Source organism: Galbibacter mesophilus (genome assembly GCF_023721415.1).
Taxonomy (GTDB): Bacteria; Bacteroidota; Bacteroidia; order Flavobacteriales; family Flavobacteriaceae; genus Galbibacter; species Galbibacter mesophilus.
Window position 1 is genome coordinate 115343 of sequence record NZ_JAMQVC010000002.1, and the last position, 57671, is coordinate 173013.

Below are 57671 nucleotides of genomic sequence, written 5' to 3' on the forward strand. Positions count from 1 at the left end.
TTTGTAGATGAGGATCAAGATGGAGTTATAGATATTTTTGATGAATGCCCAAACACCCTTCAAGGAAACGAAGTTAATAAATACGGTTGCGCAAATAATCAATTGGACGATGATAAGGATGGCGTAACAAATGATAAGGATGAATGCCCCCAAACTCCCGTTGGAGAAGAAGTTGACACCAAGGGATGTTCGGAAAGTAGTTATTTAGATGAGGACAATGATGGAGTAAATGACACTCTTGATAAATGTTTCAAGACTCCTGTAGATGAAATTGTAAATGATGACGGATGTTCTCAAACTCAACTTGATGACGATGAAGATGGTGTAATGAACGATAAAGACATTTGTCCGGAAACACTTCCTCTCTATCCAGTAGATGAGAATGGTTGTCCTCTTGTTTTCGACCTTCCTTCGAACAATTTTACGATAGAAACTACTGGTATAACATGTGAAGGTAAGAATAACGGCCGATTATTAATTAGGGCGAGTGAAAGCTATAATTATGTCGCCAAGGTAAACGATGATTCTTACAACTTTACCACGGAATTATCTATTGAGAATCTTTATGCAGGCTACTATGATCTTTGCATTACAATACCGGAACAAACCGATTTTAAGAAGTGCTTTAAATTTTATATTCCAAACGCATCAACGGTATCAGGAAAATCAACAGCAGTTATTAATGAAAAAGGATTATCAGAACGAATAGAAATGCTTTCAGGAACTGCTCCCTATTCAGTTGTGATTAATGGAGAAAAAGTTTTAGTGACCATGTCTTCAGCATTTTCAATTGAGGTTAAACATGGAGATTTGTTGCAAATTTATTCTAAGTTTCATTGTGAGGGAACTTTCGAGAAAAGGGTTCAATTTGAAAATGCTGTAAGTGTGTCACCTAATCCAACTCATGATTATGTTTTCGTTGATCTTCCAAAACAGAATGATTCTGACATCACTGTAAGAATTTATAATTTAAATTATCAATTGATAGAGTCTAGTTTGTACACAAAAAATAATGAAACTTTAAAAATAGACATGAGGCATTTATCATCTGGAGTTTATTATGTACAGATTGGTAGCCGTAATTCCGTGGTTCATAAAATTGTGAAACGATGAAAAAGCTTATTTTAATTCTTATTATATTCTCACATCAAGCATGCAGTAAATCTGATGACAATGAAAACGGAGAGGCACCATCGAATCCTCCCGAAATAATGAACTTACCACCTTCTATTCCAAATAAAGTATATCCAGATAATGGTTTATTATGTTTAGATAATCCCCTCGAATTTAAATGGAATCCTTCAACAGATAAAGAAGGAGACTCTATTGTCTATATAATTGAAATTGCTAAAGACGAAGCGTTTGAAAAAATCGTGGAAAGTAGAGAGGTTTCAAATTCGAGTTTAAGACTCTCACTTGAAAAAGGTATTCAGTTTAATTGGAGGGTTAAAGCCAAAGATATTAATGGCAATTATAGTGACCATTCCTCAGTTTGGAAATTCTACACAGAAGGAGAGGGAATAATTAATTACTTGCCATTTACCCCTGAATTGATTAGTCCTAAAGCATTTTCCAAGGTAGATAACAGTATGGTAAATTTAATTTGGTCTTCTAGTGACGTGGATCAAGATAGTCTTACATATGATATTTATTTCGGAACCATACAGCCACCTCCATTATTGCAGGAAAACTTTGAAACGATTTCCTACGAGATTTCAATATCTTCGGGAAAAACTTACTATTGGAAAATTATAGCAAAAGACGATAATGGAGGAGTCAGTGAAGGAAGTGTATGGGTTTTTAAAAGTTAAATTTGATAAGGGATTTTATATGAGGTTTATACAGATAGTTTTGTTTTTGTTTTTAATTTCTTGCAGCAAAGATGAAGACACAGTTACCGTTGTGGAGCAAGAAGGTCCACCAGCAACCAATTTAGTTCCCAGTAATTTCAGTATTATTGATATTGTCTTCGATGGGAAGGTAGCTACTATTGATTGGGAAGATGCCATAGATGGGGATACAGATGAAGTGTATTATAAACTTTATGTAGACAATGCCTTGATTGATGAATATACACAGTCGATTGCAACGGTAGAATTACAGTACAATTCAAGTTACAATGTTAGAATTATAGCCACAGATAGAAATGGTGGGACTGTTGAAACAAATAAGGAAATCGATTCCCCGAATAGTAAAATTTTATTCTTTCAGGAATCAAATGGTATCACGAACGCTTTGGATTTATATACCCGAAAACCATTGTGGAAAAAAAAGGGATTTGCAGCAGAAACATTCTCGGTTTACCAAAATGTAATTTATTCCACAGTCAATAATGGATTTGAAGGATTGGATATATTAACTGGCGAAACGATTTTTACTCCTAATCTTCCAAGTTTGAATAATAAAAGTACTCATCACATCCTTGTAGACGATATGAATATATACGCGCTAGCAGTAGATGCTGATATGCACTGCGTCAACCGAATAACAGGAGAAGAATTATGGGAGGTAAGTTTGTTTAGTTATCATGCCCCACCAGCTATGGATGAAAGTAGGGTATTTGTATCGTCCAGAAATAATGGACATATAAAAGCAGTTAATAAATTAACGGGTAATGTAGACTGGAGGAGAGAGGTAGATTTTTCAAACGGTAGTGTAGCGCCACGGATTTACACAAACCCTTTAATATCAGGTGAGGATATTTACTATGGAGACAACCTCGGCCGATTCTATTCCGTAAATAAAAATACAGGAGAGAAAAATTGGACTGTCAATGGTTTTAATTCGTTTTCACCTTCTCCTGCTTCCTATGAAGAAAACATAATTGTAGGGACTTATAATGATCTCTTTTCTTACAAAAAAAGTAATGGCAATAGAAATTGGATCTATAGGTCTTCGGGGTCTTTTCAATCTTCCCCTTTTGTTAATGATGGTAAAGTATATATTGGAGTGTCTAAAACAATAGGAGGGGAATTAGTCTGCTTGAATGCAGATACTGGAAAACTAATTTGGCAATTCGAGCTAGGTAGCGTAACAACCACTTCTCCAGTGGTTTATAATAATATAGTCTATATGGGAGATTGGAGTAACAAAGTTTACGCCATAAATGCCGATACTGGTGTTCTCGAATGGACAATAAATACGGACGAATCCGTAATGCAGTCCTTTACCATTGTGATTGGAAATGGGGATAACGTAATCTATCCGTCTTCCCATGGTTTAAGCAATTGATTTTCGAATTTTAAATATCATGATAAAAAGAATTATTTTTAGCTTTATATGTATCGTTTTGTTTTCTTCCTGTAATAAAGAAGAGCCAGAAATAATTACGGTTTATGAGCCCTATGAATCAGAACCATTAAGTACAGAGAATTTAATAACTTCATTTAATTTGGTGATCAATGGTGAAAAGATCACTGGAGCCATAGATCAAACTACGAGGCTAATTACTTTTGAAACGGAAGGTGCGGATATCAAAGCTTTAATTCCGGAAATTGAATACTCAAATAATGCAACTATTTCACCCGCTCCAGGTCTTGTTCAGAATTTTGAAGATGAGGTTGTTTACACTGTCATAGCAGAAAATGGAGATCCAAATGTATACCGAGTAGTTATTAATAATAGACCTTTAAGCGACTCCAATGAAATTCTATCTTTTAAATTCAATTTAAATGGTGAATCCATTAATGCCAGAATAGATAATGAATTAAAGGAGATTAAATTTGAAACAGGTTCTATGGACATTAGTAATATTATGCCTACAATAGAAATTTCAAAATATGCAACCATATCTCCAGAAAGTGGAACAGTTCAAGATTTTAATAGTCTTAAAACGTTTATTGTAACAGCGGAAAACGGGGATCAAGTTGAATACGATATTGTTATTAATGAACCTATAATCACCAGGTGTCATGCCGTAGCTGGTATTTTTAGTAATTCACCTATGTTATTGTATGCAGGAACAGAAATGGTTGTTGGAGGGAATTTTATAAATATAAATAGAGAAAATACTCAAATATATCTCTTTGATGGTCAGAATAGCTATCCAATTAGTATAACTAAAGAGGAGCAAAGCGAAAATAATTTCCTGATAAATTATCTTTATTATTTCACGATACCAAGTACTATTCCTTCAGGCTCTAATTATAAAATAGTTTACGAGATGAATGGTCAAAAAATGGAGTATGAAGTTCAAATGGATATTCTTTCGGAAAATGTTCCAAAATTACTTTCGCTAAATCAAACTATATACGAAAGAGGAGACAGATTGGAATTGACAGGAGAAAACTTACCAGACATGATGGTAATTCCGTCAAATGGATCTCTGTACCTAATTCAACCATCTAGTAGCTACGATTTATTTGTAAATGAGGAAAAGACCTTGTTAACTCTTACCCTAAATAATTATTATTTATTTCCGTCTTACTATGGACGTGAAGGTCACCAAAGAAAAATAACTGTGTTAGGGCCTGGTCGAAGGGTTGGCCCATCAATAACAACAATTTTTGATTAAGTAAATGTCGAGGAAAACTTTTGAATTATCAAATCGGGAAAAGTTTTAAAGCTGTTTTGTCGCAAAATGCCCTTTTAGATTTAAGTACATAGGCTACGGGCCGATGATATCATCATTGGGCAACAGCGCGGCACAGCGCTGGAAATACAATGGCAAGGAGTATGATGGGAGCCTCAATATCAATACCTATGATTTTGGAGCTAGGAATTATGACCCTGCATTGGGCAGGTGGATGAATATTGATCCACTCTCAGAAGATTATCTTAGGCATTCTACTTACAGTTATGTAATGAATAATCCACTAAGTTTTATAGATCCTGATGGGAAATCAATTTTATGGAAGCCGGAAATAAAAGAGAACGGATCTGTTACTTACATTGCAGAAAAAGGAGACAGTGCAAAAACGTTATCCAGTCAATATGGTATCAGTCAAGATAAAGCTGAAGAAATAACAGGAACCACTGGAGATACCAAAATTGCAGAAGGAACAGAAGTTTCTGGACAAGAAGTTAAGGATGCTACTGGAAGTGAGATACTAAGATTAGATTTAATGTCAAAAGAGGGTAAAAGTGAACAACGAAGATTTGATCAATTTGTGTTTGCTAGAGATCATGCTACAACAAAAGGAGAGCATAGTTTCCTCGTATCAAAATATTATTCAAATAGATTTAAGGCTTCAACAAGTAAATGGACAGGGACAGGAACTATAGATGGTACTGCATTTATGAAAATTGATGGAGAAAATATAAAGGTACATTATTCATTCAGACTAGCTGATCCATCATCATACATGAACCCAAATAGAGATGTAAGAATCGGAGTGTCATCAAACCATTCTAGGCAATACCCTAGTCAGGTGATAGGCCCCCTACAGGAAGTCTTAATGTTTCCTAATCTTCATCCTAGAACAGGGGGGCATCAACGATACTCGACAATGGGCGTCCATACAAATAATAGTAATAAATTAGATTCTAGGTTTGATAAGAAGTACCCTCCTTACGAATATTTTAAGACTCCAAAACCGATAAAAAATTAAATATGAATAAATTTTTGATATTACTTATTCTAGCATTTTTTTTAAATAGTTGTAAAACACAAGAAGAAATTATAGAGTTAAAATTAAAAGTATGTGTAAATACTGAGGTACAGAGATTTAGAAGGCTTAATGGGAATTCTAATAGTAAGGATATTTATATTTCTTTACTAGAGATAGAAGATATGCTTATAAAAGAAAACTTCCTTCAAGGAAAAAAGTTAGATAGTTATAAAAGTTTGATAACGAATATACTAGGAGATGTAGAAAACCAAGAAAGTTTGAGAGAAATAATTGAGAGGAACTTCAAAGATCAATTACTTGAATTGACTTATGACCCGACTGTAATTTTGATACAGTGTCCACAAACAATCTTAATAACCGAAAAGAACAAAATTAATTCAACATTGAATCTCCAGTATGAGACTATGAATTGGTTGGCAGCAGAAGAATATAAAAATAAAGAAGCGATAGACCAATTATTCTCTGTAACTAATCCTAAGGATTTTGATAAAATTATATATCGTGTTCCTTTTATATATATCATTCTTATGAATATGCAAGTTTTGAATTAAGAATGCGGAAGGCTATGTGAGCCTGAAGGGCAATGGGGGCTATAAATACGTGTACCAATACAAGGACCACCTGGGCAACGTAAGGCTGTCCTACCAGGATGCGGACGGCAACGGCAGCATAGACCCTGCCAGTGAGATTGTGGAGGAGAGCAATTACTATCCTTTCGGTCTGAAACATATGGGCTACGGGCCGATGACATCATCCTTGGGTAACAGCGTGGCACAGCGCTGGAAATATAACCCCCGCTAGCGCGAGCGTCACGCTCGTGTTGGAAAAGGTAAATACTTATCTAATATTTATCCACACATATAATAACTGGATTTTAACCATACCAATATTATGATACCTTATACTTCGTTAATTGAAAAATGATTTTTAATTCCTTGAAAAAAAATTATAGTTTTGTGTTTAAGATCAAAACGACGCGAAAGTTACCTATTCGGTTACCTGTTTTTGAGACACGTGTATAACTATTTGATATTCAGAAATATATTAAATATAAGTTAGTTCTGTCATCCCGACGAACCTAGAAATAGGTCAAAACAAAACGCTGTTAATCTGCTGATTTTCAGTGGTTTTTTTATGCTTTCTATTTGTGGAAAGTAGTATAAATAAATGTAAACTTTACAACTGATTTCCACCCAAGCACTTCCTCAAGAATTAAAATTAAATACTACAGCCGAACATGGAGTTCAACCTTTGTATAATCCAATGTATCTTGCATCTCGTTGGACTTTTTGAATTTTACCAGTTTCAATTTACCTACAATTCCTTTATCAGCTTAGGTGTTGGCTATAAGGAAGAAAAAGCAACATGTAATAATTAGTCAACTTTTCACAAGTTTATATTTGGAATGTTACACTTCGTACCTACTTATGTTATTCAATTATCGGTTATTGGCTTTTTAGGCTGAAATTCTGGATGCCCAGATTGCCAATAGAAAAATGATAAAATACCTGAAAGAGATTCAATTGCTTGTGATTTTGTATCGCCCATACCGTGCCCTCCTTCAAAATCTGTTAAAAATAAAATAGGTTTATCAGAAGCATTGGCAGCTTGCATTTTAGCAGCAAATTTTGCTGGTTGCCAGGCAATCACGCGAGGATCATTGATACCTGCTGTAATTAGGGTAGCTGGATATTTAGTTCCTTTTTCAAGGTGATGATAAGAATCCATTTCTAAAAGCCCTTTAAATTCATCCGGATCTTTAACAGTACCAAACTCTGGAATATTTACTGGTCCGTTGGGCGAATCTTCTCCTCGGATGGTATTCATGCATCCAACCTCTGGGCAGGCAGCTACAAAAAGGTCTGGACGTTCCGTAATGGCTCTACCTACAAAAATACCGCCTGCGCTGGCAGACCAAATGGAAAGTTTGTCTTTGGAAGTGTACTTTTCTTTAATTAAATACTCTGCCGTTGCAATAGCATCCTTCCATGTGTTGGGTTTGGTAAGTTTTTGTCCTGCCATATGCCATTCATCACCCAATTCTCCACCACCTCTTACATGTGGAACTACCATAATGCCTCCGTGCAGGGTATAAGCAAGGATTACCGGGCTAAAAAATGGATTCATCGATATTCCATAAGCTCCGTAGCCATAAATTACTGCAGGATTTTTTCCATTCATTTTGATTTTTTTGTTGTAAATAATAGAAACGGGAACTTTCACTCCATCGTGAGAGGGGATCATTACTTCTTTTACTGTTAAATCTTTCAATTCAGGATATTTTACTTCGCTTGATAATGGTTCTGCTATAAAAGAATCAATATCAGGGGAGTAGCGGTATCTTTTCTCTGGAGATGTCCATCCACTTATATTTACAAATAAATCTTTTTCCTTACTATCCCAAGCATATAAAGAGGCGTTTCCAGCAGTAAAAGGAAGCTTTAATTCTTTTGTTTCCTTACTTCCGGAAGGCTTAAAGTAAACTTTCGCTTCAACCCCGTTGGAGTTGACAACATAGTACAGTCCACTTTTGTTAACAGCAAAATTTACCAGAACTCCTGTTTTCGGCTGTGGAACTACTTCTTTGGCCATGGAAATAGCTGGGTTTTCCAAGGAAGACTTTAAAATTTTAAAATTCGAAGCGTTTTTAAAGGTTTGATAGTAAATAGCATTCTCTGTCAAAAAGAAATCAGATACTTGGTCCTCTTTCATCGCGAGAGGTTTCCATGGTGTCCCCTTAGACTCTAAAGAACGTTTGGCATAAATTTTATAGCTTTTGTCTACTGTAACCACAATGGCTAAATAGAGCTTCGAATTGTGGTCGTAAAATACAATGGGTATTTCTTTTGGTTCTATATTTAGTTCTGGATTGTTTTCCGCTGAAAAAACATCTTCGTCAATATTGGGATCCGTTCCTAATTTATGAAGTCTCACTTTAGTGTTTGTTTCCCTATTCGCAGCGGTCACATCCGAAGAATTCATGGGAGTATACAAAAAATGCTGACCATCTTCCAACCATGATGGGCCAATGCCCCAAACAGGTTCAATAGTTTGAGAAACTTTCTCTCCCTTAAGGTTTAATACGAACATCTCTCCAGTTTCAGAACCGTTGGGCGCTAGCTCTACAGAAACCAAAGTTCCATCAATATTGGGTGATAGGGATGAAATTGTGTAGGTTAAACCAGAATCCTTTTTATACGATAAAGGATCAAACAAAAACTTTTCTTCCCCTTTATAGCCGTTGCGGTAAAAAAGTTTCCCAGTTTCATCTTCGGGTAGTTGCTTTAAATAAAAATAGTGATTGTTATTCGTAATATTCACATTATATATGTTGGCATCTTTTCTATTTATTAAAGCCAACATTTCATCATTTAATTTTTGCTTCCCTGGGATTTTATTTAATACTGCTTCAGCGTAATTGGCATTATCTTTCATCCAAGAGATAACATTGGGGTCGTTTAAATTTTCTAGATAGCGGTAGTGATCATCAATTTTTTGACCGTAATACTCGTCGGTTACAATCCTTTCAGGAGTGTTTTCTGGTTTAACTGGATCTTGGGCTACGAGAATTGTGCTAACAAATAGGAAGCACCATAAACTGTACTTTTTCATAATTTAATTGTTTGATTGGTTACAAAACAAAAGTGCAAGTCTATGATATTGTAGGAAATGGTTATTTAAAAGTAGTTAAAAATCACATAAGATTGGTTTAGAAACGGGTTGAATTGTATCAATTAACCGATTATAAGGGTTATTCCTTAAGAATGAGGGCTTTTGCTCTTAAGTGAGACCGGATTGGCTACTTACATCCGGTAAATCTCCGATTTAAAAATAATGCAAACAAAAAAACGCTCAAGCAAGCTTGGCGTTTTTTCTTATTGAACTATTAATTCGTGACCTCGGCAGGGTTACAGATCCTTTTCTGTTCCCTTTTGCAAATAGAAAACCTGCAATGCACATGCATTGCTTCTTTTTGTTTTCTCCAAAAGCGTAAACTGAAGTTCCGCTTTTTACATAAAACAAAAAAACCACGTAGTAACGTGGTTTTTTGCTTGTAGTGACCTCGGCAGGATTCAAACCTGCAACCTTCTGAGCCGTAATCAGATGCGCTATTCAGTTGCGCCACGAGGCCGTCGGAACATTGGCTATTCGCTAATGCGGGTGCAAATATAGTATTTTTTATTTAAATGAGTCAAGGGAAATATAAAAATTATAAAAGCTTAATTTTGATTCATGAAAGAACTCATTAAACAACACTTTAACAATCGCTTGGACGATGCTATAATTCAGCATATTGCCAAATTAGGTACATTAAAATCGTTTAAAAAAGATGATATTATTATAGATGTAAATCAGGAGTTAATTTTTGTTCCTTTGGTACTCAAAGGCATCATTAAAGTGTTGAGAGAAGATGAAAATGAAAATGAATTGCTTTTGTATTTTCTAGAAAAAGGAGATACTTGCGCAATGTCTTTAACGTGTTGCCAAAAAAAATCAAAAAGTAAGATTCGCGCTGTTGCCGAAAGTGATGTCCAACTTATCATGATTCCTTTTGAGCAAATGAACGCATGGTTTGCAACTAATAACAGTTGGAGAAACTTCATACTAGAAAGTTACCAAATAAGGTTCAATGAAATGTTGGAAACCATAGATACGTTGGCATTTTTGAAAATGGATGAAAGACTCCATAAATTTTTGATTGATAAATTAAAAGTAAAAGGGGAGAAAACTTTAAAAATTACACATCAAGAAATAGCAGAAAACCTAAATACCTCCCGGGTTGTTATTTCGAGATTATTAAAAAAGCTGGAAAACGAGGGGCTTTTTAAGTTATACCGTAATAAAATTGAAGTTTTAAGCTTTTAATAGCTTTCCGCTTTCTAAGTAACATTTATTACAGAACTTCTCTTTATCAGATGGTAACTTTGCTGTAAATTAAATCAGAATTCAATGGATATTATTTTTGAGTCATGGCCTTGGTACATTTCTGGGCCATTAATTGCGATGGTGATGTCGCTTCTTATTTACTTTGGAAAGACATTTGGGATGTCTTCCAATTTAAGAACATTTTGTTCCATGGCGGGAGCGGGAAAGAAAAGTGAATTCTTCAATTTTAAATGGCAAGATCAAAAGTGGAATTTAATGGTTGTCTTGGGAGCTGTTATTGGCGGTTTCATCGCTCATTTTTTGTTGACAAAGGAAATTGATATTCAGCTAAATCCTATAACGATTGAAAAATTAGAAAGCCTTGGATTCAAGCAAATTGGAAAAAACCTTCTGCCGCCGGAAATTTACAGTTGGGATGCTGTTTTATCATTAAAAGGAATTTTAATTCTTTTAATTGGCGGTTTTTTGGTTGGTTTTGGAACGCGTTATGCGGGAGGCTGTACCTCTGGGCATGCCATTACTGGATTGAGTAATCTGCAAGTACCTTCGCTGATTGCTGTGATTGGCTTTTTTGTTGGCGGACTCCTAATGACACATCTAATCTTACCCTTACTATTTTAAAAATGAAGTATTTAAAGTTTATCATTACAGGAATTATACTCGGAATAGTCTTAGTAAAATCAGAAGCAGTTTCCTGGTACCGTATTTATGAAATGTTTCATTTTGATGCTTTTCACATGTATGGAATTATAGGAAGTGCAGTTTTTACAGGTATCCTTATTTTGCAAATTTTTAAATTCAAGAAAATTAAAACTATAGAAGGAGAAGCGCTTGCTATTCCTAATAAAGAGAAAGGGATTGTTCGTTACTTAATTGGCGGTTCCCTTTTTGGTTTAGGTTGGGCATTGGCAGGTGCTTGCCCGGGCCCCATGTATATTTTAGTGGGTACGGGAGTGTTGTCTATGCTTATCGTTATTGCGGGCGCATTAGCTGGAACTTTTGTTTACGGACTTTTGAAAAACAAACTTCCGCATTAACGAGTGACATATTTGGAAACGGACTTAATGCTGGCACTCGATATATTACTTTTGTCACAAATAGGCTGTGCGAAGTTTAGTATCTTTGCCGTTCAATAAACAACCCATATTAGGTTTAATTGAACTCTACTCAAAATACATGCTAAGATGAAAATAGAACAAATATATACAGGATGTTTGGCTCAAGGAGCTTATTATATTGAATCCGATGGTGAGGCGGCCATTATTGATCCACTGCGGGAATCGGCTCCTTATCTTAAACGTGCAGAAAAAGAAAATACCAAAATCAAATATGTTTTCGAAACTCATTTCCATGCAGATTTTGTGTCGGGACATATCGATTTAGCGGAAAAAACAGGCGCAACTATTGTTTTTGGTCCGAATGCTAAAACCAATTACAGTATTTACCAAGCGAAAGATGGAGAGGAGTTCAAACTGGGGAAAGTGACCATTAAAGTGTTGCACACACCTGGACACACGTTGGAATCTACCACTTATTTATTGAAAGATGAAAATGGTAAAGACCACGCCATTTTTACAGGAGATACATTGTTTCTTGGTGATGTAGGCCGACCTGATTTAGCGATAAAACAAGATATTACGAAAGAAGATCTTGCCGCACTTTTATTTGATTCCCTTCGGAAGAAAATAATGCCTTTAGCGGATGATGTAATTGTTTACCCTGCCCATGGTGCTGGTTCTGCTTGCGGAAAAAACTTGAGTAAAGAAACGGTGGATACCCTGGGGAATCAAAAGAAAACGAATTATGCCTTGCGTGAGGATATGACCAAAGAAGAGTTTGTAGAAGAAGTTTTGGATGGGATTCTTCCGCCACCACAATACTTTTCTAAAAACGCTTTAATGAATAAGGAAGGCTATGAAACTTTTGAAGAAGTACTGGAAAAAGGAGATGTCCCACTTTCACCTGAAAAATTTGAAAAAATCGCAAATAGGGAAGGGGCATTAGTGCTGGATGTACGCACTCAGGATGAATTTTTGAAAGAACATATCCCTAATTCCATTTTTATCGGACTCAATGGCTCGTTTGCACCTTGGGTAGGTGCACTGATAAAGGATTTGAAGCAGCCTATTTTGTTAATTGTTCCTGAAGGAAAATCAGAGGAGGCTGTTACAAGGCTTTCGCGCGTTGGTTACGATAATACATTGGGATATCTGGAAGGTGGTATAGAGAACTGGAAAAAAAGTGGAAAAGAAACCGATAGTATCCGATCCATAAATGTGGAAGAATTTGAAAAAGAATATAAAGACGGATTGGAAATTTTAGATGTAAGAAAGCCCGGAGAATTTGAATCGGAACATTTAGAGAAAGGAAAGTCTTTCCCGTTAGATTTTATTAATGATAACATGAAAGAATTGGATAGCAGCAACGAATATTACATTCATTGTGCTGGGGGGTATCGATCGGCTATTGCTGCGTCAATTTTAAAAGCAAGAGGATTTAAAAATTTAGTGGATATAAAAGGTGGTTACGGTGCGTTGAAGAAAACGAACCTCCCCAAAACCAATTATTCTTGTCCGAATTCTTAATTTAAAACTAAAAAATCCCTGAAAACTCAGGGATTTTTTAGTTTTATGTATTCTTAAAAACGCTTATTTTGAAAAAAAATATTGGAAAAAAAGACCGTCTTGTAAGAGTGTTAATTGCTTTTTTAATCGCTGTATTATTCTATTTTCAAATAATAAACGGCTTACTAGGAGTTTTGTTTTTGGTATTTGCAATTGTTATTTTAGTTCCGTCTTTGTTCCGTTTTAGTATACTTTATAAACTATTTGGGATTGATACTACAAACCTGTGACTTATACAATTTCGGCGCTTAAACCAGCTTGTAAAAGTTTAGAACAACGTGGTTTCAAGTCGTCGTAATCACCAGTTTTTACCGTGCATTTTCCTTTATAATGAACAATTATAGAGCATTGTTCCGCTTGCTCTGGAGTATGGTCGCAAGTGTCCACCAACATATCGATAACGTAATCAAATGTGTTTACATCATCATTGTAAAGAATAATTTCATTCTGTTTTAAAACATCTTCTTCTAGCAATAACTCCTCTGAAATTTTTTCTTTAGTACTCATATTCAGTATTTTGTGCTAATTTAAAAATTTTACGGCAACCCAATGGTTCTTTTCCAGATTTTCAACAAATTTTAACGAAAACGCTTCGCACTTTTCTTGAATCTGCGGAATGTCATCTTTATAAAAACCACTTAATAGAAGTGTTCCTCCTTTATTTAAACAATTTACGTAGGTGGGAATGTCCTCCAGTAGAATATTTCTGTTGATATTGGCAATGATAACATCGTAACTTTTGTTCTTCAGCAACGAAGCATCACCTTCAAATACGGTAATATTGCTACAATCGTTACGTTCTGTATTTTCCACGGAATTTAAATAACACCAATTATCAATATCAATGGCATCAATTTCGGAAGCACCTTCCTTTTCAGCTAAAATGGCCAAAACTCCAGTTCCGCACCCCATATCCAAAACCTTTTTATCGTTTAAATCGGTTTTAAGCAAAAACTGAATCATCATGTGTGTAGTTTCATGGTGCCCCGTGCCAAAACTCATTTTCGGCTCTATGATGATGTCATATTTCGTGTTAGGCTTCTCATGAAAAGGAGCCCTCACTGTGCAAAGACCATCTACTTCAATGGGATGAAAGTTTTTCTCCCATTCGGCATTCCAATTTTGTTGGGCTATTTCTTTAAATTCCGAAGAAATTGTAAAGGCAGGATTGGATAAAATATGAATATCTTCCAAAATATTTTCGTGCCATTCTTCTTTCTGAATGTAGGCTACCAATCCGTCTTCATTTTCCACAAAACTTTCAAAACCTGCAAAGCCCAATTCTGCAATAAGTATTTCGTTGCCTGGCACTAAAGGCTCCACCTTAAATTGGTATTCTAAATATATTTGGTCCATAATTTCATTTTTAAAACAACAGAAGTCGAAATACTGGAAAAATCAGGTATTCGACTTCTGGTATATGATTAGAATTTGATTTGTAATCAAACTACTTCGAGGCAAGCTTGTTTTTGTTGATAGGCAGGTAAACCCTCAATGAGGATTAAATCGCTTTAACGATACCTACAAAATCTTCTGCTTTTAGAGAAGCTCCACCAATTAATCCGCCATCAACATCTGGTTTAGAGAATATCTCTTCTGCATTGGCAGGCTTTACACTTCCTCCATAAAGGATGGAAACACCATCGGCTAAAGTTTGATTATATTTCTTGGCAATCGTTTTTCTAATAAATTCATGCATTTCCTGAGCTTGCTCTGGGCTGGCTGTTTCTCCAGTACCAATCGCCCATACTGGTTCGTATGCTAAAACGATATGCTTCCAAGCGTCTTCACCCAAGTGAAATAAAGCATTGGTAAGTTGACTTTCTACCAAACTAAAGTGTTTGTCAGCTTTTCTGTCGTCTAGTTCTTCCCCGAAACAGAAAATAACATCCATATCATTCTTAATAGCGGCATCTACTTTTTTGGCAAGTAATGCATCATCTTCACCGAAATAGGCACGACGCTCTGAGTGTCCTAAAATAACGGTTGTAATTCCTATACTCTTTAGCATACTTGCTGAAATTTCGCCCGTAAATGCTCCATTTTCTTCTTGATGCATGTTTTGCGCTACTACTTCTACGTCGCTATCTTTTAAAGCTTCGTAAGCTGGATACAGGTTTGTAAATGTAGGTGCTATTTTTACTTCCGCATTCGTGGCTGGTAAACTCTTTTTTAAATCGCTAATTAATGCTTGCGTTTCTGCAAGATCTTTATTCATTTTCCAGTTTCCTGCTACAATTTTCTTTCTCATTCTTTTGTATTTACTATTTGGTTGTTAATCCTTCACTGAAGGTCTAATGCTTCGACGTTTTGCCTACCGGACAAGGGCAGGAGGGTGCCGAATTGAATTAAATAATTATTTTCTTTAGCATATCTCGTGGCTTATCCCGAGATGGTTGATTAAATTTCTTTCCACAAAAGTATTAATTTACTTTTTCTTTGGCAGCCTCTACATATAAACTTAACAACTTCTTGTTATTTGTGTTAGATTCGTTAGGCTTATTTAATTTATCTGAAATTCTTCAGCATCATTAAAATGTAATTTTTGGGTAATGGTTCCTTTTCTTAGTTCCAATACCGCGGGGTTAGAACGCACGATGGTTTTTACGGTAGTTAAATCGCAAAAATAAAAATCGAAATTCAGACCATATTTCTCTTTAATCGGTGCCAGTTGCTCTTCGTTGGAAGCTGATAATCCAATTACTTTATAGCCCTCGCTTTTTGCTCGGTCTGCCATTATCTTCATCTTTTCAAGACCTTCCCGGTTGGCCGTTTGAATATTTCTTGAAACCACTACCATTACTTTTTCCCAACTCATGATTTCCTCTGTATAGTTAGAACCGTCTAGTTCCATGGTAAAATCATGAATGGGTGGTTCGTATCCTTTTTGAAGTAAAGTGGTTTCAACATCTATAAAATCTCCATCTACATCGGGGTAATCACCATTGGTCTTAACAATTTTTTCGGTCCCGTTTACATCAAATTTCCAATGATATTCGTAAACAGCTTCTGGAGCTCCTTCTGGAGTTCCCATGGCTTCGGGGATATTTACGCCTATTTTATAAGGGCGGAAATCTACCACAGGCAAATGATTGTAAACATAATAGGCATATCCTGTACAGAGGATTAAAGAGATAAATGTAATTAGTCCGGCAAAGCTAAATTTGGATATATATTTTCTTCCGAAGAAAAGAATTAAAATAAGAAGAAGCAGGACGACGTCTTTAGAAAATGATTGCCAGGGAGTAAGTTTAATGGCGTCTCCAAAGCAACCACAATCGGTAACTTTATTAAAATATGCTGAGTAGAAGGTTAAAAATGTAAAAAAGAGAATCATTAAAAGAAGACTCCAAACGGTGAATTTTCGTTGAAAACCTACCAAAAGCATAACCCCAAGCAAGGTTTCAAAAATTACAATAAAGACGGCTATCGCCAAGGCATAAGGCGCTAGAAAATCTAAGTTGAGGACACTCGGACTAAAATATTCTTCTAGTTTGAATGAAAAACCAACGGGATCGTTCAGTTTTATGAGTCCGCTTATTACAAACAGTAGTCCTACAATAATCCTTGAAACCCAAACAATAATTCTGCCCATTCTTCTTTTTTATACTTTATTTGTTGTTTTGATTTAGATGAATTAACGCAAACACCGCATAATTAACCATGTCTTGATAATTAGCGTCGATGCCTTCACTTACCAGTGTTTTTCCTTGGTTGTCTTCAATTTGTTTTACACGGAGTATTTTTTGCAGAATCAAGTCGGTTAAAGAGCTTACCCGCATATCGCGCCAAGCTTCGCCATAATCATGATTTTTATTCAGCATTAAATTTTTGGTCTCTTGAATGTGTTTATCATATAATTCAATGGCATTCTGAACATCAAGATCTGGTTGAATTGCAATTCCTTTTTCAATTTGAATGAGCGCCATCACCGCATAATTTACAATCCCGATGAACTCAGAAGTTTCGTCTTCATCCACTTTTCGAACACTATTTTCCTGTAAAGACCGTATTCTTTGCGCTTTAATAAATATTTGATCTGTAAGCGATGGCAATCGTAAAATGCGCCAAGCGCTGCCGTAATCCTTCATTTTTTTTTCAAACAAGTCGCGACAAATGGTCGTTACTTCGTCGTATTGTTTAGCTGTGTTCTGCATGCGTTTGCTGGTATTTGGTGTAAATTTCGCTTAAAAATTTCAATTGTTCAAAGTTCGTCGGGTAAAGTTTAATTTTCGTAACTTTTCACGCTAAAAATACCCTTAAATCAAAATTGAGATAACTTAATGACTATTAATTGCAACGGTACACTTGTAGACTTATCCAAACCCAAAGTAATGGGGATTCTTAACGTAACTCCAGATTCGTTTTACGATGGCGGGAAGTATTCCAAAGAAAATGTAATTCTGGGTCAAGTAGAAAAAATGCTGGAAGAGGGTGCTTCTTTTATAGATATTGGCGCCTATAGTTCCCGCCCAGGAGCGAAAGATGTAAACGAGGAAGAAGAGTTGCTTAGAAGTGTGCCTATTACAGAAAAGATAGTTAAGAATTTTCCTGAATCGCTTATTTCTATCGATACTTTTAGAGCAAAAGTTGCAAAGGAGAATATTGAAGCGGGTGCGTGCATGGTGAATGATATTGGCGGTGGAACTTTAGACGATTCCATGTTGGAGACTATAGGTAAACTAGGTGTGCCTTACATTATGATGCATATTAAAGGTGAGCCAAAAACCATGCAACAACAGACAATTTATAGGAATTTAATGCGGGAATTACTGTATTATTTTTCTGAAAGAATAGCGGAAGCCCATGCACATAAAATTAATGATATTATTGTAGATCCCGGGTTTGGATTTGCCAAAACCATGGAGCAAAATTATGAGCTTATGGCAAAACTCGATTTGCTGCATATTTTAAATTTGCCAGTGTTGGTTGGCGTGAGCAGAAAATCAATGATTTATAAATTACTTGGAACAGATCCGGCAAAAGCCTTGAACGGCACAACTACCTTGAATACATTGGCGTTAAATAAAGGTGCTCATATCTTAAGGGTGCATGATGTGAAAGAGGCGATGGAGTGCGTAAAAATTAATAATATGATCGTAGAAAACGCTTCCGATATTTAAAGCGATTCTGCTAAAACCAACTTGATAAACTAAATTTTATACTTTTACATAAAAGCAAACAACCTTGGAAATATTTGATTTTGTAGAATTAAAAATAGTAGATATCATCGATATCTTTTTGGTGGCCTTTCTATTTTATTATTTGTACAAATTGGTAAAAGGTACGGTAGCCATTAATATTTTTATCGGGATTGTTATCATTTATGTAATCTATTTGCTTACCGAAGCATTAAATATGCGCATTTTAAGCAATATCTTCGGTAAATTTATTGGAGCTGGCTTTTTCGCTTTAATTGTAGTTTTTCAGCAGGAAATAAGAAAATTTTTATTGATGGTGGGTTCTACCAACTTTAGCAAAAGAGGTTTTATGCGACATCTAAATTTTTTAAAGCACGACCGACTTGCTACAGATACCGACGTGGAAGCCATTATTGCAGCCTGTGAAAAAATGAGTGCAAAACATACTGGGGCACTCATTGTAATTGAACGGAATAATTCGTTGGATTTTGTGAAGCACACAGGAGATCATATGAATATTGAGGTGAATCAACCTATTCTGGAAAGCATTTTTTACAAAAATAGTACCCTGCACGATGGTGCTGCCATTATTGAAGGAAACCGTATTGTGGCTACACGTGCGATTCTTCCTGTTTCCAATGAGCGTAATATTCCTTTACGATTTGGTCTCCGTCACCGTGCCGCCATCGGAGTTACCGAAAAAACAGATGCCGTAGCTTTGGTAGTTAGTGAAGAAAATGGACAAATTTCTTATATGAAAAATGGAGAATTTGTGCTTTACAACGATATGGAAGATCTGAAAAATATAATGAACAAAGATCTTTCCTAATTACCTGGATTGAATTTTCAGGCATAAGGTAATTGTCTTAATTTTCTGCGAACCAATTACTTTACAACACCTACGTTTTCCATTTATTTCACCTAACTCTCAGTTTTAATCAGTAACTTTTGCTAGAATTTAGGTAACTTTTAATCTTGTTGGGAAATTTCAATTTCAAAATGAATCCTCTCGAAAGTATTGTAGTGAGGCATTTTAAAAAAATATAGAAGAATAAAATTACTGAAACTTTAGTTCAATTCAATATTTTGTTTAACTTTATACTTAAATAGTTAAACAACTTATAGTTAAAATGTTTTTTTGTTTTCATGCATCGTAAAATAATTATAATAGGTTCTGGTTTTTCATCCCTCGCAGCAGCTTGTTATTTGCAAAAGTCAGGAAACCAAGTTTTGGTTTTAGAAAAAAATGAGCAACTTGGTGGGCGAGCAGCCATTTTGGAAGAAAACGGATTTAAATTCGACATGGGTCCTTCATGGTACTGGATGCCCGATATTTTTGAACGTTTCTTTGAAGATTTCGGGAAAAGCGTTTCCGATTATTACTCCTTACAAAAACTTTCACCTGCGTATAATGTTTATTTTGGATCAGATGATTTTATTGAAATTGCTGATAATCTTCCATCAATCATAAAAACATTTGAAAGTATTGATCCCGGAAGCGGCGCTCGTTTGGAAAAGTTTATTGCAAAAGCAAAAGAAAACTACGGTATAGCAATGGACGAATTGGTTTTTAAACCAGGAATCTCTTTGTTAGAATTGGTAACGCCAGAGACTATTTCTAGACTTCATTTATTTGTCACCAATATTTCTTCGGAAGTAAAAAAAATCACCAAAAATAAAAAGTTACAAAGTATTTTAGAATTTCCCGTACTGTTCTTGGGTGCTAAACCCGAAAATACACCAGCATTTTACAATTTTATGAATTATGCCGATTTCGGGGGCGGTACATGGTACCCAGAGGGCGGTATGAACGAAATTGTAAAGGGCATGGTCACTTTAGGTAAATCGTTAGGAGTAACCTACAAAACAGGGCAAGAGGTAACAGAAATAGTAACCGAAAATGAAGTAGTTACTGGTGTTAAAACTGAGGATGCTACTTACCAAGCCGATATGGTGGTTTCCGGAGCAGATTATGCCCACACGGAAAAACTGATAGACGCTAAATATCGTAATTACAAGGAAGGGTATTGGGATAACAAAACATTTGCGCCCTCTGCATTTTTGTATTATATTGGTTTTGAAGGGAATGCCGATTCGGTGCAACATCATAATTTGTTTTTCGACACCGATTTTTCGTTGCATGCCGAAGAGATATACGATAGAAAGTGTTTACCAGAAAATCCGTTGTTCTATGCAAATTTCCCTTCTAAAACAGATAGATCATTAGCTCCTGAAGGGATGGAAACTGCCTTTTTCTTAATTCCCGTTGCGGTAGATATAGATGATTCGGAAGAAATGCATGAACGGTATTTCAAACTTATAATGGAGCGATTTAAGAAGTGTACGGGTTATAATTTAAAGGATAAAATAGTGTATAAAAAGTCTTTTGGCGTAAACGATTTTAAATCGCGCTATCATTCTTGCAAAGGCAATGCTTATGGATTGGCAAATACGTTGTTGCAAACATCGGTGTTGAGACCTGGAATACGCAATAAAAAGCTTAAAAACCTATTTTATACTGGCCAACTTACGGTGCCGGGTCCTGGCGTGCCGCCCGCACTCATTTCGGGTAAAATTGTAAGCAATTATATTGAGAAACATTTTTCCCAAGCGCAAACTACTACTATTAAAACTATACCCACTCAATAAGATTTATAAACCATGACTACCAACTACAATCTATATCAGAATGTGTGCAAGGAAACCGCTAAAATGGTTACCAAGAAATACAGTACATCCTTCTCACGATCTATTATTTATTTAACTCCAGAAATACGTGAAAACATTTATAATATTTATGGCTTTGTGCGTTTTGCAGATGAAATTGTAGACACTTTTTACGATCATGACCGAAAAGTACTTCTTGATCGTTTTGTGGAAGATTATCACTTGGCGATGCAATTGGATATTTCTTTGAATCCTATATTGGAAGCTTTCTGTAAAACACAAAAAAAATACAATATTCCCCAGCATTTGGTAGATGCTTTTATAGAGTCGATGTACATGGATTTAGGGGAAATGAAGGACTTGGATTCCGATGAATACAAAACTTACATTTATGGCTCGGCAGAGGTTGTGGGATTAATGTGTTTGAATGTCTTTTTAAAGGGTAATAAGGAAGCTTATGAAGAGTTAAAACCCTATGCACAGAGTTTTGGTGCCGCGCTTCAAAAAGTAAATTTTTTAAGGGACATAAGTGCAGATTTTCATCAGTTGAACCGTACTTACTTTCCAAATGTGGATTTTAACCAGTTTACTTTGGAAGATAAAATGAAGATTGAAGAAGATATAAAAAACGATTTTCAAGAAGCCATAAAGGGAATCAAAAAATTGCCTTTATCTTCCCGTTTTGCTGTGTATCTTGCGTATCTTTATTACACTAGTTTATTTAAGAAAATTAAAAAAACTGATTCAGAACTTTTATTTAAAAAACGAATTCGCGTGAATAATTTTGAAAAATTCATGCTATTTTCTAGAATTTATGTTCAAAAAAGTTTAAACATACAAATATGAATTTCATACTATATCCGCTTGTTACAATATTGGTATTCTGTGCCATGGAAGGAGTCACTTGGCTTACCCATAAGTATGTGATGCACGGATTTATGTGGTATTTTCACAACGATCACCATCAACCGGGGTATCCGCATGTTTTTGAAAAAAACGACTTTTTTTTCATCATTTTCGCTATTCCCAGCATTTTACTTTTCTATTTTGGCGCCGCCAAAGGGTTAAATGTACTTTTCTTTGTCGGTTTGGGTATTTTGCTGTATGGGATCGCTTATTTTTTAGTGCACGACGTGCTTATTCATCAACGTTTCAAATGGTTTAAAAGAACCAACAATAAATACCTGAAAGGACTTCGTAAAGCGCATAAAATACACCACAAACACTTAGGGAAAGAAGATGGGGAATGCTTCGGAATGCTATTCGTTCCTAAGAAATACTTCAACATGTAGTGGAAAAGTATCTGTATTTACTGCTCGATATTTTTAGTTTTATCATTCCTTTTGCGTACAGTTTTGAACGTAAAAGACTGCATTTTATTCAGTATTGGAAACCCTATTTTTTCGCTATTTTCTTGGTAGGATTTGTCTTCATTGTATGGGATGTTTATTTTACCATAGAAGGTGTTTGGGGCTTTAACGATAGGTATTTGATAGGACTCGATATTTTACATTTGCCGATAGAGGAATGGCTGTTTTTTTTATTAATTCCCTATGCCAGCAACTTTATTCACTACGCATTATGTTATTTTTTTCCAAAGCCTAGACTAACGGATTATTCAGCCAGAATTTTAGCAATTATATTATTTTTGGTGAGCTTCGGCGTGGCCGTTTTACATTATCAAAATATGTACACGGTAAGTAGTTTCGGACTTTTTGCATTCTTAATGCTGTTGCAAATAGTGTTTCGCTTTAAAGTGTTTTCTAGATATGTGCTGTCTTTTTTGGTAATACTAGTTCCCTTTTTTATTGTGAATTCATGGCTTACAGGTTCTTTTACGGAGGAACCCATTGTATATTATAACGATGCGGAAAATTTAGGAATTCGTTTAGGGACCATTCCGTTGGAAGACTTTTTTTACTGCTTTTCCATGCTTTATGGTAGTATTTTATTGTTTGAATATTTCAAAAAGAAACGAATATGAGCATACAACTTTTTTATTATTCCGGAATTTATCAATTGAAGACTTCTCAGGTTGTTGATGCTCCCTTGGATGAGGTTTGGGAATATTTTTCAAAGCCAAAGAATTTGAACGAGTTAACGCCAAGCGATATGGATTTTAAAATAACTTCATCCATTGTTTCAGAAACCTATATCGGTCAGATTATTAGTTACTCCATTAAAATTTTTCCATGGTCGCGTTCCTATTGGATTACAGAAATCACCCACGTGGAAGATAAAAAAATGTTTATCGATGAACAACGTTTTGGACCGTATGCCATGTGGCATCATGAGCACCATTTTTCGCAAACAGATGATGGGAAAACCCTTATGAACGACATCGTTTCCTACAAACTACCTATGGGAGGGTTGGGAAGGCTTTTTGCAGGCAAAATTATAGGAAACCGCATAAAAAAGATTTTTACCTTCCGTGAAAAAGCGGTTAACAGCATATTTGAAAATAATAGCGTCCAAAATCTTTATTGATAGATTATCACTTTTGTACAATAGGTGGGTTATCTTGAAATTTTTTAAGTTGTTGAAGGTGGTTTTGGTCTGTCTATAAAAATATTGAAAATCAAGGAAGCAGCGTGGATAAATGATAAAAATCTGTTTGAGCCCGATCGTAGGAAGGGTGAGTTATTTTTATCAGTGGCTGGGGGTTCCGTAGTATTTTCTTATATTTTTATAGCAAGCCTAGATTTTTTTGGTTCGTTTTTTTATCGATGAAAAAAATGAACATATAATGTTTAGAGCACAATTGATATAAAAAATAGGATTTCTTAACGCATCATTTTATTTAAAATTCCCATTACACCACGAATAAAGGTGGCACTAGTCAATACTTTTACGATTGGATCCATCTTTTTGCTTGAACTTCGGGAAGCTTTTGTAACCTTTTTTTGTTGTTCCGCAGCCTTTTCTTGTGCCGCTTCTGTTTGAGCGATTTGTATTTTCTGGTTCAATAATTCATAAGCGCTTTCACGATCTACGGTTTCATTATATTTAGGAATTAAGGAAGAATTATCCAAAACCTCTTGTAATTCATCCTTGGTAAGAACGTCCATGCGGCTCATGGGTGCCCGCAACATGGTTGCAGCCAGCGGAGTAGGTCTACCTTTTTCATCCAGAGCTGAAATTAAAGCTTCTCCAATCCCTAAGGAAGTTAATACTTCCGCCGTGTCATAGAAGTCCGAAATAGGATAATTTTCTGCTGTAAGTTTAATGGCTTTTCGGTCTTTTGCGGTAAACGCGCGAAGCGCATGCTGAATTTTAAGTCCGAGTTGGGAAAGTACTGCATCAGGAATATCTGTTGGGTTCTGGGTCACAAAATAAAGTCCGATTCCTTTAGAACGAATAAGTTTTACAATACTTTCAATCTGATCTAAAAGCGCATCGGAAGCCTCATTAAAAATCAAGTGGGCTTCATCAATAAAAATAACGAGTTCTGGGCGGTCGCTATCTCCTTGTTCGGGGAAGGTAGCATACACTTCGGCCAGTAAGCTTAGCATGAAAGTAGAAAAGAGCTTCGGCTTATCTTGAATGTCGGTAAGTCGAATAATATTGATTATCCCTTGACCGTTTTCATCTATGCGCGTTAGGTCTTCCACCTCAAACGATTTTTCACCAAAAAACAAATCGACACCTTGCTGTTCCAACTCTATTATTTTTCTTAGAATAGCTCCTGTAGAAGAAGTTGAAATTCTTCCGTACGCTTTTTGGAATTCCTCTCTTCCTTCCGAAGTAGCATATTGCAATATTTTTTTAAAATCTTTCAGGTCAAGTAGCGGCAACTTATTGTCATCACAATATTTAAAGAGTACCGCAACAATACCCTGTTGGGTATCGGTGAGATCTAAAATTCTTGAGAGTAGCACAGGGCCAAATTCAGATACGGTTGCCCTTAAACGCACACCGCCTTGTTCCGAAAGGGTTAGAACATCAATTGGAAACTTTTTGGGTTGATATGGGAAACCAATATGGTCATGACGCTCTTTGATTTTTGGGTGATGGTTTCCCGGTTTTGCAAGACCACTTAAATCCCCTTTCAAGTCCATTAAAAGAACAGGAATTCCTTTTTCGGATAGGTTTTCGGCTAAAATTTGTAGGGTTTTTGTTTTGCCTGTTCCTGTAGCCCCCGCAATAAGCCCGTGTCTGTTAAGGGTTTTTAGCGGAATCTTCACAAAAGCATTGGTAAGTGGAGAACCGTCTAGCATGGCGGCTCCCATATTAATGTAATCTCCTTTCGTTGTATATCCTTTTTCAATATGCGTAAAAAAAGCTTCTTTAGAACCCATAAGTCATTTAGTTTCCTACTAAAATAATTGAAAGTTTTTTAATGAGACCAAGGAAACGTTTTCAAATTGTGAACTTATCCTGATTTTTTATAATAGGGTTGTTTCTGAAAGAATGTTATAGGACTTACAATTAAAAACCCCAAAGGTTTTTAAAACCTTTGGGGTTTAATCGTTTTGTAGTAAACTATAATTTATTGTATTGAATTTCCTTCTTTAATTGACCAAGTATGAAAAGGCCTTCGACAGGCTCAGGCTGACATTTTAGTTTTTTGGGATCTCTTAAGTTAAGATTTCGGAATTAAATCTTTGAATACGAGATTTTGTCTCCTTCTGCAAGTTTCCATTCATTGGCTATGCCGGCATTTAGCTCTAAAACGTATTGTGCCGGTTTTTTGGATGGGAGGGAAGCTTCATTTCTTGGCTGGGCATTTTTTACCATGCTTACCACTTGCTTCTCGCTATTTATATAAATAATATCCAGAGGGATTTCCGTGTTCTTCATATAAAAAAAGCGCTGTTCTTCATCAGGAAAAACAAAAAGCATCCCTTGGTTATTTTTCATGGAAGTACGGTACATAAGTCCGGTTTGTCGTTCGTATTCGTTATCGGCAATTTCGATATCTATTTTTTCAATGATGATGGAATCTCCGCGGGAAATTGTTAATTCCCCTTCTTTTTTAAAGGAAACCTCTTCGGTGATTACTTCTTTTTTATTTTCATTGGTTTCGCAACTTACCAATGCCAAGCAGAAGAATACTAACACCAATAGTACTCGAACTAAAAAATTGATCATGCTACTCTTTTTGAAGGTTTAAACATTAAATAAAACCCAATGAGGATAAATGGAATACTCAACCATTGTCCGGTAGACAGCAAGCCTAACTCCGATTCAAAACCTCCTTGAGATTTTTTATAGAATTCAGCAATAAAACGAACGGTCCACGTTAGCACCAACCATAAACCAAACATATAGCCTAGTTGATTCTTTTTATCTGTTTTCCAATAAGTGTATAATAAAACGGCAAAAACGATTACGTATCCAAAAGCTTCGTATAGCTGTGCAGGGTGCCGAGGAAAGGTTTCCCCTAATTGCTGAAAGATAACCCCATAATCGCTATTGGTAGGTTTACCAACGATTTCAGAATTGAAAAAGTTCCCTAAACGAACAAAAACACCACCGATGGCAACAGGAATAACAATTCTATCCAAAATCCATAACACTGGTTTTTTTATCACTTTCTTGCTGTACATAAACATAGCAATAATCACGCCAATGGCGGCACCGTGACTGGCAAGACCTCTAAATCCGGTTAATTCGAACTCCGGACTAAATTTAAACGGTAGGAATATACTCAATGGGTCTTCCAAGAAGACTTCAGGTTCGTAAAAAATAAAATGACCCAAGCGGGCACCTATTAAAATAGAGAGCACCATGTAGATAAACAAAGAATCTAGTGCTTCCTCTGGTTGATTTTCATTTTTATAGATCTTTTTCATGAGAAACCATCCCAAGGAAAAAGCTAGAACAAACATTAGGCTGTAGTAGCGTATCTGAAAAAAGCCTAAGTCAAAAAGAATCCCATCGGGGTTCCAAGTAATACTTAAAAAGTGCATGCTTGTTTATTTTGAGGTAAATATAAGTATTTGAGGGTTGAGACTAAAGATTATTTTTTAGGAATAACGTCAAAGTAATGTTAATCCCATTTGGCAGACAATCTTCATTGCTCTTTTTTGAGCTTTACAACTAAGGCACTGGATCGTGTCCACAGCCTCCCCAAGGGCCACAACTTAGAATTCTTTTAATGGCTAACCAACCTCCTTTAAAAAGACCGTGTTTCTTTAGAGCTTCTACAGTGTATTGCGAACATGTGGGTGTATACCTACAAGTAGCCGGCGTAAAAGGAGAAATAGCCACTTGGTAAAAGCGAACTAAAAATAGGAAGGGCGCTATGAGTATTTTTTTTAAGATAGTTTGGAGTTTACAAGTAATGCATTAACTATTAAATACTAAAATTAGTAATCTTGAACCAAAACATCTGTTGGAATATGAAGTGTCGCATTTAATTTCCGAATCATTCCTAGGGTTAGTTTTCGTTTTTTACTTAAAATTTCACTTACCCGGCTTTTAAAACCTACGACTTCTGCTAAATCTTTTTGTTTCATATCCAGTTGCTCCATTCGAAACTTAATGGCTTCAATTGGGTCGGGCATTTCGATGGGAAAATTCTCGTTTTCATATTTGTCGATTAAAATAGAAAGTATTTCCAATTCGTCTCCATCTTCGGTTCCTTTTTTAGCATCGAAAATCACTTCGAGTCTTTCGAGCGCGTCTTGATAATCTTTTTCGTTTCGAATCGGTGAAATTTTCATATTCAAATATTATTTGCGTCTATTTTATCATATTCTGCATGAGTTCCAATAAATCGTATCCAGCATAGTTGGTATTCAAAATTGAATTTTACAATCAATCGGTAATTATTGCCTTTGATGTTGTAAACAATTCTATTGTCTTTTAAAATACTTGCACTTGGATAATCATTTTTTAACTCATTTATATTGTTCCAATCAGATTTTTCGGTCTCCCTAAACCATGCTTTTAGTTGGTCTTCACAGTCGGCGTGCTTTTCCCAAAAAATTCGTAAAGTACGTTTAGCAATGACTCTCACATGAAACTTATTTGTCGTAAAGATATAAAAAAGTTACCAATTTGGTAATTTAAAGGAAGTGTTACTTTTTAATCAGGCACAAATCTCCCAATCATACCCTTTCCTGCAACGATTTTATTTCGTCGCGTAAACGAGCTGCTTCCATAAAATCGAGTTCCTTGGCTGCTTTTTCCATGGATTTCCGTTTGTCGCGGATTAACTTTTCAATTTTTTCCTTCGGAAGATATTCCAATTCTGGTTCTGCGGCTTTTCGGGCGGCTTCTTTTTCCAATTGATACGTAGAAACTGAATTTTTAGCCAATGCACTATCCAGGTTTTTCTTTAAAGCTTTTGGAGTAATATTGTGTTTTTTGTTGTAGGTCAGCTGCTTTTCGCGGCGATAATTGGTTTCATCAATGGTTTTTTGCATACTGTCTGTTATTTTATCAGCATACATAATAGCTTTACCGTTGAGGTTTCGGGCGGCACGCCCTACCGTTTGGGTAAGCGATCTATTACTTCTTAAGAATCCTTCTTTGTCCGCATCCAAAATAGCTACCAAGGAAACTTCCGGGAGATCAAGTCCCTCTCGAAGCAGGTTCACCCCAATAAGTACATCGAATAGTCCTTTTCTAAGGTCTTGCATAATTTCCACACGTTCCAAGGTGTCCACATCACTGTGTATATATCGGCAGCGTATTTGAATACGCGTAAGGTATTTGGTCAACTCTTCCGCCATTCTTTTGGTAAGAGTGGTAACCAAGATACGTTCGTCCCTCTCCACCCGTTGGTGTATTTCTTCCACCAAATCATCAATTTGGTTTTCACTTGGGCGTACTTCAATAATGGGGTCCAAAAGTCCCGTAGGGCGGATTACTTGCTCTACATACACACCACCGCTAAGTTGCAGTTCGTAATCTGCTGGAGTAGCACTTACGTAAAGAACTTGGTTTTGCAATGCTTCAAATTCTTCAAATTTTAACGGACGGTTGTCCATTGCAGCAGGAAGCCTAAAACCATATTCCACCAAATTTTCTTTTCGGCTTCGGTCGCCTCCGTACATGGCATGAACCTGCGGAATGGTAACGTGACTTTCATCCACTACCATTAAATAATCGTCTGGAAAGTAATCGAGCAAACAGAAAGGCCGCGTTCCCGGCTGCCTTCCATCCAAATAGCGGGAGTAATTTTCAATACCGCTGCAATATCCCAGTTCCCGAATCATTTCCAAATCGAAATTGGTACGTTCTTCCAGTCGTTTTGCTTCCAAAGGTTTACCAACTTCCCTAAAATAATCAATCTGTTTTACCAAATCATCTTGTATTTGATGAATGGCATTTTGGAGTACATCTGGAGAAGTTACAAACATGTTAGCAGGATAAATATTCAGTCGGTCGTATTTCTCCAGAACTTTGTTCGTGTTGGGGTCGAAGGCTTCAATCTCTTCAATCTCATCTCCAAAAAAATGAATACGGAAAGCATCATCGGCATAGCTGGGATAGACATCTACCACATCGCCTTTCACGCGAAAACTTCCGTGGGTAAATTCCGCAGTTGTCCGTGCATACAAACTTTGCACCAAACGGTGTAACAATTTGGTTCTCGATATAACTTGATCCCTTTGAATGGATATTACATTCTTCTGAAATTCAACAGGGTTACCAATACCATAAAGGCAAGAAACCGAAGCTACTACCAGCACATCCCGCCTTCCTGAAAGCAGGGAAGAAGTTGCGCTTAACCTAAGCTTCTCAATTTCATCATTTATGGAAAGGTCTTTTTCTATGTAAGTTCCCGTTACAGGAATGTATGCTTCCGGCTGATAATAATCATAGTAAGAAACAAAATATTCCACCGCATTATCGGGGAAAAATTGTTTGAACTCAGAGTATAGCTGGGCTGCCAAGGTTTTGTTATGCGCCAGTACCAAAGTTGGCCGTTGCACTTCTTCTACCACATTGGCAACGGTAAAGGTTTTACCTGAACCGGTTACACCTAGTAAAGTTTGATAGCGTTCATTGCTTTCAATCCCTTCTTTTAATTGTTTTATGGCATTGGGCTGATCGCCCGTAGGTTTGTAGTCTGACTTTATTTTGAATCGCATCCCACAAATTTAGCAAACTAAACGGTAGATTTTCTTTAGGTTATGTGAAATTTTAAGGTTTATAAAACCTTTAGAAATTAGGGTAGGAATAAATCCCTTGGAGGCATATCCAAGTACCGCAAAAAAAAGGACTGCCCATTTGGACAGTCCTAAATTATAAATCTTTAAATAGGAGTGATTATTCCTGAATGCCCACCATTTCCATATCGAAAATAAGGTTAGTGTTTGGTGCTATAGGTCCGTAACCAGCTTCTCCATAAGCCAAGTAAGAAGGAATGAATAAACGTACCTTATCTCCCACTTTCATCATCATTAGGCCTTCTTTAAAGCCTGGGATAATAGTGGCGTCTGGACTAATTGGCATTGGAGCCGGTTGATACATTCCTCTATCGCGTTTCCCCGGATTTACATTCCCAAATTTTTCAGCAATTTCCATGGAGCTGGTATCAAAAATATTACCGTCTTCAAAATACCCTGTATATTCTACCAAAGCAGTTTGTCCCACTTTTGGTTTTTCACCATCACCTTCTTCCAACATAATATATTGCAATCCAGAATCGGTAGTTTCCGCTTTTTGCTTTTGAGCTTCAAATTCTTCAGCAGTTTCCTTTTTCAAGTTAACAAGTGCTTTTTGAGATTCTGCCTCTTCAGCAAAATAACCTGCAAAAACTTTAGCGGCATCAAATTGCTTCGCTTCTTTACCGTTTCTAATAATTTGTACGTGCTTAATAAGTACGTCTTCTACAGGTTTGTCTCTAGACATAGGGTCTTGAGAGGTTTCTACATTGGCAATAGAATCTACTACTTCCAATCCCTTTACTACTTCCCCAAAAACCGTGTGCTTGTTGTTAAGGAAAGGAGTTTCTTTATGTGTAATAAAAAACTGACTTCCATTGGTTTTAGGGCCCGCATTGGCCATGGAAAGAATTCCTTTTTTGTCGTGCTTAAGAGAATCTACAAATTCATCTTTAAATTTATAGCCAGGATTTCCGCTGCCCGTACCAGTAGGGTCTCCCCCTTGAATCATAAAATCTTTAATCACTCGGTGAAAGCTAACGCCATCGTAATATGGTTTCCCTTTTAAAGAATCTACCACATAGGTATTGGTGCCTTCCGCCAAGCTCACAAAATTCGCTACTGTAACAGGCGTTTGTTTGTAAAAAAGTTCAACAACAATATCTCCTTTAGTCGTTTGAATATCAGCAAACATTCCATCTCCTAAATCAGAATATTTTGAGCTGGAGCAAGAAGAAAGTACTGCCGCTAGGATAAAAATGAAACTTAATTTTTTCATTGAATAGAAATTTAAAATGATTATTTTAATTATTTGAAAGGCTGTCGGACGATTTTTCTACTATATCCAACAGCGTAATAGTGCTTATAATAGGTTGATTAGTGCCAATTTTATAATCATCGCCATGGTAACCGTATGCCAGTGATGAAGGGAAAAGAAACGTAGCTTTTTCCCCCTTTCTTATAAGTTTTACAGCCGTGCGAAGCCCTGGAAAGTAATCTTCCTTGTCAACTTTAAAATCGACTATGCCCACTTCTGTATTGGAGTAAATGGTGTCGTTTTGTAAAGTGCGTATATCATAGTTTATTTTAACCACATCACCTTCTTTGGGAAGATATGATTGCGTAGAATCTTGCGTATTGAAATAATACCAGTAGCCATTGGAAGATGCCAAGTACGTATGCAATGAATCATTTTTAATGATGCTGTCTATAAGGGCTTCTTCATAATGAAGTAAGCCTTTATTCCGCTCAATGGATTCTCTCATAAACGAACCGGACTTTACATTTACCGGCCTGCGTGCCTCTGGTTGTTTGCAGGCAACCACAAGCAATGCAAAAACGAATAGGGGCAAGTAGGTTTTTATCATTGTAGTTGAGATTTGTAATCTTTTAATAATGCTTCAAAGCGCTGGGTGGTTTCTTCCATGGAAAGCGTACTTCTACCGCCTGCAGCATTGGTATGTCCGCCACCATTAAAATGTGCTCTTGAAAACTCATTTACTGAAAAATCGCCTTTAGAGCGCAAAGAAATTTTAATTAAATCCTCTTGGACACTTTCAATAAATATAGCCGCAAATTTAATACCTTTTAAAGAAAGGCCATAGTTAACAAAACCTTCGGTATCTCCTTTTTTATAGTTGAATTGTTGCAATTCTTCCCGGGATAGGGTTATGTAAACTGTATTGTATTCTGGTAAGGCAACCAAATTCTTAAGTGCGCAGCCCAACAGATGCAGTTTATCTATGGAATTGGTGTCTAAAATAGCATTGTGAATGTTCGCATTTTCCGCACCTTTATCAATTAAATTGGCAATTACCCTGTGCGTACTACTTGTGGTAGATGGAAAACGGAAAGACCCTGTGTCGGTCATAATACCCGTGTACAAACACGTCGCTATATCCTTGTTGATTTTATCGGTATCGCCCATGAAATCTATAAAATTGTAAATCATTTCACAGGTGCTGCTCATGGAAGTATCAGAATACATAAAACGGGCATAATCCGCCGGTGCTTGATGATGATCAATCATTACGTAGTCGCCTTGAAAGTTTTTTAATGCAGGTTCCATTTCATCTATTCTAGATAAAGCATTAAAGTCCAATGTAAAAACAAGCTCAGCTTTTTCTAAAATTGCGTTGCAGCTATCAGTTTGGTATTCAAACTTTAAAATTCGTTCTTCCCCAGGCATCCATTTTAAAAATTCTGGATACTCATTGGGCGCAATAATAGCAATATCGTGCTTGTATTGGTTTAAATAGTGGAAAAGACCTAAACAAGAGCCAATGGCATCTCCATCGGGGTTTTTGTGTGGAATAATCACTATTTTTTTAGGGGTTTCCAGTACCGTTTTTAACGCTTTTATCTGCTTTTCTTCCATGGGTGGCTAATATACAATTTAATAATAGAAAACTTAAAAAAGGAATAGTACATTTGTGCCGCTAAACTTTTACCACTATGCGCTTTTTAATTTGGCTGAATCTATTCGTTTTTCTTTGCTTCGGATGTAAATCCGTCCCATCGGAAACCTATGCGTTGCAAGAAGATGAATTTGTAATAGCTTTTGGCTCCTGTAACCGTCAAGATGAAAAGAATGTGCTGTGGGATGATGTTTTGCTGCATCAACCTGCGGTTTGGATTTGGGGAGGCGACAATATTTATTCCGATACGGCCGATTATAGGGAAATGCGGAAGGATTACGAAGAGCAACGCTATCAAGATGGGTATAAACAGATAACCGAAACGATGGATGTTATTGGTACTTGGGACGACCATGATTACGGACTGAACGACGGCGGGGCAGAATGGGCCATGAAAGAAAATGCGCAGGAACTCTTTTTAAATTTTATGAATGTGCCCAAAAACGATCCAAGAAGAAGGAGGGAAGGGGTTTATCATTCAAAAACGTACCACACGGAACAAGGCAGCATAAAAGTTATTCTATTGGATACGCGCTATTTTAGATCGCCACTTACCAAAAACCTGGGGGAAGATGGAAAACGTTTTATGCCAAATCCACAGGGTATTGGTACTATCTTGGGCGAAAAGCAATGGCAATGGTTGGAAAAGGAACTTAATAATTCCACTGCAACCTTCAACATTATAATGAGCAGCGTTCAGGTGCTTTCCAACAAGCATGGTTTTGAAACGTGGGGGAATTTCCCAAGCGAAGTGGAAAAATTGTTCTCCTTGATTAAAAGTAGCCAAGCGCAGCGTGTAATTTTACTTTCGGGTGATCGGCATATTTCAGAATTCTCAGAAATAAATATTCCCGATTTGGGCTATCCTCTAATCGATTTTACCTCTAGCGGACTCACACATACCTATGAAGCCTATTCCGGCGAAGAAAACCCTTACCGAATAGGACAAGTGATTACGCAAAAAAGCTTTGGTGTTTTAAGGCTGAATATGAAAAACCATCACGTAAAAATGCAAATGATTGGTGATGGGAATAATATTTTAAATGAATTGGAGCAGGGATATTAATTGTTAATTGCTTAGCGGTAAAAACCACATTTATTATTTCATTAATGCCAAATTAATCCAAAAACCCTTACTTTTGCCGAAAATTTAAAGGACTTGGCCTTTATAAGCTGAGCAATATTTTGAAAAACAACACGATACGTGTAAAATTTTGATTAAAAAGTAAAATGGCAACAAACAGAACATTTACCATGATTAAGCCGGATGCTGTTGAAAACGGACACATCGGTGCTATTCTTGAAAAAATAAACGCTTCAGGTTTTAAAATCGTAGCGATGAAGTACACTCAATTGAGCAAGCGTGATGCAGAAGCTTTTTATGCCGTGCATAGTGAGCGTCCTTTCTTTGGTGAGTTGGTAGAATTTATGACGCGCGGTCCAATCGTAGCGGCTATCTTGGAAAAAGACAATGCCGTTGAAGATTTTAGAACTCTAATCGGGGCTACAAATCCAGATGAAGCAGCTGAAGGAACCATCCGTAAATTGTACGCTACTTCTATTGGGGAAAATGCAGTACACGGTTCAGATAGCGATGAGAATGCGGCTATAGAAGGTGCTTTTCACTTTGCAGGAAGAGAAATATACTAAGAAATTAGAATTCTATTTTTAGAAGCCTCACTTGAAAAAGTGGGGCTTTTATTTTATACCGTTTGCGCTTATAGTTTACCGTAAGACAATTTTATTTACTACCTCCTTTCCCAATTCTTCATTGAGCATTTTTACAATTTTTTCTTTTCCGTAGCTCAATTCCTGTCTTAAAACGGAAGAAGATAATGAAACATATAGCGTATCACCTTTCAGAACTACTTGAGTGGTATAATTGTTTACGCCGTTACCCATTAAGTTTTCCCAAGCATTTCGTACATCCACTTTGTCCATGCCTTTTTCAAGCTTGTTTTCAGAAACAAACTCTTTTAAAACGTCACTTAAGGACATGTATTCGTTACGTCTTTTCGCCATTACTTTACAGAAAATTTCTCAAATCGTTTGTAGTAATATTCTTTATCTTGATCATTCTTAACGCCAAATTTACCCTTGGTCAATAAAATGATTTCCTCTTTTCGGGTATTCCCTTCATTATTATAATAAATAAAAAGTTTCCCGCCCTCTTTTTTTATACTGAAGTTTTCAAATTCTTCTAAGTTCACAAACCTTCCATCAAATTTAGGCATCACCTTTTGTCGGATTCCTGTAGAGTCAGTTTCTAGAGAAAAATGATCTATAACCGTATTTATCTTGTAGGTTTTTGTTTCTTCGGATGGGAAAGTAACTTTCTCTATTTCCCAATAACCGTTGAGGTTTGAAATATCTTCAACGGGTTGCCGATTACAGCTGATGAAAATGATGCTAAAAAGAAGTAACAAATGTAGTTTCAAGGTCTTGTGTTTTGTGCTTCCGCAAAGGTACTTAAAAGATACGTTCGGTCTGCGTAATACCTAATGTATTTAGTCTAACAATGTAAAGGATTTTCATCCATTTCAAGGAGTTCTTTTTTAAGGATTGTCTATATTTAACCCTTCAAATAAAGCATCCATCTTAAAGAATTTTATGTTTCAAAAAATCTTACTATCCCTTTTCAGTCTTACCTTTTTTACTTGTAAAATTGACTTTAAACCTGCACATGAAAACACATATTTCGTTTCTCAGCTAGACTCCGTAAAACTTACCGTTCCCCAGCAGGTGTCTTCCTATTACAAGGACGTGGATTTTGCCAAAACGGGAGTTGATTTATATGACGACTTAGCAGTGACTACCATTGCCAAGCACACCAATATACTTTCATACAGTAAGAGACATACATATTTATATAAAATAGATGCTGACCCATCCCAAAAAGACAGTGTAGTTTTAATGTATTCTGGTGAAAAAAGATTTTGGAAAGAGTATGTTTCTGGTAACAACCCTTATCCCAAACAAACCTTTAATACCGAACATGTATATCCGCAGTCGTTTATCGAGAACACTGCCAAAGGGGATTTACATCATCTAAGAGTTTGTGACGAACGAACCAACACACGAAGGAGTAATAATCCTTTTGTGGAAGGAAAAGGAAAATACCGATTAAAGTATAAAAGTTGGTACCCTGGCGATGAATGGAAAGGCGATGTGGCACGAATGGTTATGTACCTAAATTTGCGTTACGCAGAGTCTTTTAAAGATGTTGGAAGCTTACAATTATTTCTGAAATGGAATGCAGAAGACCCTGTTTCTGAATTTGAAAAGCAACGTAATGAACTAATTTATGAAGTTCAGGGCAACCGAAATCCTTTTATAGACAACCCCTTTTTGGCGACTTTAATTTGGAACGGACCCGCAGCAGAGAATAGGTGGTGATTCTTTTTTCTTTGCAAGGAATATCTATAAAACACTATCTTTAGCGAGTATTAACCACCAATAAAATGAAAAATTACTTTTTTTTACTGCTCATGTTTACGTTTTTAAAGTCTCACTCCCAAGAAAATGCTGTAAAGTTTGCCAATTTTGAGAAATATGCTGTCGAAAACAAAGCATTAAACTCCCCGAAACCCGATGAAAACAGGGTGGTTTTTTATGGAAATTCTATTACGGAAGGGTGGAAAGATATGCATCCCTATTTTTTTGAGGAGAATCCGTATATCGATCGTGGGATAAGCGGACAAACAACGTCGCAGATGTTACTTCGTTTTCGCAAGGATGTAATTGAATTAGAGCCGAAAGCCGTGGTTTTTCTAGCCGGAATTAACGATATTGCCGAGAATACGGGTCCGATTGCCATCGAGGATGTTTTTGGGAATATTATTTCCATGGTTGAGTTGGCGCAAGCCAACCAAATTATTCCCATTGTTTGTTCCACATTGCCGGCAAACCATTTCCCTTGGCGGGAGCGTATCAAACCGGCAGATAAAGTAATCGAATTAAATGAATTGCTTAAAGATTACTGTAAAAAGAACAATGTAACCTATGTGGATTACTACAGCGCGATGGTAAATAAAGAAAAAGGCTTGAGTAAGGAATTGGCTCACGACGGTGTGCATCCAACTTCCGAAGGTTATAAAATAATGGAGCCTATAATCCAAAAAGCTATAAACACTGCAGTAAAATAATTTTAACTGAAGAATATTAGCAAAGGCGGGCTGAAAAGTTCATTTTACATTAACTCAAATTCAGGTATTTTGAATTGAAATTTAGACTGGAAAATAAGAAGTAATTGCTTAAATTTGCGCTTTATTTTAAACAAAAAGTCTGCAATAGCTAGGCGCAAATATATCAACGTATGATCCTTTTCTTCGGAAACCCAGAAAACAAGGTCTTTGCCGTTCAAACGAACGATGAAATTTCAAACGAAAACATTGCAAAACTTTCATGGTTGTTTGGCGACCAACCAAAAATAGAAGCAGCGTTCATTGACGCTTTTTTTGTTGGTCCGAGAGCAGCGATGATTACCCCGTGGAGTACCAATGCGGTAGAAATTACGCAGAATATGTGTATTCCTGGAATAATTAGGATTGAAGAATTTTACGCTTCATCTTCAGAAGCAAAAGATTTCGACCCGATGTTGAGTCAGAAGTATCCAAAATTGGATCAGGATATTTTTACTATTGATATTCAGCCAGAGGGAATTAAGGAAATAGAAGATATAGCCACATTCAATCAACAGGAAGGATTGGCATTAAATGAAGAGGAAGTTGCGTATTTAAATGAACTTTCGGAAAAATTGGGCAGAAAATTAACCGATTCTGAAGTTTTTGGATTCTCTCAAGTAAACTCAGAACATTGTCGCCACAAAATCTTCAACGGAACTTTTGTAATCGACGGGGAAGAAAAGCCGATGTCTTTGTTTAAAATGATCAGAAAGACTTCCGAAGAAAATCCAAACAGCATTGTTTCAGCCTATAAAGATAATGTTGCTTTCCTAAAAGGACCAAAAGCGGTTCAGTTTGCACCAAAAACAGCTGACAAACCCGATTTTTATCAAGAGAAAGATTTTAACTCGGTACTTTCCTTAAAAGCAGAAACCCATAACTTCCCGACAACAGTAGAGCCTTTTAATGGTGCTGCAACGGGTTCTGGGGGAGAGATTCGCGACCGTTTAGCGGGAGGAAAAGGTTCGTTGCCATTGGCGGGAACAGCAGTTTATATGACATCGTATTCCCGACTGGAAGAAAACCGTCCTTGGGAAAAAACAATGGAGCAGCGTAAATGGTTGTACCAAACGCCTATAGATATTTTGATTAAGGCGTCTAACGGGGCATCCGATTTTGGAAATAAATTCGGTCAACCGCTTATCGCTGGTTCGGTGCTTACTTTTGAACATGAAGAAGAAGCTAGGAAATTAGGTTTTGATAAGGTGATTATGTTGGCCGGCGGAATTGGCTACGGAAAACAAGAACAAGCATTAAAAGATACGCCCAAAGCAAGTGATAAAATTGTTGTTTTAGGGGGAGAAAATTATAGAATTGGAATGGGTGGTGCTGCCGTTTCCTCTGCTGATACAGGAGAATTTAGCAGTGGTATTGAGCTTAATGCCGTACAACGTTCCAACCCAGAAATGCAAAAAAGAGTTGCCAATGCGGTGAGGGGAATGGTAGAAAGCGATGAAAATGAAATCGTTTCCATTCATGATCACGGCGCGGGCGGACACTTAAACTGTCTTTCTGAATTGGTGGAAGACACTGGAGGTAAAATCGATTTGGATAAATTACCGGTTGGTGATCCAACACTTTCTGCAAAAGAAATTATCGGTAATGAGAGTCAGGAACGTATGGGCTTGGTAATTGGTAAGGAACATACGGAAAAATTGCGAAGAATTGCCGAGCGTGAGCGTTCGCCAATGTATGAAGTAGGAGAAGTAACGGGAGACGATGTCTTCTGTTTTGAATCGGGAACCAAAGGGGATAAACCTATGGACTTGGCTTTGGAGGATATGTTTGGTAGTTCTCCTAAAACCATTATGAACGACAAAACCATTACTAGAAATTATAAAAACAAATCGTACAGTATTGATCAAGTTTACAACTATTTGGAGCAAGTATTGCAGTTGGAAGCTGTGGCTTGTAAAGATTGGTTGACCAATAAAGTAGATCGATGTGTTGGCGGACGCGTTGCAAAACAGCAATGTGCTGGTCCTTTACAATTACCATTGAACAATTGTGGGGTAATGGCGCTCGACTTTAAAGGAAAAGAGGGTATTGCCACTTCTATTGGACATTCTCCCGTTTCTGCTTTGGTAGATCCTGTTGCGGGAAGTAGAAATTCTATTGCAGAGTCACTTACAAACATAGTTTGGGCGCCGTTGGAAGACGGACTTAAATCGGTGTCGCTTTCTGCAAACTGGATGTGGCCTTGTAAAAATGAAGGTGAAGATGCGCGTTTGTATGAAGCAGTGAAAGGATGTTCGGAATTTGCGATTGAATTAGGTATCAATATTCCTACTGGAAAAGACTCCCTTTCCATGAAGCAAAAATATCCAAATGAGGAAGTGATTTCCCCAGGAACGGTTATTATTTCTGCGGGAGCGCATTGTAGCGATATTAATAAAGTTGTGGAGCCTGTTTTACAAAGAAATGGAGGAAGTATTTACTACATCAACTTTTCAGAGGATAAACTGAAATTGGGCGGTTCTTCATTCGGACAAATATTGAATGTTATAGGAAGCGAAGTTCCAACCGTAAAAAGTGCGGAAAACTTTAAAAATACCTTTAATACTGTTCAGAAATTAATAAAAGAGAACCAAATTATCGCTGGTCATGATGTTGCTAGCGGCGGATTTATTACAACTTTGTTGGAAATGTGTTTTGCTGATTTGAATATCGGTGCGCAATTGGATTTATCCGGTTTAGAGGAAACAGATTCGGTTAAAGTTCTTTTCAATGAAAATGCAGGAATTGTTTTTCAAGCGAAAGAAGATTCAACGGTTGAAAAAGCCCTTTCGGAAGCAGGTGTTTCCTTCAGTAAAATAGGAAAAGTTTTAGAGGGTGACCGACTGCAAATTGTGAACAACGACGATAGTTTTTCATTTAGTGTAAGTCAGTATAGAGATGTGTGGTACAAAACATCTTTCCTGTTAGACCAAAAGCAAACTAAGAGCAATCTTGCTGAAGCACGTTATAACAATTATAAAAATCAGCCGCTAACGTATAAGTTTCCAGCTAATTTTACAGGAAAATTGCCTCAGAACGCCGAAAAACGACCAAAAGCGGCAATTATTCGCGAAAAAGGAAGTAACTCTGAGCGCGAAATGGCCAATGCAATGTACTTGGCTGGTTTTGATGTGAAAGACGTTCACATGACCGACTTGATTTCCGGTAGAGAAACTTTAGAAGATATTCAATTTGTGGGTGCTGTTGGTGGTTTCTCCAATTCTGATGTACTCGGGTCTGCTAAAGGTTGGGCAGGTGCATTTATGTACAATGATAAGGCGAACAAAGCGTTAAAGAATTTCTTTGAGAGAGAAGATACTTTGTCAATTGGTATTTGTAATGGTTGTCAGCTTTTTGTGGAGCTTGGTCTTATTAATCCAGATCATTCGAAAAAACCGAAAATGCTTCATAATGACAGTGGGAAACACGAAAGTATTTTTACTTCCGTAGAAATCCAAGCAAACAATTCGGTAATGCTTTCTTCATTGGCAGGTAGCAAATTAGGAATTTGGGTTTCCCATGGGGAAGGAAAATTTAGTTTCCCATACGAAGAAAACAAATATAATATTGTGGCTAAATATGGGTATGAAGGTTATCCTGCAAATCCGAATGGCTCTGATTTCAATACAGCTATGTTAGTTTCCGATAACGGAAGACATTTGGTGACCATGCCTCACTTTGAGCGTTCAATTTTCCAGTGGAACTGGGCTAACTATCCGGAAGGAAGAAAAGATGAAGTTTCTCCTTGGTTGGAAGCCTTTGTAAACGCCAGAAAATGGTTAGAGAAGAAATAAAAAAAATAAAAAACTTGTCTTAAGATTGGTGATTAAAAGTTTCGAAAAGCGCAGAAGTCTTTGTTAAGCTAGACAATTGAAGATTTCGAAACCAAAATTATCTTAAGAATTCAATCTTTTTTATTTATAATTCATATAAAATTAAGGAGTTGCCAACAATCAACTCCTTTTTTTATGACATCTTTTGAAAATACTCGGTAAATTTTATATTTTGCAATAATGTAACACATCAAAATACGCTATGCAAAAAGTAACCCGTTTATTTGATTTTCCACAGCATCAGTTGGAAAAATTTAATTTGGATATCGCCTTTTCAACCAAATATGGGGAAGAATGGGTGCATACATCTTCACAAGAATACGTAGATAAAGCCAATCAATTTAGTAGAGGCTTATTGCGTTTAGGAGTGCAGCCCAACGACAAAATAGCCATTATCACTCACGTAAATAAAACCGAATGGCATATTGCCGATATAGGTATTCTTCAAACGGGTGCTCAAAACGTACCTATTTATCCAACTATTTCTGCGGAAGATTACGAGTATATTTTGAATCATTCAGAAGCTTCTTACGTGATTGTTTCTGATGCGGAGATTTTAGAAAAACTAAATAGTATAAAACAGAATGTACCTTCCCTAAAAGAAGTTTATGCATTTGAAGAAATACCTGGTGCAAAAAATTGGGAGGAGATTTTTACTTTGGGTGAAGATAAAGCGAATCAAAGTGAAGTAGATGCTAGAAAAAATGCGGTAACCACAGACGATTTAGCAACGATAATTTATACATCGGGAACCACAGGAAGACCGAAAGGGGTAATGTTATCCCACAAGAATATTGTTTCCAATGTTTTGGCCAGTGAAGAGAGAGTGCCCTTGGATGCACACGATGTGGCCTTAAGCTTTTTGCCTATCTGTCATATTTTTGAACGTATGGTGGTGTATCTTTATCAGTATTGCGGAATTAAAATCTATTTTGCGGAGTCCATAGAAAAAATGGGTGATAACCTTAAAGAGGTAAAACCTCATGTAATGACGGTTGTTCCAAGACTTCTTGAAAAAGTTTATGATAAAATATATGCCAAAGGAGCGGATTTAACGGGAATTAAAAAGAAGTTGTTCTTTTGGGCTATAGAATTAGGGCATAAGTTTCAACCCTACCGTGGCAACGGCGGATGGTACGAATTTCAATTGGGTATCGCCCGAAAATTGATTTTTAGTAAGTGGCAAGAAGGTCTTGGTGGAAACCTAAAAGTAATGGTTTCTGGTAGTGCGGCGTTGCAACCTCGCTTAGGAAGGGTGTTCGGTGCAGCAGATATTCCAGTTATGGAAGGCTACGGACTCACAGAAACTTCACCAGTAATTGCCGTTAACGATCAAAAAAATAACGGTTGGAAAATAGGAACTGTTGGTAGAATGCTTCCCGGCGTTGAGGTAAAAATAGCCGAGGATGGAGAAATTCTTTGTAAAGGTCCTAATGTAATGATGGGATATTATAAAGATGAAGAAAAAACAAAAGAAGTAATGGAAGGCGGATATTTCCATACAGGAGATATCGGGGAAGTGGATGATGACGGATTCTTGAAAATTACCGATCGTAAAAAGGAAATATTCAAAACTTCAGGTGGTAAATATGTCGCTCCTCAGCTAATTGAAAATTTAATGAAGCAATCCCGTTTCATTGAACAGATTATGGTAATTGGGGAAGGCGAAAAAATGCCAGCAGCAATTATTCAACCAAATTTTGAATTTGTGGAAGCTTGGGCGAAAAGACATAACTTAGAGGTGTCTGGAGACCGTAAGAAGCTTATTTCAGATCCAAAAGTGGTAGAGCGTATTCAGGAAGAGGTAGATCATTACAACGAAAAGTTCGGTCGTTGGGAACGAGTAAAGCTTTTTGAACTTACGCCAGACGAATGGAGCGTAGAAGAAGGGCATTTAACACCAACGTTAAAGCTGAAAAGAAGAATTATTAAAGAAAAATACGCGGATTTGTACACAAAAATATACGGGTCTAAGGAATAAAATCTTTAAACTCTTGTTGCTTTAGTGATTGAAGCAAGAAGATTATGGTTTTAGTTTAGAATAGTGTTGACCTTATCCGTTATTGAAAACTCCTTATCCTGAGAATAGTACTCAAAAGCTCCGAGAACAGGAGCGTAGGAACGAAGCGACACGGAGTTTTGATTACGGTTTTTCGAAATAATGGTCGAAAAAATTCCTTGGATAAGGCGCCTTTCCTGCCTAACTGCGGTTAGCAGGCAGGTTCTTTGTTTCGTTTCTTTTGGGCGAGCAAAAGAAATGAAAGGATAATGTATAACTCTATAAATACCACATTTATCAACGCGAACAAAGGCCAGAAACAAGATCTTTTGATGGTCAATCAGATAAAGGTAAAGTAATTTCTTAACATAAAATTTTAGTAAACTCCTCATTTTTGGGGAGTTTTTTTATTACCTTAATACATAATGTGCTTTCATTTTGTCATTTAACAAATTTTAGAGTAATTTACTATGCGTGCATAATAAAATATTTGTATATTTGAGCTCACCACGATAAAAAAATGAAGGATACAACTATTGATTACGCATTAAGAGCAACATGGCAAGCTGTTGCTAAAATGTACAATGAAGAAGCTGGAAAACAAGATAGCACAATGGCTACCGGTTTTACGCTTTTAAGTATAGACCCCGAAAAAGGCTCCCCGTCTACAGCATTAGGTCCCAAAATGGGAATGGAAGGTACTAGTTTGTCTAGAACCTTAAAAAGCATGGAAGAAAAAGGATTGATTACCCGCAAGCCTAATCCAAACGATGGTAGGGGCGTTCTTATTTGTCTTACCGAGTTTGGTAAAGAAAAAAGGGAGTATTCAAAAGAAGTAGTCCTAAAGTTTAATGATACCATTCGGAAGAATGTCAAGGAAAGTGATTTAGAAGGCTTTTTTAAAGTAATCGGAGTTGTAAACGAGTTTATTTCAGAAAAGAAAATATACACAGATAACGTATCAACAAATTAATTCAATAGAGAAAAAATGAACAGAAGAATAAGGAAAGTTGCAGTAATTGGTTCCGGTATTATGGGAAGTGGCATTGCCTGCCATTTTGCCAATATTGGCGCTGAGGTTTTACTGCTCGATATTGTACCAAGAGAATTAACGGATAAAGAGAAGGCCAAAGGGCTTACACTTGAAGATAAGTCGGTACGAAATAGATTGGTTAACGATAATCTTCAGTCGGCATTGAAATCGAAACCCTCTCCAATTTACACCAAAAAATTCGCTGATCGTATTTCAACAGGAAATATGGAAGACGATATTGCGCAGATTAAAGATGTTGATTGGATTATTGAAGTAGTTGTTGAAAGATTAGATATTAAAAAGAGTGTTTTTGAACAAATTGAAAAACACCGCAAGCCTGGAACACTAATAACTTCCAATACATCTGGAATTCCTATTCAATTTATGAATGAAGGCAGAAGTCAGGATTTCCAGGAACACTTTGCTGTAACACACTTTTTCAATCCGCCTCGTTACCTAAAGCTTTTCGAAGTGGTGCCTGGACCAGATTGCAAAAAAGAAGTAGTAGATTTCTTGATGATGTACGGTGAGAAATTCCTCGGTAAAACTTCGGTTTTAGCAAAGGATACACCTGCATTTATTGGAAACCGTATCGGTATTTTTGGAATACAAAGCCTTTTCCATCAAGTGAAAGAGCTCGGAATGACGGTTGAAGAGGTCGATAAACTTACGGGACCGGTTATTGGTCGTCAAAAATCGGCCACATTTAGAACTGTAGATGTTGTTGGATTGGATACACTGGTGCACGTTGCCAATGGAATTTATGAAAATTGCCCAGAAGATGAGGCGCACGAATTATTCAAACTTCCAGATTTTATCCAAACAATGATGGATAATAAATGGTTGGGAAGTAAAAGCGGACAAGGTTTCTATAAAAAGGTAAAAGGGGACGATGGAAAAAGTGAAATTCTTTCATTGGATCTGGATACCATGGAATATACCAAAAAAGACCGTGCTAAGTTTGCAACATTAGAAGAAACCAAAACTATTGATAAAGTAGAAGATAGGTTTCCAGTTTTAGTAAATGGAAAAGACAAAGCGGGTGAATTTTATCGTAAAAATTTCGCATCACTTTTCGCTTATGTACAAAATAGAATCCCAGAAATTTCCGATGAATTATATAGAATTGATGACGCCATGAAAGCTGGTTTCGGCTGGCAACATGGTCCGTTTGAAATTTGGGATGCTGTCGGAGTAGAAAAAGGAATTGAATTAATGAAAGCTGAAGGCAAAGAACCCGCTAAATGGGTGAATGAAATGCTGGAAAGCGGAAGTAAATCTTTTTACACAGTTAAAGATGGAGCTACGTATTATTACGACATTCCTTCTAAAAAACAGGTGAAAAAGCCAGGTCAAGATGCCTTTATTATTTTAGACAATATACGTAAATCCAAAGAAGTTTGGAAAAACAGCGGTGTTGTGGTTGAAGATTTAGGAGATGGAATATTGAATGTAGAATTCCAATCTAAAATGAACACGATAGGTGGTGATGTTTTAGCGGGACTAAATAAGGCAATTGATTTAGCTGAAAAAGATTTCCAAGGTTTAGTGGTTGGTAACCAAGCACAGAATTTTTCGGTGGGAGCCAATATCGGGATGATTTTTATGATGGCAGTGGAGCAGGAATATGATGAACTGAATATGGCCATTAAGATGTTTCAAGATACAATGATGCGGATGCGTTATTCTGCTATTCCAACTATTTCTGCACCGCACGGAATGGCGCTAGGAGGAGGTTGTGAACTTTCCTTACATGCCGATAAAGTGGTTGCTGCTGCAGAAACGTATATGGGATTGGTTGAGTTTGGTGTTGGTGTGATTCCAGGTGGAGGCGGTTCTAAAGAAATGACCCTTCGTGCCGCGGACCTCTTCAGAAAGGATGACGTAGAAACTAACGTTCTACGCGAACATTTCTTAACCATTGGTATGGCGAAAGTGTCCACCTCGGCTCACGAAGCGTTTGATTTGAACTTACTTCAGAAAGGAAAAGATGTAGTTGTAGTAAATAAAGACCGCCAAATAGCGGAAGCTAAGAAGCACGCCTTGCTAATGGCAGAGGCAGGTTACACGCAACCACCTATGAGAAAGGATATTAAAGTTCTTGGGAAACAGGCTTTAGGAATGTTCTTAGTAGGAACCGATTCGATGAATGCAGGGAATTACATTTCCGATCACGATAAGAAAATTGCCAATAAATTGGCATACGTTATGGCCGGTGGTGATTTATCGGAAGCTACTCAAGTATCTGAACAGTATTTATTGGATTTAGAACGTGAGGCTTTCTTGTCTTTATGTACAGAACGAAAAACACTAGAACGTATTCAACACATGTTGAAAAACGGGAAGCCTTTACGTAATTAAAAAGTAATGAGAAATTAGTACTTAGTAATTAGATTGGATGCATAAAATTGAAGAAGTTTTAATATATAATAAATCCATACAAAAGAGTTTATTTTAAATCTTATTACTCAATACTAGAATCTAAAAACTATTTCAAAAAAATGAGAACAGCATATATAGTAAAAGCATACAGAACAGCCGTAGGGAAAGCCCCACGCGGTGTATTCCGATTTAAAAGACCAGATGAATTGGCCGCAGAGACCATTCAATACATGTTGGATGAAATTCCAAATTTCGATAAAACCCGTATCGATGACGTAATGGTAGGTAATGCCATGCCAGAAGCTGAACAAGGTTTAAATGTAGGACGATTAATCTCTTTAATGGGATTGAAAATTGAAGATGTACCTGGTGTTACAGTAAACCGTTATTGTGCTTCAGGAATCGAAACTATTGGTATGGCAACAGCTAAAATACAATCGGGAATGGCTGATTGTATTATTGCTGGTGGAGCGGAAAGTATGAGTTACATCCCAATGGGTGGATACAAGCCAGTTCCAGATTACCAAGTAGCTAAAAATGGTAATGAAGATTATTACTGGGGCATGGGGTTAACGGCAGAAGCTGTTGCGAATGAATATGAAATTTCGCGTGAAGATCAAGATGAATTTGCTTTTAACTCGCATCAAAAAGCATTGAACGCTATAAAAGAAGGTAAGTTCGATAAGCAAATTGTACCCATAACCATTGATGAAACCTATGTGGATTCAAACGGTAAAAAAGCTACTAAATCGTATACAGTAGATACAGACGAAGGACCACGTGCTGATACTTCCAAAGAAGTATTGGGCAAGCTAAGACCTGTTTTTGCTGAAGGAGGTAGCGTAACGGCTGGTAACTCTTCGCAAATGAGTGATGGTGCAGCATTTACATTAGTGATGAGCGAAGAAATGGTAAAAGAGCTTAATTTGGAGCCTATCGCTCGATTGGTTTCGTATGCAGCTGCCGGTGTGCCGCCAAGAATTATGGGTATCGGTCCGATTAAAGCAATTCCAAAAGCACTGGATCAAGCAGGATTGAAACTAGATCAAATTGATTTAATTGAGTTGAATGAAGCTTTTGCTTCTCAATCGCTAGCGGTAATTAGAAAACTAGGATTAAACCCAGACATCGTAAATGTAAATGGTGGGGCCATTGCCTTAGGACATCCGCTGGGTTGTACTGGAGCCAAGCTTTCAGTTCAACTATTCGATGAAATGAGAAGAAGAGAAAGCAAGTATGGTATTGTTACCATGTGCGTAGGAACCGGTCAAGGAGCCGCTGGGGTTTATGAGTTTTTAAATTAAAAGCCCTTGTAAATCTCCCCTTACGGGAGACTTTTGATGTGTTGAAATTGTAAAAAAGATGTCAGATCGAGCGCAGTCGAGATCTCATTCTCTGTTATGAATGTTTATTACGTTTATATTTTAAAATGTTCAGATGGTTTGCTTTATACGGGGATGACAAATAATATTTCTCGCAGAATTGCGGAACACAGCGAGGGAAGAAATAAAAATTGTTTTACATATAAGAGAAGACCTGTTGAATTATTATTCCATCAGTGTTTTAACTATGTTAATCAAGCTATTTATTTTGAAAAGAAAATAAAAAGATGGAGTGCTAAAAAGAAACTAGCATTAGTAAATGGTGAATTTGATATGCTACAAATATTATCTGAATGTAGGAATGCCTCGCACTATAAATATAAACTGTAGGGTCTCGACTGCGCTCGACCTGACAGGAAATTATTGATTAAAATTTATTATAAGAAATTGATACCATGGAAACAGAAGCTAAACAAGAATTAACAAGAGGTGGTCAGTTTTTGGTGAAGGAAACCAAAGCTGAAGACGTATTTACTCCAGAGGATTTCTCGGAGGAGCAAAAAATGATGCGTGATTCTGTAAAGGAATTTGTAGATCGCGAAATTTGGCCAAACAAAGAACGTTTTGAACAAAAAGATTATGCGCTTACGGAAGAAGTAATGCGTAAGGCTGGAGAACTCGGACTTTTAGGTGTAGCTGTGCCAGAAGAGTATGACGGACTAGGAATGGGGTTTGTAACAACCATGTTAGTTTGTGATTATATTTCTGGAGCTACAGGATCGGTAGCAACTGCTTTTGGAGCACACACAGGAATTGGTACCATGCCAATTACCCTTTACGGAACCGAGGAGCAAAAGAAAAAATACGTGCCAAAACTTGCTACGGGTGAGTGGTTTGGTGCTTATTGTTTAACAGAGCCTGGAGCAGGATCAGATGCGAACAGCGGTAAGACTAAAGCCGTTTTGTCTGATGATGGAAAGTATTATTCGATAAGCGGACAAAAAATGTGGATTTCTAATGCGGGATTCGCAAATGTATTTATCGTATTCGCTAGAATTGAAGATGATAAAAACATTACCGGCTTTATTGTAGAAAACGATCCTGAAAATGGAATTTCACTAGGAGAAGAAGAAAAGAAGCTCGGAATTCACTCTTCATCTACGCGTCAAGTTTTCTTCAACGAAACGAAAGTTCCTGTTGAAAATATGCTTTCAGAAAGAGGAAACGGATTTAAAATTGCGATGAACGCGCTGAATGTTGGTCGTATTAAGTTGGCAGCTGCTTGTTTAGATGCACAAAGAAGGGTAATTACCGAAGCTACAAAATATGCTAACGATAGAGTTCAATTTAAGACACCAATTGCTCAATTTGGAGCGATTAAATCTAAAATTGCTGAAATTGCAACGGCTACCTATGTAGACGAATCTGCTTGTTACCGTGCTGGTAAGGATATTGAAAATAGAATTGCTATCCGTCAAGAAGAGGGAAGTTCACATCAAGATGCAGAATTGAAAGGTGTTGAAGAATACGCTATAGAATGTTCTATTCTAAAAGTGGCGGTTTCTGAACATTGCCAGAAAACTACAGATGAGGGAATTCAGATTTTCGGTGGAATGGGGTTCTCGGCAGACACTCCAATGGAATCTGCTTGGAGAGATGCCCGTATTTCTAGAATTTATGAGGGTACCAACGAAATCAACCGTATGTTATCAGTAGGGATGCTAATTAAAAAAGCAATGAAAGGTCATGTAGATCTTTTAGGTCCTGCAACTGCGGTTAAAGATGAATTAATGGGTATTCCATCTTTTGATACACCGGATTATTCTGAGTTGTTTTCAGAAGAAAAAGAAATGATTGGAAAGCTCAAAAAGGCATTTTTGATGGTTGCAGGAAGCGGTGTTCAAAAATACGGACCTGATTTAGAACAGCACCAGCAACTTTTAATGGCTGCAGCAGACATATTGATTGAAATTTATATGGCAGAATCGGCTATTTTGAGAACGGAAAAGAATGCTAAACGTTTTGGAGAAGAGAGCCAGAAAGAGCAAATAGCTATGGCGAAGTTAAATCTTTTCCACGCGGTTGAGAAAATCCAGACTCGTGGGAAGGAAGGAATCTCTTCTTTTTCGGAAGGAGATGAGCAAAGAATGATGTTGATGGGATTAAAGCGTTTCACTAAGTATGCAAACCTTCCAAATATCATTGAATTACGTAATACAATTGCTGAAAAAGTAATTGCTGAAAATCAATACTGTTTCTAATAGAAATGGTATATAGCTAGAATCCAAGGGTTTTAGAATTTAGTTGTTTTGTTGAAAACGCTCCGAAGGCATCGGGGCGTTTTTCGTTTTAACTAGCAGGGTATGAATTGTATAAGTTGCACTTTTAAAATTGCTCCCAGATTATGACTAATAAAACATTTATCTATTTCATATAGGAATAAATTAATACTATCTATCGTAAAAAGACTATATTTGATGGCAAACTCAAAAAAAGACCAAATATGAAAACCTTTTCAACCTACTTGATGCTTTTAATTTCAGCTTTATGTTTATCACAGGCATCAGATTCTACCCAATTAAAAGAAATAGAGTTTGTAGAAATGATTACTTATGGCAGTACGGTAGAAATTTTTAAGGGAATAGACGCCGATATTAAAATTGATGAAACTTACGTATTGCCTTGGCAGAAAGAACTATCTTATAAAGAAAGCATTGGTGCGGCCTTGGACACTCTTATTAAAAATTCAACGATTAAAATTGAAAAAAATAGCTTTTCAGATTATGTTTTGAGAATGGAGTCTTATTTTCCAGAATTCATTAATGAAGGATTAATGGACGCATTTGAATTATCCGTGGTTTCTAGCGATATTAAAAATAATGGCCAACAGCTCAACATTCAAGATGGTGGAATGGTAAATTTTGGTTTTCATTCTTATTCTGGCTATAAGAATGGAAGTTCTTACAGTCACAGTTGGCGAACCATCGACGCTTCCTATCCAATAAAAAGCGAAGTCGTATCGGAAGACTTTCAGGGAACCGCTCAATTCCAAGGAGGATTTGTGGAAGGATATCAGTATGCACCAATTAAAAAATCTGATATAGGTAAAAAAGTACAACTTGGAAATACGGCTGTTACCGTGGTTGACATTTTAAAAAATGTAGTTATTCTTGATTTGGGTGCAAATGAAGATTTAGAAGTAAAATTGGTCAACTTGAATAAAGAAGGAAATAAAATGTACTATAGTGATGGGTTTGTTTCACAGACTGTTTATGAAGACACCTATTTTCTCTTCAAAGAAAAGCCAAACCTTACATTGGAAGAATATCAAAAAATTGTTCGTCCTAAATTTTTAAAATTAAAGGAATCGAAAAATCGAAATGGTGTTTTCGGTAAAGAATTTACAGCTCTTACCTACGGGGGAGAACTCCAAGAGGCTTATGTTTACATGCCAATATATAGCTCTAAAACATTTACTGTTACCTATGATGATAATAAATATAAAAATATCCCGCAAGCGCCACCTATTCCTGAAAGCGAAGTAAAATTGGATCTTCATTTTGAAACAGAAAACGAACAAGGTATACTATTGGGAGAAGATTTGAATCTTTTAGATGAGAAATTAACTGGCGTGAAGAAGGTTTCTTCAGGTAGTTTTGTTAATATCTTAGGTAAAACAGTTTCTTTCTTTAATGGCAAAGAAAAAGACTATAGTTGCAATGGATATAAATATGTTAAAATTGAATATCAGGGTATAGAATACGTAATACCAGGTCTCCACGTATTTAAACTGGAAAAAGTTGATGACAATAGATTTTCAGGAACTGAAAGAATTAATTTCTATAAAGCAGAATCCAGGGATTACTTAAAGCCAATAAAACCCGTTGATGAAATGGAATTTTGTGAACATAATACATATTCTCCAGTCATAATGAATATGCCTGATAGCAATTCTTACTATGTGGTTCAAATTGAAGACAGTGATTCGCCATCAAAAATAATTAAGTCTGAATTTTATGATATTATAAAAGTAGATCAAACTGAAAATGGATATAATCTAAAAGCAAAATATGATGGTGTGATTTATGAGGGTACTATTAAAAAAGAAGATGACAAATACATTATGAAGGACTTAAAAAAATAGCAATAAAAGAATCTATTAAGGATCTTTATTAATAACCAGTTCTTGATGAGAAACAAAAAATCCAATATAGGTTCGTTGATTAAGCTCACATTTATTGTAGGCATTTTGTTGCTCACTTTTATTGTCTTTTCCAATTATTCAATCGAAAGGGCTGTAAGAGGTAAGACATTCTATGCGGTAGATATCATCCCGCATAACAAAGTAGGCTTACTACTAGGAACTGCAAAAAAATTGCAAGATGGTAGAATAAACCCATATTTTCAATACAGAGTTGATGCCGCTACGAAACTTTTCAATGCTGGAAAGATTGATTTTATACTTATTAGCGGGGATAACAGTGAAATAGGGTACAACGAACCAAATGACTTCAAAAAGGCGTTAGTAGCCAATGGTATACCAGAAAATAAAATATTCTTAGATTATGCTGGCTTCAGGACACTTGATTCTGTGGTGAGATCCAAAAAAGTGTTCGGACAATTTTCTATCACCATAATCTCTCAACGATTTCATAATGAAAGAGCAATTTATTTAGCCAGTAAATTTAATATCAAGGCAGTTGGCTTTAATGCCAAAGACGTGGAAGGTAGCGGCGGACTGAAAACACAGCTTCGGGAATATTTAGCTAGAGCAAAAGTCTTTTTTGATTTAATCTTTCAAGTAGAACCTAAGTATTTGGGTGATGAGATTAAGATTGAGTAGTTTTTCAAATACCAATATTTCCCCAAAACCATTTAAATTTATCATTATCCAAAACGTCCTTTAGAGAGCTATAAGGATTCCTTTGGTTATTAATTGCATTGAGGCTGGAGTAGTTATTATTCAATTTTAAGACCTCAAAATGATAAATTGGCAATTAATTGTACTTCATTTTGTTAATTTAACAATAAAAAAACTCATCATTACTACATCATTTTGTAAATTTAATATAAATCCCCTCTATTTAGTTAAATTTAATTAATTGATAATCAGTGGTTAAAAATTATTAAACCTTTTGATGTACTTAAGGTGTGGTGCTTTTTAGCTACATCGATTTCGTTTATGATAATTTTAAGGAAGCTAACTTTAATATAAATAGAAATATGAAAAATTTTTTATTATCATTTTTTATGTTGTGTTGTTTTTGGGGCTTTGCTCAAGAAAAAACAATTACCGGTGTGGTTAGCGATGATCAGAACATGCCACTACCGGGCGCGACAGTTTTAGTAAAGGGTACATCTAACGGTACCCAGACAGATTTCGATGGTAATTATACTATTGAAGCAAATACTGGTGATACACTGGTTTTTTCCTACGTAGGAATGGATTCTAAAGAAGTAGTTGTAGGCAGTTCTTCAACTATAAACGCTGCTTTATCTGTTTCAACCAATGAGTTGGATGAAGTAGTAGTAGTGGGGTATGGTACGCAAAAGAAAGAAGATGTTACTGGTGCAATTTCCGTAGTAAGCGGGGAAGAAATTGCTAAGCAACCCAATGCGAATGCAGTTAGTTCAATTCAGGGTAAAGTACCTGGTGTAAATATCACTAATTCTGGTAGGCCCGGAGCATCTCCTAATGTGAGGATTAGAGGTGTTGGTAGTGTTAGTAATTCTGATCCACTTTATGTTGTGGATGGTGTATTAACTAATGATATTTCTTACCTAAACAGTTCGGATATTGAGAGCATGAACATCCTTAAGGATGCTTCCTCTTCTGCGATTTATGGTATCCGTGCGGCAAACGGTGTAATTGTTATTAAAACCAAAAAAGGTACAGGAAGGGATGAAAAGCCAAAACTTACATACGATGGTTTTGTGGGGATGCAAACTGTAGCCAATACCTTGGAAATGGCAAATGCTTCTGAATATGTTGAAATGTATAATGAAAAGCAAGTTTTCGAGGGAAGTAATAACTTTTTAAATGTTGCAGATTTCGATGCCGATACAGATTGGTTTGACGAAATAACTAAGGATGCAGCTTTAACAACTTCTCATAATATTTCAGTAACTGGTTCTTCAGAGAAAACAAGATATTATTTAGGATTTGGTTATTTTGGACAGGACGGTATTTTGGATGCTGGTCAGAATATCAACTCTGGAAATGATTTTAGAAGGTTAACAGCAAGAGCTGGATTGGATGTAGATGTTAAAGACTATTTAACAATTGGAGGTTCCATTGTGTATACAGATACTCAAAATAATAATTCAAATGAACCTTTTTACCAAGCGTTTATTGCTCCACCAATATTCAACCCAATAAACCCTGATGGGACTTACGGTGAACCAACTGGAGTGGGTAATTTCGCTAACCCACGTGCTTCTTTGGATTTTAGAAGAAGTAAAGGAAAATCAAATAGGGTTCTAACCAATGTTTATGCGCAATTAGAGCCTGTAAAAGATCTTACTTTCAAAATAAGCTTCTCTGGAGATTATTCTAATGGACGCGATTTTAACTACACTCCTGTGTACCGTGTAAGTCCGAGCCAAGGGTCGGATATTAGCACGTTAGTTAGAAATTCTTTTGAAAATGATAACTGGTTATGGGAGAATACATTGACATGGTCTAAATCCATAGATAAACATAATTTTACGTTGTTAGGTGGTTTTTCCCAAGAGGAACGTATTTCTTTTGGAATGGAAGGAATTGCAGATGATGTGGCTTATAACGGAGATGATTCCTCATTATATTTGGGTCTTGGTAATGCGGATACGGAGGAAGTAGATGATAGAGGTAGTAAAGTACGTTACCAATCCTTTTTTGGTAGATTACAATATAAGTTTGACAATAAATATTTGCTAAACGCTACATTACGACAAGATGGAGCATCCAATTTTCCATCCTCTAATAACACCGAAATATTTCCATCTATTGGTCTTGGTTGGATAATGAGTAACGAAGATTTTATGGATTATGAAGCTCTTACTACTTTAAAACTTAAGGCAAGTTGGGGTAGATTGGGTAATGCAAATGTGCCTAGAGGTTTTGACGTTACTGCTTCAGATCCCGGATTAACTTATTTTGGTGGTCAAGCATATGTATCTAGATCTATTAGCGAGTTTTCAGATCCAAGTATATTTTGGGAAATTGTTGAAGAATATGATTTAGGTGTAGAAGTAGCATTTTTTCAAAATCAATTGAAGGGTGAGCTAAACTACTACAATAGAGCGACTAATGATGCAGTGTTTAGTGTAACTCAATTAGGTTCTTCAGGGGCAACAAACACCTCTATTCTTACCAATGCAGGGAGCTTTTTGAATAAAGGATTCGAGTTTAGTGTATCTTGGAATAAACAAGTAAGCGATGATTTTAGCTATGGAGTTTATGGAAACTATACCACTATCGATAACGAAGTAACCGATGTTAAAGGTTCTTCTTTCTTGAATGCTGGCCCAGGATTGTTCGGAAACCCTATTATTAGAATTGAAAAGGGTGCAGAAATTGGTTCTTATTATGGATATTTAGTAGATGGTGTGATCCAAACTGATGAAGAAGCTGCGCAATTCGGAGCGCCAAAAGGAGCATTTAAATTTCAAGATTTGAATAACGACGGTCAGATTGGTGAGGACGATAAAGCTTTCTTAGGAAGTCCAATTCCTGAATTTACCTACGGATTTGGATTCAACATGGCTTATAAAAAGATAGATTTTGCTATCGATTTCCAAGGAGTTACGGGTAACGAAATCTACAATTACAACAGAAATGCAAGGTTTGGTAACGAAAACTGGGATAAAGATTTTTACGATAATAGGTGGACGGTTAATAATGCAACCAATTCTTATCCTACTCCCAATTCAGATCAAAGTACGTTAAGACCTAGTTCTTTCTTTGTGGAGAAGGGAGATTACTTCAGAATAAGAAATATTCAAGTAGGTTATACATTGCCTAACGCAAAAATAGGAAGTTCTCAATTATGGGAAAGTTTTAGAATATATCTAAACGCTCAAAACCCTTTAACATTATTCAGCTATAACGGATTCTCTCCAGAAATTAGTGGAGAGCAAAACGATGGAGGAGTTATTGAATCTGGAATTGACAGAAACGTGTATCCACTTTTTGCAACCTATAACTTAGGGTTCAACATTACATTTTAATAAAAATTTAAATGCATAGAACAATGAAAAAACTATATATAATTTTCAGTCTTTTAGCTTTTGCAGCTTGTGAAGATGATTTTTTAGATGTGCCATTGGAAGATAGTACGCCAGCTGAGGAATTTTTTGTAACACAAGCAGATGCATTGGAAGCGACTAATCAGATATATGCTTATCAAAGAAATTTTTCACTTTGCGGATTTCCTTATTTAGCTATTTTTCACATAACCTCAGATGATTCAGATAAAGGAAGTAATCCTGGTGATGCTGCTTTCCTAAATGACTTCGACCGTTTTACATTTGACGCATCAGCATTTTCGATAAATGGATACTGGGTTGGTCAATATCGTGGAATCAATTTTGCTAATCAGGTTATAACAAACGTTCCTGATATCGAAATGAACGCCGATTTAAAGAATAGGTTACTTGCAGAAGCAAAGTTTTTTAGAGGGTATCATTATTTTAATTTAGTTCGAGTTTTTGCGGGTGTTCCGATCTATGATGGTTTGCCTGAAGATGGTAATTACAACATTCCTAGAAATACTAAGGAAGAAGTTTATGATTTTGCTATTCAAAATTTAACGGAAGCGGCAGAAGTTTTACCTGTTTCTTACGGAGCAACAGACGAGGGTAGAGCAACCAAAGGAGCAGCAAAAGGGTTATTGGCTAAAATTGCTTTATATCAAAAGGATTGGGCAAAAGCAAAAATGCTTACTGAAGAAATAATGGGAATGGGGTATTCTTTGTTTCCAGATTACTATCAGTTGTTTAGATACCAAAACGAATACAATTCAGAAGTTATATTTGATATTCAATCTACTGCTGATGGAAACTGTCAGGCAACTTCGCAGTACGGACAGATTCAAGGGGTGAGAGCCCAATACGGTTGGGGCTTTAATTCACCATCAGAAGATTTGGCAAATGCTTACGAGACTGGGGATTTAAGAAGAGATGCTTCTATTTTATTCGTTGGTGAGACCACACCAGAGGGAGACTTAATTACTGCGGGTAATGATCCATCCAACCCGACTAGATATAATCAAAAGATTTATGTTCCTTCTTCTGATTTCCGTAGAAATAATTGTGCTGAAAATTCAGATTCAAACATTCCCGTGCTTCGTTATGCCGATGTACTGTTAATGAATGCTGAAGCGAACAATGAATTAGGGAATACACCTGCTGCATTGGAAAGTTTGAACAAAGTAAGAGAAAGAGCTGGGTTGTCACCTTCTCAAACAGCAAGTCAATCGGAATTGAGGATGGAAATTTATCATGAAAGAAGAGTAGAACTTGCTTTAGAAGGAGAACGCTTTTTTGATTTGGTAAGAACAGGAAGAGCTGGACAAGTATTAAGATCTAAAGGGAAAAGCTTTAAAGATGGGATTAATGAAATTTTTCCAATCCCTTCCAATCAGATTACGCTTAGTAACAATGTTCTAACCCAAAATCCAGGATATTAAAAGAAAATAAAACCCTCATGCGATTAATTCTAGCATTTTTGGCTGTCACATTCACACTGGTTGGATGTGACAGTTCCAATAAAAAACAAAATAAGGAAGATGCAATTGATGTAACTTCCAGAGTAAAAGATTCAATTCATTTTGAACCTTCCAAAGAAGATATTGCTTTATTGGATACGCTTCAAAAGCAAACTTTCGATTATTTCTGGGAAGGTGCACAGCCCAATTCTGGATTGGCGGCAGAGCGCATTCATTTAGATGGTATTTATCCTTCTGATGATAAACATATCGTAACAACTGGAGGAAGCGGTTTCGGACTGATGGCGATTCTCGTTGGCGTTAAACGTGGATATATTACCAAAGAACAAGCGTTAGAACGTT

The 57671-nt window shown here is 36.5% G+C and carries 52 protein-coding genes and 1 tRNA gene (2 of these 53 running past the window's edge); 34 read left to right on the forward strand and 19 right to left on the reverse strand.

Annotated features, from left to right (window positions below; genetic code table 11):
• The 6 genes from NDQ75_RS07440 to NDQ75_RS07465 all read left to right on the forward strand — a co-directional run.
• A protein-coding gene (locus NDQ75_RS07440; protein WP_202026827.1) for a T9SS type A sorting domain-containing protein crosses the window boundary here: on the forward strand, nucleotides 1-1113 show its final stretch. 2550 nt of this gene lie to the left of the window's left edge; 1113 of the gene's 3663 nt are visible here — the last part of the coding sequence; its start codon lies beyond the left edge, outside the window; the stop codon is at nucleotides 1111-1113.
• Entirely contained in the window at nucleotides 1110-1811 is a 702-nt protein-coding gene (locus tag NDQ75_RS07445) for a fibronectin type III domain-containing protein (protein WP_202026828.1), read from the forward strand. The genes NDQ75_RS07440 and NDQ75_RS07445 overlap by 4 nt, the downstream gene beginning before the upstream one ends.
• 19 nt (nucleotides 1812-1830) lie before the next feature.
• Nucleotides 1831-3231, forward strand: a complete 1401-nt coding sequence (locus NDQ75_RS07450; protein ID WP_202026829.1) for an outer membrane protein assembly factor BamB family protein — start codon at nucleotides 1831-1833, stop codon at nucleotides 3229-3231.
• A 19-nt stretch (nucleotides 3232-3250) separates the two neighbouring features.
• On the forward strand, nucleotides 3251-4513 hold the full coding sequence (locus tag NDQ75_RS07455) for a DUF5018 domain-containing protein (protein WP_202026830.1): 1263 nt from the start codon (nucleotides 3251-3253) through the stop codon (nucleotides 4511-4513).
• Between the two features lie 103 nt (nucleotides 4514-4616).
• Nucleotides 4617-5549 carry an RHS repeat-associated core domain-containing protein gene (locus NDQ75_RS07460; RefSeq protein ID WP_202026831.1) on the forward strand — a complete coding sequence of 311 codons (933 nt, stop codon included), beginning with the start codon at nucleotides 4617-4619 and terminating at the stop codon, nucleotides 5547-5549.
• 2 nt (nucleotides 5550-5551) lie between these two features.
• Complete coding sequence (locus tag NDQ75_RS07465) at nucleotides 5552-6121, forward strand: hypothetical protein (RefSeq protein WP_202026832.1); 570 nt, start codon at nucleotides 5552-5554, stop codon at nucleotides 6119-6121.
• Between the two features lie 883 nt (nucleotides 6122-7004).
• Here the strand turns inward: NDQ75_RS07465 and NDQ75_RS07475 are convergent.
• A complete protein-coding gene (locus NDQ75_RS07475; RefSeq protein ID WP_202026833.1) occupies nucleotides 7005-9182 on the reverse strand; it encodes a prolyl oligopeptidase family serine peptidase in 2178 nt (725 codons plus the stop codon).
• A gap of 446 nt (nucleotides 9183-9628) precedes the next feature.
• A tRNA-Arg gene (locus NDQ75_RS07480) sits at nucleotides 9629-9702 on the reverse strand.
• A gap of 101 nt (nucleotides 9703-9803) precedes the next feature.
• Between NDQ75_RS07480 and NDQ75_RS07485 the strand changes: the two genes are divergently transcribed.
• The 5 genes from NDQ75_RS07485 (at nucleotide 9804) to NDQ75_RS07505 (ending at nucleotide 13311) form a co-directional block, all read left to right on the forward strand.
• Nucleotides 9804-10436: a Crp/Fnr family transcriptional regulator gene (locus tag NDQ75_RS07485; protein ID WP_202026834.1), complete on the forward strand. Its 633-nt coding sequence runs from the start codon at nucleotides 9804-9806 to the stop codon at nucleotides 10434-10436.
• A gap of 84 nt (nucleotides 10437-10520) precedes the next feature.
• The gene (locus NDQ75_RS07490; protein ID WP_202026835.1) at nucleotides 10521-11078 is read left to right on the forward strand and encodes a YeeE/YedE family protein; all 558 of its coding nucleotides are present in this window, start codon (nucleotides 10521-10523) and stop codon (nucleotides 11076-11078) included.
• Between the two features lie 2 nt (nucleotides 11079-11080).
• Complete coding sequence (locus tag NDQ75_RS07495) at nucleotides 11081-11494, forward strand: DUF6691 family protein (protein ID WP_202026836.1); 414 nt, start codon at nucleotides 11081-11083, stop codon at nucleotides 11492-11494.
• A 147-nt stretch (nucleotides 11495-11641) separates the two neighbouring features.
• Entirely contained in the window at nucleotides 11642-13042 is a 1401-nt protein-coding gene (locus NDQ75_RS07500) for an MBL fold metallo-hydrolase (RefSeq protein WP_202026837.1), read from the forward strand.
• Between the two features lie 68 nt (nucleotides 13043-13110).
• Nucleotides 13111-13311: a YgaP family membrane protein gene (locus NDQ75_RS07505; protein WP_202026838.1), complete on the forward strand. Its 201-nt coding sequence runs from the start codon at nucleotides 13111-13113 to the stop codon at nucleotides 13309-13311.
• A gap of 1 nt (nucleotide 13312) precedes the next feature.
• Here NDQ75_RS07505 and NDQ75_RS07510 read toward each other — a convergent pair whose 3' ends face one another.
• The 5 genes from NDQ75_RS07510 to NDQ75_RS07530 all read right to left on the reverse strand — a co-directional run bounded on the left by NDQ75_RS07510 (nucleotide 13313) and on the right by NDQ75_RS07530 (nucleotide 17238).
• Nucleotides 13313-13588, reverse strand: coding sequence for an ATP-dependent Clp protease adaptor ClpS (locus tag NDQ75_RS07510; protein ID WP_202026839.1), 276 nt, complete (start codon nucleotides 13586-13588; stop codon nucleotides 13313-13315).
• A gap of 15 nt (nucleotides 13589-13603) precedes the next feature.
• On the reverse strand, nucleotides 13604-14437 hold the full coding sequence (gene prmA / locus NDQ75_RS07515) for a 50S ribosomal protein L11 methyltransferase (protein ID WP_202026840.1): 834 nt from the start codon (nucleotides 14435-14437) through the stop codon (nucleotides 13604-13606).
• A 145-nt stretch (nucleotides 14438-14582) separates the two neighbouring features.
• The gene (gene tpiA / locus NDQ75_RS07520) at nucleotides 14583-15332 is read right to left on the reverse strand and encodes a triose-phosphate isomerase (RefSeq protein ID WP_202026841.1); all 750 of its coding nucleotides are present in this window, start codon (nucleotides 15330-15332) and stop codon (nucleotides 14583-14585) included.
• Between the two features lie 252 nt (nucleotides 15333-15584).
• The gene (locus NDQ75_RS07525) at nucleotides 15585-16676 is read right to left on the reverse strand and encodes a BT_3928 family protein (RefSeq protein WP_202026842.1); all 1092 of its coding nucleotides are present in this window, start codon (nucleotides 16674-16676) and stop codon (nucleotides 15585-15587) included.
• A 16-nt stretch (nucleotides 16677-16692) separates the two neighbouring features.
• Nucleotides 16693-17238: a DUF1599 domain-containing protein gene (locus tag NDQ75_RS07530; protein WP_202026843.1), complete on the reverse strand. Its 546-nt coding sequence runs from the start codon at nucleotides 17236-17238 to the stop codon at nucleotides 16693-16695.
• Nucleotides 17239-17364: 126 nt separating this feature from the next.
• On the opposite strand from NDQ75_RS07530, the gene folP reads away from it, so the two are divergent.
• The 7 genes from folP to NDQ75_RS07565 all read left to right on the forward strand — a co-directional run bounded on the left by folP (nucleotide 17365) and on the right by NDQ75_RS07565 (nucleotide 23376).
• Nucleotides 17365-18204 carry a dihydropteroate synthase gene (gene folP, locus NDQ75_RS07535; RefSeq protein WP_202026844.1) on the forward strand — a complete coding sequence of 280 codons (840 nt, stop codon included), beginning with the start codon at nucleotides 17365-17367 and terminating at the stop codon, nucleotides 18202-18204.
• A gap of 64 nt (nucleotides 18205-18268) precedes the next feature.
• Nucleotides 18269-19051 carry a diadenylate cyclase CdaA gene (gene cdaA, locus NDQ75_RS07540; RefSeq protein ID WP_202026845.1) on the forward strand — a complete coding sequence of 261 codons (783 nt, stop codon included), beginning with the start codon at nucleotides 18269-18271 and terminating at the stop codon, nucleotides 19049-19051.
• A gap of 317 nt (nucleotides 19052-19368) precedes the next feature.
• Nucleotides 19369-20871 carry a phytoene desaturase family protein gene (locus tag NDQ75_RS07545; RefSeq protein ID WP_202026846.1) on the forward strand — a complete coding sequence of 501 codons (1503 nt, stop codon included), beginning with the start codon at nucleotides 19369-19371 and terminating at the stop codon, nucleotides 20869-20871.
• A gap of 12 nt (nucleotides 20872-20883) precedes the next feature.
• On the forward strand, nucleotides 20884-21735 hold the full coding sequence (locus NDQ75_RS07550) for a phytoene/squalene synthase family protein (RefSeq protein WP_202026847.1): 852 nt from the start codon (nucleotides 20884-20886) through the stop codon (nucleotides 21733-21735).
• A complete protein-coding gene (locus NDQ75_RS07555) occupies nucleotides 21732-22181 on the forward strand; it encodes a sterol desaturase family protein (RefSeq protein ID WP_202026848.1) in 450 nt (149 codons plus the stop codon). The genes NDQ75_RS07550 and NDQ75_RS07555 overlap by 4 nt, the downstream gene beginning before the upstream one ends.
• Nucleotides 22181-22873, forward strand: coding sequence for a lycopene cyclase domain-containing protein (locus tag NDQ75_RS07560; RefSeq protein WP_202026849.1), 693 nt, complete (start codon nucleotides 22181-22183; stop codon nucleotides 22871-22873). The genes NDQ75_RS07555 and NDQ75_RS07560 overlap by 1 nt, the downstream gene beginning before the upstream one ends.
• Nucleotides 22870-23376, forward strand: a complete 507-nt coding sequence (locus tag NDQ75_RS07565; protein ID WP_202026850.1) for an SRPBCC family protein — start codon at nucleotides 22870-22872, stop codon at nucleotides 23374-23376. The genes NDQ75_RS07560 and NDQ75_RS07565 overlap by 4 nt, the downstream gene beginning before the upstream one ends.
• A gap of 296 nt (nucleotides 23377-23672) precedes the next feature.
• Here the strand turns inward: NDQ75_RS07565 and NDQ75_RS07570 are convergent, their stop codons facing one another.
• From NDQ75_RS07570 to NDQ75_RS07615, 10 genes are all read right to left on the reverse strand, one after another.
• Nucleotides 23673-25187 (reverse strand): helicase HerA-like domain-containing protein, encoded by a 1515-nt coding sequence (locus NDQ75_RS07570; RefSeq protein ID WP_202026851.1) that lies wholly within the window; start codon nucleotides 25185-25187, stop codon nucleotides 23673-23675.
• 298 nt (nucleotides 25188-25485) lie between these two features.
• Entirely contained in the window at nucleotides 25486-25980 is a 495-nt protein-coding gene (locus NDQ75_RS07575) for a DUF192 domain-containing protein (protein WP_202026852.1), read from the reverse strand.
• Nucleotides 25977-26801: a prolipoprotein diacylglyceryl transferase gene (gene lgt, locus NDQ75_RS07580; RefSeq protein ID WP_202026853.1), complete on the reverse strand. Its 825-nt coding sequence runs from the start codon at nucleotides 26799-26801 to the stop codon at nucleotides 25977-25979. The genes NDQ75_RS07575 and lgt overlap by 4 nt, the downstream gene beginning before the upstream one ends.
• A 130-nt stretch (nucleotides 26802-26931) precedes the next feature.
• Nucleotides 26932-27156: a membrane protein insertion efficiency factor YidD gene (gene yidD, locus NDQ75_RS07585; protein ID WP_202027707.1), complete on the reverse strand. Its 225-nt coding sequence runs from the start codon at nucleotides 27154-27156 to the stop codon at nucleotides 26932-26934.
• Between the two features lie 44 nt (nucleotides 27157-27200).
• Nucleotides 27201-27557, reverse strand: a complete 357-nt coding sequence (locus NDQ75_RS07590) for a helix-turn-helix domain-containing protein (RefSeq protein ID WP_202026854.1) — start codon at nucleotides 27555-27557, stop codon at nucleotides 27201-27203.
• Between the two features lie 2 nt (nucleotides 27558-27559).
• Nucleotides 27560-27853 (reverse strand): type II toxin-antitoxin system HigB family toxin, encoded by a 294-nt coding sequence (locus tag NDQ75_RS07595; protein ID WP_202026855.1) that lies wholly within the window; start codon nucleotides 27851-27853, stop codon nucleotides 27560-27562.
• A 91-nt stretch (nucleotides 27854-27944) separates the two neighbouring features.
• Nucleotides 27945-29936: an excinuclease ABC subunit UvrB gene (uvrB, locus tag NDQ75_RS07600; RefSeq protein WP_202026856.1), complete on the reverse strand. Its 1992-nt coding sequence runs from the start codon at nucleotides 29934-29936 to the stop codon at nucleotides 27945-27947.
• A 178-nt stretch (nucleotides 29937-30114) separates the two neighbouring features.
• Nucleotides 30115-31230, reverse strand: coding sequence for a peptidylprolyl isomerase (locus NDQ75_RS07605; protein ID WP_202026857.1), 1116 nt, complete (start codon nucleotides 31228-31230; stop codon nucleotides 30115-30117).
• Nucleotides 31231-31255: 25 nt separating this feature from the next.
• A complete protein-coding gene (gene gldI, locus NDQ75_RS07610) occupies nucleotides 31256-31819 on the reverse strand; it encodes a gliding motility-associated peptidyl-prolyl isomerase GldI (protein WP_202026858.1) in 564 nt (187 codons plus the stop codon).
• Nucleotides 31816-32829 (reverse strand): DHH family phosphoesterase, encoded by a 1014-nt coding sequence (locus tag NDQ75_RS07615; RefSeq protein ID WP_202026859.1) that lies wholly within the window; start codon nucleotides 32827-32829, stop codon nucleotides 31816-31818. Before NDQ75_RS07615 ends, gldI begins: the two co-directional genes overlap by 4 nt.
• Nucleotides 32830-32906: 77 nt before the next feature.
• Here NDQ75_RS07615 and NDQ75_RS07620 point away from each other — a divergent pair, with 77 nt between their 5' ends.
• Nucleotides 32907-33935, forward strand: a complete 1029-nt coding sequence (locus NDQ75_RS07620; RefSeq protein WP_202026861.1) for an alkaline phosphatase D family protein — start codon at nucleotides 32907-32909, stop codon at nucleotides 33933-33935.
• Between the two features lie 164 nt (nucleotides 33936-34099).
• Nucleotides 34100-34519, forward strand: a complete 420-nt coding sequence (locus NDQ75_RS07625) for a nucleoside-diphosphate kinase (protein ID WP_202026863.1) — start codon at nucleotides 34100-34102, stop codon at nucleotides 34517-34519.
• A gap of 75 nt (nucleotides 34520-34594) precedes the next feature.
• Here the strand turns inward: NDQ75_RS07625 and NDQ75_RS07630 are convergent, their stop codons facing one another.
• Together NDQ75_RS07630 and NDQ75_RS07635 are read right to left on the reverse strand one after the other, a co-directional pair.
• Complete coding sequence (locus NDQ75_RS07630; protein WP_202026865.1) at nucleotides 34595-34891, reverse strand: DUF721 domain-containing protein; 297 nt, start codon at nucleotides 34889-34891, stop codon at nucleotides 34595-34597.
• The gene (locus tag NDQ75_RS07635) at nucleotides 34891-35307 is read right to left on the reverse strand and encodes a hypothetical protein (RefSeq protein WP_202026867.1); all 417 of its coding nucleotides are present in this window, start codon (nucleotides 35305-35307) and stop codon (nucleotides 34891-34893) included. The genes NDQ75_RS07630 and NDQ75_RS07635 overlap by 1 nt, the downstream gene beginning before the upstream one ends.
• 172 nt (nucleotides 35308-35479) lie before the next feature.
• Here NDQ75_RS07635 and NDQ75_RS07640 point away from each other — a divergent pair, with 172 nt between their 5' ends.
• The 14 genes from NDQ75_RS07640 to NDQ75_RS07705 form a co-directional block, all read left to right on the forward strand.
• Nucleotides 35480-36265 (forward strand): endonuclease I family protein, encoded by a 786-nt coding sequence (locus NDQ75_RS07640; RefSeq protein ID WP_202026870.1) that lies wholly within the window; start codon nucleotides 35480-35482, stop codon nucleotides 36263-36265.
• Between the two features lie 65 nt (nucleotides 36266-36330).
• Nucleotides 36331-37014: an SGNH/GDSL hydrolase family protein gene (locus NDQ75_RS07645; RefSeq protein ID WP_202026872.1), complete on the forward strand. Its 684-nt coding sequence runs from the start codon at nucleotides 36331-36333 to the stop codon at nucleotides 37012-37014.
• 170 nt (nucleotides 37015-37184) lie between these two features.
• Nucleotides 37185-40844 carry a phosphoribosylformylglycinamidine synthase gene (gene purL, locus NDQ75_RS07650; protein WP_202026874.1) on the forward strand — a complete coding sequence of 1220 codons (3660 nt, stop codon included), beginning with the start codon at nucleotides 37185-37187 and terminating at the stop codon, nucleotides 40842-40844.
• Between the two features lie 241 nt (nucleotides 40845-41085).
• Nucleotides 41086-42864: an AMP-dependent synthetase/ligase gene (locus NDQ75_RS07655; RefSeq protein ID WP_202026876.1), complete on the forward strand. Its 1779-nt coding sequence runs from the start codon at nucleotides 41086-41088 to the stop codon at nucleotides 42862-42864.
• 538 nt (nucleotides 42865-43402) lie between these two features.
• Complete coding sequence (locus NDQ75_RS07660) at nucleotides 43403-43855, forward strand: MarR family winged helix-turn-helix transcriptional regulator (RefSeq protein ID WP_202026878.1); 453 nt, start codon at nucleotides 43403-43405, stop codon at nucleotides 43853-43855.
• Nucleotides 43856-43870: 15 nt separating this feature from the next.
• Nucleotides 43871-46276 (forward strand): 3-hydroxyacyl-CoA dehydrogenase/enoyl-CoA hydratase family protein, encoded by a 2406-nt coding sequence (locus tag NDQ75_RS07665; RefSeq protein ID WP_202026880.1) that lies wholly within the window; start codon nucleotides 43871-43873, stop codon nucleotides 46274-46276.
• 140 nt (nucleotides 46277-46416) lie between these two features.
• Nucleotides 46417-47601: an acetyl-CoA C-acyltransferase gene (locus NDQ75_RS07670; RefSeq protein WP_202026882.1), complete on the forward strand. Its 1185-nt coding sequence runs from the start codon at nucleotides 46417-46419 to the stop codon at nucleotides 47599-47601.
• 96 nt (nucleotides 47602-47697) lie between these two features.
• Nucleotides 47698-48009 carry a GIY-YIG nuclease family protein gene (locus tag NDQ75_RS07675; protein ID WP_202026884.1) on the forward strand — a complete coding sequence of 104 codons (312 nt, stop codon included), beginning with the start codon at nucleotides 47698-47700 and terminating at the stop codon, nucleotides 48007-48009.
• 65 nt (nucleotides 48010-48074) lie between these two features.
• Complete coding sequence (locus tag NDQ75_RS07680; protein ID WP_202026886.1) at nucleotides 48075-49880, forward strand: acyl-CoA dehydrogenase family protein; 1806 nt, start codon at nucleotides 48075-48077, stop codon at nucleotides 49878-49880.
• A 242-nt stretch (nucleotides 49881-50122) separates the two neighbouring features.
• Nucleotides 50123-51763 carry a hypothetical protein gene (locus NDQ75_RS07685; protein WP_202026887.1) on the forward strand — a complete coding sequence of 547 codons (1641 nt, stop codon included), beginning with the start codon at nucleotides 50123-50125 and terminating at the stop codon, nucleotides 51761-51763.
• Nucleotides 51764-51808: 45 nt separating this feature from the next.
• On the forward strand, nucleotides 51809-52462 hold the full coding sequence (locus NDQ75_RS07690) for a SanA/YdcF family protein (RefSeq protein ID WP_202026889.1): 654 nt from the start codon (nucleotides 51809-51811) through the stop codon (nucleotides 52460-52462).
• 380 nt (nucleotides 52463-52842) lie between these two features.
• The gene (locus NDQ75_RS07695) at nucleotides 52843-55830 is read left to right on the forward strand and encodes a SusC/RagA family TonB-linked outer membrane protein (RefSeq protein WP_202026891.1); all 2988 of its coding nucleotides are present in this window, start codon (nucleotides 52843-52845) and stop codon (nucleotides 55828-55830) included.
• 23 nt (nucleotides 55831-55853) lie between these two features.
• Nucleotides 55854-57290, forward strand: coding sequence for a RagB/SusD family nutrient uptake outer membrane protein (locus NDQ75_RS07700; RefSeq protein ID WP_202026893.1), 1437 nt, complete (start codon nucleotides 55854-55856; stop codon nucleotides 57288-57290).
• Between the two features lie 17 nt (nucleotides 57291-57307).
• A protein-coding gene (locus NDQ75_RS07705; protein WP_202026894.1) for a glucoamylase family protein crosses the window boundary here: on the forward strand, nucleotides 57308-57671 show its beginning. Its footprint extends 1022 nt past the window's final position; only the first 364 of its 1386 coding nucleotides appear in the window; its start codon is at nucleotides 57308-57310; its stop codon lies beyond the right edge, outside the window.

Coding starts and splice junctions, on each gene's coding strand:
- NDQ75_RS07460 (WP_202026831.1), top strand. CDS start 4,617: ATGATATCATCATTGGGCAACAGCGCGGCACAGCGCTGGAAATACAAT.
- gldI (WP_202026858.1), bottom strand. CDS start 31,819: ATGATAAAAACCTACTTGCCCCTATTCGTTTTTGCATTGCTTGTGGTT.
- NDQ75_RS07615 (WP_202026859.1), bottom strand. CDS start 32,829: ATGGAAGAAAAGCAGATAAAAGCGTTAAAAACGGTACTGGAAACCCCT.
- NDQ75_RS07640 (WP_202026870.1), top strand. CDS start 35,480: ATGTTTCAAAAAATCTTACTATCCCTTTTCAGTCTTACCTTTTTTACT.
- prmA (WP_202026840.1), bottom strand. CDS start 14,437: ATGGACCAAATATATTTAGAATACCAATTTAAGGTGGAGCCTTTAGTG.
- NDQ75_RS07555 (WP_202026848.1), top strand. CDS start 21,732: ATGAATTTCATACTATATCCGCTTGTTACAATATTGGTATTCTGTGCC.
- NDQ75_RS07510 (WP_202026839.1), bottom strand. CDS start 13,588: ATGAGTACTAAAGAAAAAATTTCAGAGGAGTTATTGCTAGAAGAAGAT.
- NDQ75_RS07450 (WP_202026829.1), top strand. CDS start 1,831: ATGAGGTTTATACAGATAGTTTTGTTTTTGTTTTTAATTTCTTGCAGC.
- NDQ75_RS07495 (WP_202026836.1), top strand. CDS start 11,081: ATGAAGTATTTAAAGTTTATCATTACAGGAATTATACTCGGAATAGTC.
- NDQ75_RS07690 (WP_202026889.1), top strand. CDS start 51,809: ATGAGAAACAAAAAATCCAATATAGGTTCGTTGATTAAGCTCACATTT.
- NDQ75_RS07575 (WP_202026852.1), bottom strand. CDS start 25,980: ATGATCAATTTTTTAGTTCGAGTACTATTGGTGTTAGTATTCTTCTGC.
- NDQ75_RS07455 (WP_202026830.1), top strand. CDS start 3,251: ATGATAAAAAGAATTATTTTTAGCTTTATATGTATCGTTTTGTTTTCT.
- NDQ75_RS07680 (WP_202026886.1), top strand. CDS start 48,075: ATGGAAACAGAAGCTAAACAAGAATTAACAAGAGGTGGTCAGTTTTTG.
- NDQ75_RS07660 (WP_202026878.1), top strand. CDS start 43,403: ATGAAGGATACAACTATTGATTACGCATTAAGAGCAACATGGCAAGCT.
- NDQ75_RS07670 (WP_202026882.1), top strand. CDS start 46,417: ATGAGAACAGCATATATAGTAAAAGCATACAGAACAGCCGTAGGGAAA.
- NDQ75_RS07620 (WP_202026861.1), top strand. CDS start 32,907: ATGCGCTTTTTAATTTGGCTGAATCTATTCGTTTTTCTTTGCTTCGGA.
- lgt (WP_202026853.1), bottom strand. CDS start 26,801: ATGCACTTTTTAAGTATTACTTGGAACCCCGATGGGATTCTTTTTGAC.
- NDQ75_RS07685 (WP_202026887.1), top strand. CDS start 50,123: ATGAAAACCTTTTCAACCTACTTGATGCTTTTAATTTCAGCTTTATGT.
- NDQ75_RS07695 (WP_202026891.1), top strand. CDS start 52,843: ATGAAAAATTTTTTATTATCATTTTTTATGTTGTGTTGTTTTTGGGGC.
- uvrB (WP_202026856.1), bottom strand. CDS start 29,936: ATGCGATTCAAAATAAAGTCAGACTACAAACCTACGGGCGATCAGCCC.
- folP (WP_202026844.1), top strand. CDS start 17,365: ATGACTATTAATTGCAACGGTACACTTGTAGACTTATCCAAACCCAAA.
- NDQ75_RS07630 (WP_202026865.1), bottom strand. CDS start 34,891: ATGGCGAAAAGACGTAACGAATACATGTCCTTAAGTGACGTTTTAAAA.
- NDQ75_RS07545 (WP_202026846.1), top strand. CDS start 19,369: ATGCATCGTAAAATAATTATAATAGGTTCTGGTTTTTCATCCCTCGCA.
- NDQ75_RS07625 (WP_202026863.1), top strand. CDS start 34,100: ATGGCAACAAACAGAACATTTACCATGATTAAGCCGGATGCTGTTGAA.
- NDQ75_RS07485 (WP_202026834.1), top strand. CDS start 9,804: ATGAAAGAACTCATTAAACAACACTTTAACAATCGCTTGGACGATGCT.
- NDQ75_RS07465 (WP_202026832.1), top strand. CDS start 5,552: ATGAATAAATTTTTGATATTACTTATTCTAGCATTTTTTTTAAATAGT.
- NDQ75_RS07550 (WP_202026847.1), top strand. CDS start 20,884: ATGACTACCAACTACAATCTATATCAGAATGTGTGCAAGGAAACCGCT.
- purL (WP_202026874.1), top strand. CDS start 37,185: ATGATCCTTTTCTTCGGAAACCCAGAAAACAAGGTCTTTGCCGTTCAA.
- NDQ75_RS07675 (WP_202026884.1), top strand. CDS start 47,698: ATGAATGTTTATTACGTTTATATTTTAAAATGTTCAGATGGTTTGCTT.
- NDQ75_RS07490 (WP_202026835.1), top strand. CDS start 10,521: ATGGATATTATTTTTGAGTCATGGCCTTGGTACATTTCTGGGCCATTA.
- NDQ75_RS07500 (WP_202026837.1), top strand. CDS start 11,642: ATGAAAATAGAACAAATATATACAGGATGTTTGGCTCAAGGAGCTTAT.
- NDQ75_RS07445 (WP_202026828.1), top strand. CDS start 1,110: ATGAAAAAGCTTATTTTAATTCTTATTATATTCTCACATCAAGCATGC.
- NDQ75_RS07645 (WP_202026872.1), top strand. CDS start 36,331: ATGAAAAATTACTTTTTTTTACTGCTCATGTTTACGTTTTTAAAGTCT.
- NDQ75_RS07525 (WP_202026842.1), bottom strand. CDS start 16,676: ATGGGCAGAATTATTGTTTGGGTTTCAAGGATTATTGTAGGACTACTG.
- NDQ75_RS07475 (WP_202026833.1), bottom strand. CDS start 9,182: ATGAAAAAGTACAGTTTATGGTGCTTCCTATTTGTTAGCACAATTCTC.
- NDQ75_RS07665 (WP_202026880.1), top strand. CDS start 43,871: ATGAACAGAAGAATAAGGAAAGTTGCAGTAATTGGTTCCGGTATTATG.
- NDQ75_RS07570 (WP_202026851.1), bottom strand. CDS start 25,187: ATGGGTTCTAAAGAAGCTTTTTTTACGCATATTGAAAAAGGATATACA.
- NDQ75_RS07590 (WP_202026854.1), bottom strand. CDS start 27,557: ATGAAAATTTCACCGATTCGAAACGAAAAAGATTATCAAGACGCGCTC.
- NDQ75_RS07655 (WP_202026876.1), top strand. CDS start 41,086: ATGCAAAAAGTAACCCGTTTATTTGATTTTCCACAGCATCAGTTGGAA.
- NDQ75_RS07700 (WP_202026893.1), top strand. CDS start 55,854: ATGAAAAAACTATATATAATTTTCAGTCTTTTAGCTTTTGCAGCTTGT.
- NDQ75_RS07565 (WP_202026850.1), top strand. CDS start 22,870: ATGAGCATACAACTTTTTTATTATTCCGGAATTTATCAATTGAAGACT.
- NDQ75_RS07605 (WP_202026857.1), bottom strand. CDS start 31,230: ATGAAAAAATTAAGTTTCATTTTTATCCTAGCGGCAGTACTTTCTTCT.
- tpiA (WP_202026841.1), bottom strand. CDS start 15,332: ATGAGAAAGAAAATTGTAGCAGGAAACTGGAAAATGAATAAAGATCTT.
- NDQ75_RS07530 (WP_202026843.1), bottom strand. CDS start 17,238: ATGCAGAACACAGCTAAACAATACGACGAAGTAACGACCATTTGTCGC.